The following is a 46241-nucleotide window of genomic DNA, read 5'->3' as shown; positions in this document are numbered from 1 at the left end:
CATACGTCCCTCAGACAAACCTGAGATCTTCAACGTATGTTTCGCCGCAAACACAGTCGCAAAAATCGACTTAACATAATAACATAACCGTCACCCATGTCCCCGAACAAACGTCAACCATCTCTCCGGGACAAACACTCGGGGCTGGGATGACACCGGTGGGTGGGGCAAAGACTGTCTCAAAAAACTTATTCCCCTTCTGAAATCCTCCCATACTCTGAACCTATGCCTACGTAACGGGCTACTGGCGGAGCGACCGTCAGTTTGTCGTAGGCTGGGTTGGGCTGTTGAAAGACGTAACGCACCTTTCAGTGGTCCGGTGAACCGAACTTCAAACGTGACCGCATGGTTTGAAGGGAAGGGCCCAGGACTATAGGGTATCACGCGGCGACGGATACAAGAGCACCGGCAGGGAGACTTGCTTTTGCGAAGGTGTCAGTCAAAGACGGAGGAACTGTTTGGGCATGGAAACGTGTCTGGGTAAGCCACTTTCTTTCCGGGAAACCGGCTATCGTGCCTTATAGGCAAAAGAGGCGACGTTGTTCATTATAAAAAGCCCGGGCAAGGCGTGTAGCTGATGCCGAAGAAACATTTTTAAATAAGTAGCGCAGGTATTGCCTGCCGCCTTGCTCATCCCGACCTTCGGGAACTCTGGTTCAACACTGCATGGGATGCCATGTGGTGCTGTTGGTGTTTGTGGTGTCCGTCCATATTGCCTTGTCTGTTAAAAAATTGAGGCAACCAGTTTTACGGATCTTATATTGAAGTACTGGAGGCTGTGATCCAAAATCCAGAGCGAAAACGCACTCCATGCGAGTAAGCTTGCTGTCATTAACCGTCGACGAACTAGTGGGTTTGGGTAGCTATAGATGATTGCGCCAGCTGATGCGGGCAAGAACGTTACTAGGGCAAAAGCTGCAAATACGGCGCCGAGTGTTGAGACGAAGGCAGATGTGACATCGTGATATAAGAAACCGTCGACACCTGTGGTGAATGCCAATAGAGGGCCCAAGGGGTTAGCACAGGTTAGTAACAAGCTGAAAATGTAATAAAAAATGGCCTGTGGTCGGGTCAATTTCGGCACATCCTTCAGGAACATCATAATCAAACCCCAAAGGATGGTGATGAGGCAAAGTATTGGAAATATAGCCCAAGCGATGTGGAAATATGTATCTGGGACTGCAAAGATACCGCTTTGTCCGCCTGACAAGTATGTCATCAAGGCGAAGAGCAATAATTGGCTTACTGCTACGATCATCAGGAGTCTGGGTGACATTGCTCGATTTACAACGAGGATCGTCGAGAGTAACGGCCAGCTAAGGACGTTAAAGCCCAAGTGCGCGCAATTTACCGCGAGGAAGTTATATCCGTTAAAGGAGAATATGTAGAAGTATTCGAGCAAAGCCTGATCCGCAGATTGTACAACAGGCTCTCCCTAGCGAAGTCTAAGAGTTTTTGAAACAGCTTTTGTTCTATTTCTTCAAGCGTTGTATTCGATGATGCGGCCTTCGCCGATGAGGCGGGGGGCTTTTTCGGTGGTGGTGTAGCTGATGGCGCCTTCCTCGGGTTCTACGCGGCGGCGGTCGCGCAGGTGGGCGGCGTTTTCTTTGATGCCGATGAGGTGGGCGAGGAAAGCGGAGTTGCAGCGGAAGACGTTGATGCGCTTTGGCAGTTCATAGAACTGGGCGTCTTTTTCGTGCTGGGTCTGCGTGGTGGCGACATCCTCAGAGACTTGCAGTTCCTTGCCTGGTTTCCCGTAGGTGTTCCGTCTTGAAACAGTCTCTGCATTTTGCTCTGTGATTTTGGCGTGGCGGCGAGAGCCGATATCGCGATAGCGACGATCAGCGTCTGTTCCAGTGTTAATCGCTTTTCCAGTGCGGGTGACACGCATGACTTCACTCCCCCGACCGTCTCAAAATGAGACACCTGCCGTTTCCTGGGATTCACATCGCAAGGCGCGTGCCAAAACTTAAGTTTTTATTAGGATTTTAATTATCTGGGTGCGGTAGGAATGCTGAGAGGCATGAAAAAGCTAGTAAGTACTGAAGGTTAAAGCTTGTCTACCTGATCTTCAGGACCGCTGACGAGCAGGGTTACGCCGTCCTCTGTGAAGGTGCGTTCGATGATTTCCAGCTGTAGCAGAATGACCTGGCGTTCCAGTTCGGCACTGCTGGAGAAGCTGGCAGAGACACTGCGGGTTTTGATGCGCAGCCATGGCACAAGCTCAGCTTCCCGAATGGCGAGATTTGCGGCGCCGGAGTAGGCCCGTGCCAGACCGCCGGTGCCCAGTTTTGTGCCGCCGAAGTAACGGACGATGATGACGCCCACATCCACAAGGTCTGCCCCAATGAGTGTTTTAAGTGTGGGCATGCCGGAGGTGCCAGACGGTTCACCATCGTCTTTGCCGCCTTCATCGATGCGTCCCTCGGGGAGCATTCTGCGGAAAGCGGTGACGTGGTGGTTGGCTTTTTTGTGCTCGTCGCGAAGGTCCGCCAGCCGCTGAGCAAAGTCTACATGGGGTACTAGAAAGGCAAGAAAGCGTGACTTCTTTTCTTCCAGTATCGCGTTGTATTCCTGCTCAACGGTGAAGAGGGGCATGGGCTTATGCTCCTACCGGTTCTTTGCTTTTGAAGTGCTTGGAAAGCTTCAGAGCCTGACCCTGATAGTTGGAGCCAATGCCTTCGCCGTAAAGGGTTTCTGGCACTTCCTCCATGTGCTCGTAAACGAGGCGGCCAACCGTCTGGCCGTGTTCTACGATGAAGGGAACGTCGTGAGAGCGGACTTCGAGAACGGCTCTGGAGCCTGTGCCACCAACGGTGGAGTGGCCGAAGCCGGGGTCGAAGAAGCCTGCGTAGTGGACGCGGAACTCGCCGACGAGCGGGTCGAATGGCACCATCTCAGCGGCGTATTGTGGTGGGACGTGGACGGCTTCCTGCGAGACCAGAATGTAGAACTCGTTCGGGTCGAGGATGAGCGTTGCATCGCCGCGATTGTACAGCGGCTCCCAGAAGTCTTCCGGGTCCTGTGCGTTTTTGCGATCGACGTCGATCACACCTGTATGGCGCTTGGCGCGGTAGCCGATGAGGCTGTCTTTGCCAGAGCCTTTCAGGTCGATGGACACCTGTACGCCGTTGTTGATGGCATCTTCGTCCTTGCCGCCAGAAACCAGCGTGTGCTGGTTGTGCACTTTGGTCAGGTCTTCATCATTGATGAGGGTTTCACCATCGCGGAAGCGGATCTGGGACAGGCGAGAACCTTCGCGGACCAGCACTGGGAAGGTCTTTGGAGAGATCTCAGCGTAGAGCGGGCCTTTGTAGCCAGCTTCAACACGGTCAAATGCGCGGCCCTGATCTGTGATGACGCGGGTGAACACATCGATGCGGCCCGTGGAGCTTTTCGTGTTGGCTGTGGCAGACTGTTCAGCCGGGAGGTCCAGTGCTTCCTGAAGGCGGACGATGTAAACGCAGTTGGTTTCCAGCACGGCGCCCTTGGAGAGGTCGATCTCGTGCAGGATGAGCTTTTCCAGCTTGTCTTCCACTTTTGCGTCAGGGCCGGGTAGAAAAGAGGCACGAACACGCCATGCTTTTACGCCGAGGCGCAGGTCAAGACTGGCAGGTTGAATCTGGTCCTCGTCGGGCACTCTGTCTGCTTGAATTGCACCGCTGGCAAACATAGCTTCAATCGCTTTTGCCGGAAGAATGCCTGTCATTGTTGGTTCCGCCCCACTGGTACTCAAATCGTTCTGACACTGATTAACGTAAGTTTGATCTCTCGCCAAGTCTGCAACCTAAGCTGATTGATTGACCCTAGTGTATTTTCGAGGTAAAAACGCTGCCTATTCCGTGGTGATTTGGTCGACCGGCTTGCAACCACGTAAAACAAGTAGCTAAAGGGTCGGGTTCTTGTATAGACCTCGGCCCGCGCCGGGGTTTTTTAATGAAGGGGTAGAGCAATATCTCTTCGGGCAGGAATGAGCGATGACAGACGCAAAGAACTGGAAGCCAGCAACTCGGCTTGTTCATGGAGGCACAACGCGCTCCAGCTTTGGTGAAACATCCGAAGCTATCTTCCTTACACAAGGGTATGTTTACGACAGCTCAGAGGCGGCAGAAGCACGCTTTTTGGGCGAGAATCCGGGCTATATTTATTCCCGGTACGCAAACCCGACCGTAGGAATGTTCGAGCGACGAATGTGTGAACTGGAAGGCGCTGAGGCCGCACGCGGCACGGCTTCTGGTATGGCGGCTGTTAACTCTGCGATTATGGCCTGCGTTAAAGCTGGCGATCACGTGATTGCACCAAAGGCACTGTTCGGTTCCTGCCGATACATCATCGAAAAGCTGCTGCCACGTTATGGTGTGGAGTCCACGCTGATTGATGGCACTGACATTGAGCAATGGAAAGCAGCTGTTCGTCCGAACACCACAGCGGCATTCCTTGAAAGCCCAACCAACCCGACGCTTGAAGTGATCGATATTCCAGCTGTTGCGGATATTATTCACGAAGCTGGTGGACGGCTTATTGTCGACAACGTGTTTGCGACTGCTATCTGGCAGAGCCCGCTGGCCTTGGGCGCTGATGTGGTGATCTACTCTGCGACCAAGCATATTGACGGGCAGGGCCGATGTCTGGGCGGTATCGTGCTTTCTGATGAAAAGTGGATTGTGGAAGAATTCCATGACCCGTTCAAGCATACTGGGCCTGCGATGAGCCCGTTCAACGCCTGGGTTCTGCTGAAAGGTCTGGAGACATTGTCTCTGCGTGTTGAGCGTCAGACTGCGAATGCAGGCAAGCTGGCAGAGTTCCTTGCGGATCATTCTGCAGTGTCTCGGCTGATTTACCCGGGCCGTGCTGATCACCCACAGGCGGATATCGTGGCCAAGCAGATGCAGGGTGGGTCTACCATGCTGGCGTTTGATTTGGCGGGTGGTAAGGAAGCGGCCTTCAAGTTCTCCAATGCACTGGAGATTGTCAGCCTTTCCAACAACCTTGGTGATGCGAAGAGCCTGATTACCCATCCGGCGACGACTACGCACCAGAGTGTTGCGGAAGATGCGCGTTTGGAGCTGGGCATTACAGACAAGACGCTTCGTCTTTCTGTTGGTCTGGAAGATGCAGATGACCTGCTGGAAGACGTCGCTAAGGCACTGACCGCGCTTTAAGCGTGTTGCACATTATGACTGGCATGAGGGCATCCAATCGGGTGCCCTCATGCATTAAAGCCCAATGCTGCAGACTTGTTGTTAGCTGTTGCTGGTTGCCACAACTACATCTCGTCGTGCTCCAGACAAGGTGATGATGAATCCGGCGATGACATCCAGAAACGTGATGGTCATGAGCAGGAGGAAGAGCGGAGTGGCAGCTTCTTGTACCGAGAGGAACTCAATTAGGTAGGCCACGAGGATCAACAGAGACAAGCTGTGATCTACCAGTGAGAGTGTGCTGGTTCTGGTGGCTTTGATGATCTCAACGAAGAGCAGGACCAAAGTGCCTGCAAGCAGAAGGGTGGCGACATCCAGAGGAACAAGCAGTCCGGATGGCAGTGGGATCTGGAATACAATGGCAGCCCAAGGGGTGACGTTGTAGCCTTGATCAAGCACCGGCTCTAGATCTTCAAACCACCGAAATGCCACAGCGTTGTAGAGCAAAAACGGAATGAGCGTGAGTGGAATAGTCCTCATGTGGTTGTCCCCGGAAGAGCTGGAAGCGGTATCCTATCGGAAAAGATTAACATTAATGCTGGGGGTCTGTGATGCCCTGAAACCGGGAGGGGTAACGCTTCGAGTGGTTTAATGCCTAGGGCTTTCATTTTAAGTGGAGTTCTAGGGAATACGACGCGTGCGATTGTGAATAGTGAGGGGGCGTCGCACGCGTTCTGTCATGCGACGTTCTATGTGAGAGAGCTCGTTGTAGTTATCGACGGTGATGCCCTTCCAATATCTGACGATGGGAAGGCCTATGCGGAGTTGAAAAGCACCAATGGGATAGTTGATGTCGCTGTGATAGCGGATCTGTCCAACAAATGTGGTCTTCAATCCAGGTACGCCAAGCCAGCCTGCACGGGATATTTCAAACCGTCCCTGTGCTCCGCTTATCTCTTCAATGTTGTTGGCGGTTCTATAAAAGCCTCCTGCATAGATGCGGAGGCCGAACCCCAGATCGTCAGTTCCGGGGAGGTCGTAGCCAATCTCTCCTGAAAGATTGAGGAGAGGAATGCTTTCGCGTTGGTCTGTGCTGCCCGGCTCCGGTTCCAGAATGCGGACTTTGCTTGTCGGGAATTGTGCGTTGAAGCGAGCCTCATAGTTATTTGCCAGAAACTCGATGCCCGTGGTGACTGCAGTTGCAGGGCCGCGTTCGTAATCTTCCTTGTAGTTCATGAAGATGTAGGTGCTGCCAATCAGGTTTGGCCGCACAAAGTGACGGAGGCCACCGCCAGCACTTATGAGATAAACAGCATCAGAGGAGTTGCCGGAGCGGACATCAGCGAAGAACATGCCATGACTGTCCTGAAAGACTGGCGTGATGACTTCGGCGGCTCCAGATGTGTTATTGCGATCTGTCTCAAACAGGCCAATGAGGCGGGGTTGGTACTTGCCTTGCGGATTGAAGGTGAAGTGGTCGTCTAAATCAAAGAGAGGTTGGGCCTGGCTGGCAGAGGTATTCAGCGCCACAAGGCAGAGCAGAATACGCAACAAAGTTTGCAAAAGCTGGCCCATTTGCTCTCTTGGTGCTGACGAGAATGCGACGTTTACCAGCAGTATTGGAGGTTACTTACGTTTCTGATAGTCCCGCCATCCAATGGGCTATCCTTGCCAAGCTGAGAGGAACTGAAGATCTTCACAGCCAGCAAACTGGGTGCATCGCTCCAGTTCAGCTTCCAATCGTTGTTGGCGGCCTTTGCCCATGCGAATGCCAGCCTCGGGCCAGAAGCGTTTTACGGCCAAAGCATTGGAGGCTTTGTCACGCTTCATATCAATGCGACCAATCAACTTGTCCCCCTCCATTACGGGGAAGACATAATAGCCGTATTGCCGTTTTGGTTCAGGGACGAAGATTTCGATGCGGTAATTGAAGTCAAAAAGGAACTCAGCGCGCTTGCGGTCTCTTAATGCCGGGTCGAATGGACTGAGGATGCGGATCCGTTGGGAAGGGGCTTCGAGGGATCTCAGTTCATCTTCAATTGTTGGGCGTGCGAGACATAATTTGGGCTTCGTGTCGCTGGCAGGTTGAATCTCAACAGGGATTAGTTCCTGACGCTTCTGGGCTTGCTCACACCATGCTTTGACATCGGCAAGGTCTAGTTTGTCCCAATAGGCTGCAATTTCGCTGGGCGTAGCGAAGCCGAGGCGGTCGATTGCGGAGTTGCAAGCCCACTCTATGGTTTCTGCATGGCTGGGTTTAGCGGAGCGGTGATCCTCAGGGATGACGCGTTCTGTCAGGTCATAGAGTTTTTGAAAGTTTTCACGCCGGGAGACGGAGATTTGTCCGGTCCGCCAGAGATATTCAAGCGCTGTTTTGGATGGGTTCCACTCCCACCATCCGCCTTTGCTGCGCTTCTCATCCTTGCCGACATCTGAGGTGCCAGCAGGGCCGTTTTCTTCGATGTGCCGTAGAATGAGGTTGAGTTTTTCCTGATACTCCGCACCGCGCCAGACCTTCCAGCGGGATTGCAAGCTTTCTGCGCTTTTTTGGAAGCGGTAGTGCCAATAAGGGAAGAACTCGGTTGGAATGATTGAGGCATCATGCGTCCAGTGCTCAAAGAGGCTTCTGTCATTCTCCAGCAGTTTTTTGAGATGTTTGGGGCGGTAACTTTGGCGGCGTGACCATAAGATCATGTGGTGCGCACGCTCTACTGTGTTGATGCTATCAACCTGCACAAAGCCAATGCGGTGAATGAGATTGAGGAGATCTTCTCCTTTCGAGAAGCCTGTTGGTGCTTCAAGAAGGGCGTGTTTCTGCAGAAACAAGCGGCGCGCAGCGGCGTTATCAACTTTTAAAACTAACTGCGCTTCCATAGTCATCAAAGTCTCCTGCTTGGTCAGACGTGCCTAGGCTAGGAGAGGTAGCGCCTTGCCGCAAGCAGTCCGCAGCAGATAGTTGTGGGTTTGTTCCTATTATGTTCTCTAAGTGGAGGTTGCATTGGACTTTGCAGAAAAACAGCGGGGTGTGTTTCAGCGGATGATTGTTGGAGCGTTGGTGACCGCGATTGTGCTTTTGTTTGGTGCGCTTCTCAATCCGTTTGGATTTGCCGCGGACTGGAATGCCTCTGAGCGGCTTTGGGTGGCAGCGGTTTCATTGCTATCACCTGCCTTACTCCTAATGATCTCTATTGGTCGTCTGGCAATGCGCAGGTTCTACCATGCCGATGATATTGATGGTGGCGGACTAACTCACGGAAGCGTTGAGGCTAAGACGTTGCAGAGCATTTTGCAAAATACACTTGAGCAGGGGGTGCTGGCAGGGTTTATCTACATTGCTTGGGCAGCGGTTATGCCGGGTAGCACGATGTCTGTGCCATTGTTAGCAGCACTGCTGTTTGCGCTTGGGCGCATCCTGTTTTTTGTCAGCTATGAGAAGGGTGCGCCATGGCGTGGAACCGGCTTTGCGCTGACTTTCTACCCGAGCATTTTAATGCTGGTGGTCGTGCTGATTACGTTGATGGCCGGGTTGTAGTGCTCACCTTGGTATGTGGCGAGCGACTACGAGGTGTCCACGCACCGGATTTTCGCACTCCTGCCGGAGTGTGGTCTGCATGAAGTCAATGACTGCAAAGTCGAACTGTTTCAAGAGATTGCGGAGGTAATATTCTGTATGTATGAAGCGGTCGCTGTCGTTCATAGTGTAGGGTGGGGCATTGGGTGCGGGCTCCATCACAGCTTCAGCGGAGAACAGGAACACGCCATTCTTTTCGATGTTGCGGGCGACACCTGCGAAGAGATCTTCCAATGAACCAAAGTACGGAAAGAGCTCTGATGCGAGTATCAAATCCCATTTCTGAGGATGATCCTGATCGAGAAAATCGTTGATTTCACATTGCTGGAGATCGTCGTAGATCTTCTTGTCTCTCGCCAGATTGAGCATTTGCTCGGAAATGTCGACGCCAGTTTTATAAGGGATCCGATCTTCAAAAAGTTCGGCAGCTAAGCCAGTGCCACAACCTAAATCTAAGAGACGTTTAAAGGGGCCAAGATTGAGAGTGTTGATCTTTTCGTGGATCTTGGTTGGTAGGCTATATTGGAGGATCTCTAGAAGTTTGATATCGAAAATCTTCGCTTTCTGGTCAAACAGAGCGGAAACATACTCAGCTGGCATACTGTCCAGCTTTTCTGAGTTCGCTTTTGCTCTTGGCAGATCGATGGTTTCCTCTGAGCTTTCAGAGCACCCTTGCCCAAGAAGGTTTAGCAAGTGATCGGCAGCTCCGTTGAACTCTCCGGTCTCTTTGAGCTCGAGTACATGATCATAGATCATGAAATGTCGGAGGAAATCTGCAACGGGATTGGTTTCTTGTTCTTTTTTGTCATTCTTCATCGCTATGTAGTATCCTCGTCTTTGAATACTGACACGATTGAGCCATGAAAAAATTAATGAACAGTAAGCCTCTTTTGGTTGATCGTTTTTAGGTAAGCAACGGAAAGTAGCTGTATTTTTGTTGCTATGTATTTCTCAAAATAAAACCCGCAGTGTTTCCACTGCGGGCTTAATAACTAATTTAAAGCTTAGGAGCTTTTACCCTTTCAGGCGTCTGTCAACTCTTTTGCTTTGGTCATCTGGTTGCGCTTTGCCAGTGTACGCAAACGCAGAGCGTTAAGGCGGATGAAGCCTGCAGCGTCTTTCTGGTCGTAAGCGCCGTGGTCATCTTCGAAGGTCACCAGCTCTTCTGAGTAGAGAGAGTAAGGGGACGCACGACCAACAACGATAACGTTGCCTTTGTAGAGCTTCAGTTTAACCGTACCGGTCACGAACTCCTGAGACTTGTCGATCATCGCCTGCAGCATCTCACGGTCTGGGGAGAACCAGAAGCCGTTGTAGATGAGCTTTGCGTAGCGTGGCATCAACTCGTCTTTGAGGTGAGCAGCGTCACGGTCCAGCGTGATGGATTCCATCGCACGGTGTGCTGACAGGAGGATTGTTCCGCCTGGTGTCTCATAGATGCCGCGGGACTTCATGCCAACGAAACGGTTTTCTACCAGATCGAGGCGGCCAATGCCATTGTCGCGACCGTAATCGTTCAGCTTGGCAAACAGAGTTGCCGGAGACATGTGTACGCCATTGATGGAGCACGCATCGCCTTTTTCGAAGCCGATTTCGATTTCGGTGACTTCGTCCGGCGCGCTGAGCGGGTCAACGGTGCGCTGGAAGACATACTCTGGTGCTTCTTCATTCGGATCTTCCAGAACTTTACCTTCGGAAGAGGAGTGAAGCATGTTTGCGTCAACGGAGAACGGTGCTTCGCCGCGCTTGTCCTTTGGTACCGGGATCTGATGCTGTTCTGCGAACTCGATCAGGTCAGTACGGGACTTCAGCGTCCAGTCACGCCAAGGTGCGATCACCTTGATGTCTGGGTTCAGTGCGTAGCATGCCAGCTCGAAGCGTACCTGGTCGTTGCCTTTACCGGTTGCGCCGTGCGCAACTGCGTCAGCGCCGGTTTCTTCAGCGATCTCGATAAGACGCTTGGAAATGAGCGGACGGGCGATAGAGGTGCCGAGGAGGTAAACGCCTTCGTAAACTGCGTTGGCCCGGAACATTGGGAACACGAAGTCCCGAATGAATTCCTCACGGAGATCATCAATGTAGATTTCTCGAATACCAAGCAGTTCAGCTTTTCGTCGTGCTGGCTCTAACTCTTCGCCCTGACCTAAGTCAGCAGTAAAAGTTACAACTTCGCAGCCGTATTCCGCCTGCAACCACTTGAGAATAATCGAGGTGTCGAGCCCGCCAGAATAGGCAAGCACAACCTTTTTGATGTCGCCTTGGGCCATAGATTAGCTTCCAAATGTGTGTTCGGGCGCATAAAGCGCCTATGCTGGGCAATCTACCGAGGGGAGCCAGCAACGCAAGTGGTGATTGAGGATTGAGTGCTGAGTTATTAATCGGGATAGTTGAGCTACTTACAGGTGTTCATGATAATTGGGTGAGTAGAAGCTGATGTGGGGTTCAGCTATCGGGTATGTAAGTTTTTGATAACGCAAAGATAATGACTGCTACGTTGTGCTTTGATGCCATAAAATTTGCACGTCTTGGGTGTGAGCCGTGAGTTGCTAAACTGCATGATCTCTCAACTGTATCTGCGGAAAAACCATAGAGTTTATGCGCAGAAAAATTTTCCAGAGTCCTGCAATTAACCAACAAGTCTCTGTATCTACGAGGATTTCCGGGCAGGTCTTATGCGTCTTTTGTCTAAAATTGCGGGCAGATTTCTTTGAGATTTGGTCAAGATTAGCGAGGCTTTTATTGCGCGATTCGATGACTTTGGCTCAAGGATTCCAGTCTGGTGGTGCCAGCTCGAAGCCATTGAAGAGGAATCCTGGAGCAACTGTGCAACCGACCAATGTCCACTCGCCAAGGCTTCGTGCGGACTGCCATGCATGGCGAGGTACGATACCTTGAGGGCGTTGGCCGTTTAATACAGCCATGCCGAGGATGATGTCGTTTTGGCTGCCTTCTTCGGAGCTGATGGAAAGGCAGAGCGGGGCGCCGCCGTAGTAGTGCCATGTCTCAATTGCATCGATCCGGTGCCAGTGAGATTTTTGACCCTTCTTGAGGAGATAATAGATTGCCGTTGAATAGCCGCGCCCTTCTGGGCCTTCTGTATCCCGGAAGGTTTCGGTGTAGTAGCCGCCTTCCGGATGCTCTTTCATTTGCAGTTCAGCGATGATTTCTTCAGCGGTTGCTGAGGAGGTGATCTGGTCGAGCTGCATCAGAAGTTGTCCTTGCGGCGGCGTATTTCTGTAAATATATCAACTGGTTCAGCGTTGACCATGTTGAGGTTTTTCTGGACGAGAGGATCTCGGACTCTCAAAAACGGATTGGTTGAAAGCTCGGCTGCCATAGAGGTTGGCAGGGTTGGGCGACCGACTTCACGGAGCGCTTCGATGCGTTTTGTCCGTTCCTGCAATGCTTGATTGTTTGGGTCGATCGTGAGAGCGAATTTGGCGTTGGCCAACGTGTACTCGTGACCGCAATAGATCCTTGTTTCGGGTGGTAATGTGTTTGCCAGGTGGCTTAGAGAGGCCCACATCATTTCGGGATCTCCTTCGAAAACGCGGCCGCAACCGAGAGCGAAGAGTGTGTCGCCTGTGTGAGCAATGCCTGCCTCCTGAAACCACCAGGAGATATGGTCAAGTGTATGGCCCGGAGTACCTATGGCTTTGACTGCAATTGGGCCGACGAGAATGTCATCTCCGTCCTCCACAAAACGGTTCATGCCTGTGATGTGTTGGCGGGAGCGCTCTGGCCCGGTTACTTTTGCGCCTGTCTTCTCAACGAGTTCAGCCATTCCGCCGATATGGTCCCAATGATGGTGTGTGATGAGAATGTCGGTCAGGTTCCATCCGGTTTCTTCCAGAACCTGTAAGTAGGGGGCTGCTTCTGGAACATCAATTGCAACTGTACAGCCACTGTCGGGGTGGTGAACGAGAACGCCGAAATTATCTTTCAGACAAACAAACTGCCGGACTTCAACTTCAATCATCAACCAGCTCCCAAGCATACAGTATATCTTTATGAGATCATGAGAGGACAAGCTGTCAAATTCAACTGCAAACTCACAAAACTCTGGGTGTGGTTGATTTAAGCTTGCAAATCGTCAGGAAGAAGCGTTGCGCCCAGGGCTCTGGCACCCCATGATAAGGGAAGGCAACGCGCGGAGAACCAGTTGTATCTTGATGTTACTCACTTAAAAGAGTTCTACGACCTGCCACTTGGACGGATGCTTCGGGTGTTGGTTGGGAGCCGCGTGAAAATGCTTTGGCCAGAAATGCATGGTCAGAGTTTGCTGGGTATTGGCTATGCTGCTCCTTATCTGAGGCCTTACCTGAAGAAGACCAATCGTGTGTTTGCCGGAATGCCTGCTGCGCAAGGCGTGGTGAAGTGGCCGCGTGAAATTGAAGTGCCAAACAAAGCCTTCCTGATGGAAGATAGTCAGTTGCCGTTTCCAGATTCTTGCATTGACCGCATCTTACTTGTGCATTCTTTGGAGATGGCAGGGCAACCGGGGGCGTTGTTGGATGAAGTCTACCGGGTCTTGTCTCCGGGTGGACGGGTGATTGTGATTGTTCCCAATCGACGTGGTGCGTGGGCACGATCAGAGGTTTCACCGTTCGGGTATGGTCGTCCTTATTCAAGACCGCAGCTCGATAACTTTCTGAGCAATCATCACCTTTCAGTTGTGTCGCGGGAAGAGGCGCTGTTTGTGCCACCGACAAACTCGAGAATGGTTTTGAAGAATGCGCGTAGTTTTGAGCGTTTAGGGGCGGTGGCCTGGTCTGCGTTTGCGGGGTTGCTGGTCACTGAAGCTGAGAAGCAGGTGTACCGTGGTATTCCGATGAAAGCGAGCCACGTGACGCGGGTCTTGCGGCCCGTCTTTCTGCCTAATGGGAAGACTGCCGGTGCGCAGGCGATGAACGGGCACAGTCGCCAGCAAGAAGGAACCTTCGCCAACGAGGGCGAAAGCTGAGTTCTGATTACTTCCGCTCCAGAAGGAAGACGGCCTGATCGCCGATCAGGTTCCAGACCCACCATGGTGCATTGAACCCGATGCGCTGACCTCTGGCATCAAGTGCTTCCGCCTTGATGACTTTAGCATGGACCTCTTCAGAGAGAGCAACAAAGTCACGGATCGTGCAGAAGTGGATGTTTGGTGTGTCGTACCACTCGTAAGGCAGATAGTCGGTGACGGGCATTCTGCCTTTGAAGAGCAGCTGCATACGGTTGCGCCAGTGGCCGAAATTCGGGAAGGACACGACGACTTTCTTACCGATGCGCAGTAACTGCTCAAGAACCTGTTTTGGGTCCATTGTCGCCTGAAGCGTATGGCTTAGAATTGCGTAATCAAAAGCGTCGTCCGGGTAGGCTGCAAGATCGTTGTCTGCATCGCCTTGCACAACTGAGAGCCCGCGGGCAACGGCTTCATTCACGCCTTTTTGTGAGGTGTCGAAGCCACGGCCATCAACGCCGCGTGTATCGATCAGCAGTTCCAGAAGTTCACCAGTGCCGCAACCGATGTCCAGAACGCGTGAGCCGGATGCTACAAAATCGCAGAGAATTCGGTGATCGCCGCGTACATTACTCAAATCATGTTTTGTCATAATGAATCTGCTTTCTGATGAAGCTTACTGCTCAGTGTTACGGTCAATCACCATTTCCCGGTGCGGAAATACCTCTGGCTTTTGCTGCTCCTGTCAGGAAGCCACGCATTGTTTTGAACAGTTCAGGTTCATCAAGAAGGAATGCATCGTGTCCGCGTGAGCTCTCGATTTCAACAAAGGAGACGTTTGCTCCAGCTGCGTTGAGAGCTCGCACAATGTCTTTGCTTTCCGAGGTTGGGAAAAGCCAGTCCGTTGTAAAAGACATGACGCAGAAACGGGTTGTACTATGCAAGAATGCGTTTGCAAGCTTGCCGCCATGGGCTGCCGCGAGATCAAAGTAATCCATCGCGCGGGTTACATAGAGATACGAGTTTGCGTCGAAGCGATCGACAAAAGTCATGCCCTGATGGCGCAGATAACTTTCGATCTGGAAATCTGCATCGAAGCCAAAAGTGATGGCTGAGCGGTCTTGCAGGTTGCGGCCAAACTTGCTGTGCAGGCTTTCATCAGACATGTAGGTGATGTGCGCTGCCATGCGGGCAACTGACAGTCCCTTCATAGGGCGCTTGCCTTCTTTGGCATATTGTCCATGGCACCAGTCTGGATCCGCCATGACAGCCTGACGGCCTACCTCATGGAAGGCAATGTTCTGGCTGGAGTGGCGTGGGCCTGCAGCGATTGGGACAGCTGCAAATACTTTTTCTGGATAGGCAGATGCCCATTGCAGAACTTGCATGCCGCCCATGGAGCCGCCGACAACTGCGAAAAGAGTTTCGATACCGAGCGCTTCAACCAGCTTTGCCTGGGAGCGCACCATATCGCCGATTGTGACGACAGGCAGATCGAGCCCGTAAACCTCATTGGTTTCCGGATTGGTACATGCAGGACCAGTGGTGCCGAGGCAGCCGCCGAGCACGTTTGCACAGATGACGAAGTATTTGTCGGTGTCTACTGGCTGACCAGGACCAACCATCATGGACCACCAGCCGGGCTTGCCGGTTACGGGGTTCTCAGAGGCAACGTATTGATCACCGGTGAGGGCGTGGCACACAAGAATGGCGTTGGTCTTGTCTTCATTCAGCTCGCCATAGGTCTCATAAGCAATCTGCCAAGGGGCGAGTTCTGTACCTTCATCAAGCCGGAGAGGATTGTCTGAACCAAATCGCATGAGCTTGCTGGCAGGCATATCCATCTGTGCCGCTGCAACACTGGCTTGTGTTGAGGGTGAGATATTCGGAGTCTTCTCCGGTTTTGCGCTGGCAGTCTCAGTCATGTTTTCTTCCGCGGTGTTGTGAAGGCGAATTGGGTGTTCCTCTAAAGGATTGCAAGAGAGTTTTTGCTAGGTGCCAATTGGCAGTGTGTCAACGTTTTCTTTTGCTTTCACCGTCGTTGTTTCCTATGAATTTACATAGGTTCTGTTCAATAATTCGAGTGGGTTAGTGCAATGTCTGGGTCTTCATCAGTTTCGGATTCAAAAATGAGCTTGTCTCAAGTCCGCGATAAACTAGATGAAGTTGATGATAAATTGCATGCCTTGCTTATGGAGCGTGCTGACCTGATTGAGCATATTGTTGCGGCAAAAGCTGAACAAGGTTCTATGCATGCTGTTTTTAGGCCCTCTCGTGAAGCAGATATTATGCGGCGGTTGGTTGAGAACCATCGCGGCGTTCTGCCTATTATGTCATTGGAACATATTTGGCGTGAGATAATCTCTTCGCTCACAAATGCCCAGACAACTTATCGTGTACATCTTGATGGAAGTGCAGATCGACTCGCAATGAGTGAGCTGACACGCTTCTATTTTGGTTACGCCATTGAACAGCAACGCGAGATAGACCCCTCTGCTGTGCTTGCGGCGGTTGATTATTCACAGGTCGATCTTGGTGTGATCGGGTTAGAAGAGCGTGCAGAAACGCCTTGGTGGCGTGGCATGGGTGCCCGGGATGATGGCACCGATGGTCCCTCGATTATTGCACGGCTTCCGTTTTTGGTTGTTCAGGACAGGCCTGCTGACCTGCCTGCTGTTGTGGTTGCGGCTCAAACTGCTGAAACTGAGAAGCCGGATATTTGTGTTTACGATGTGCGCTGGACGGGAGCTATACCGAGCTCATTGATGCACAAAGGTATAGAAGTGTTGAGTTTTTATCGCAGTTTTGAAGGCGTAGATGCGCTATTAGCTGTTCCGGGGAATATATCCGAGCAGGAGCTGGCGACTTTCTTTGAAGCTGCTGAGGCGACGCCGGATAAACTTAGATATGTCGGTGGATACCCCGCGCCGCTTGACCTAGATGATGAATTTGATAGTGAAGCAGACGCAGTTGGTTAAATTGCGTGTTTTTTGAATAAAGGAATGAGTTGATGGAAGAGCAGGTAGTACGCCCTGTCCCTCGTGCTGGTGTGTTGGCAATTGATCCGTATGTACCCGGTAAGGCGAAGGCAAATGGTGGCCATAAACTACATAAGCTCTCTTCCAATGAATCTCCTTTAGGTGCGAGCCCGAAAGCGCTTGAAGCTTACCGCACCATTTCCGAGCTTCAGTTTTACCCTGATGGAAGCGCTGGTGAACTTCGCACAGCAATTGGTGAAGTATACGGCCTGAACCCAGATCACGTCATTTGTGGCTGTGGCTCCGACGAAGTGCTGAGCCTGCTGGCCTATGCCTATCTGGGTGAAGGCGATGAGGCTATTTATACCACGCACGGCTTCCTTGTTTATAAGATTGCGATCCACGCAGCTGGTGCGACACCTGTTGTTGCCCCAGAAAAAGACCTGAAAACGGATGTGGATGCCATTTTGGAACGCGTGACCGAGAAAACCAAAATGGTTTTTGTGGCCAATCCGAACAATCCGACCGGCACTTATATTCCGTTTGACGAAGTTAAGCGTTTGCACGCCGGATTGCCGAAGACCTGCATTCTGGTTCTCGATGCGGCCTATGCTGAGTATGTGCGCCGGAATGATTATCAGTGCGGTATTGAGCTTGTTGCGAACTCCGAAAACGTTGTTATGACACGGACGTTCTCCAAGGCTTATGGTCTGCCGGCGCTGCGTGTTGGCTGGGCGTATGGTCCTGAGCATATCATTGATGCGCTGGGCCGTATTCGCGGGCCGTTTAACATGAATGCTGCTGCGATTGCAGCTGGCGCTGCTGCTGTGCGTGATCAGGCGTTTATTGAGCAGGCAGTTAGCCACAATAACGAATGGTTGCCGTGGGTAGTTAACGAACTGACCAAACTAGGTCTTGACGTAACGCCAAGTGTCGGCAATTTCATTCTGATCCATTTCCCTGAGGAACAGGGGAAGCGGGCTGTCGATGCGGATGCCTTCCTGCTGGAACGCGGGTGTGTGCTGAGGCAGGTGAAAGCCTATGGATTTGACAATGCCTTGCGCATGTCAATCGGTAGTGAGGAAGCCAACAGAGATGTTGTTGCTGCTCTCTCTGAATTTCTGAAGTAGTTCTAATAGAAGGTCTCCATGTCTGAACCCTTGTTTAGCCGGGTCGCACTGATTGGTATCGGTCTGATCGGCTCATCTCTTTCGCATGTCATGCGCCGCGAAAAGCTGGCGGGTGAAATTGTTATATCCACACGCTCAGAAGTTACTCTGAAGCGTGCGGAAGAGTTGAAACTTGGGGACCGATATTATCTGGACGCAGCAGAAGCCGTAAAAGGGGCAGACCTTGTTATCGTTTGTGTACCGGTTGGTGCATGTGGAGCCGTGGCGAAAACTATTGGCCCTCATTTAGCTGAGGGTGCGATTGTGACTGACGTGGGCTCTGTGAAGGCCTCCGTTATTTCTGCGATGAGGCCGCATATGCCGGACGGCGTGCATTTTATTGCAGGCCATCCGGTTGCTGGTACTGAGTATTCCGGCCCTGATGCTGGTTTTGCCTCTCTTTTTGAGAACCGCTGGTGCATTCTTACTCCAGACAACGACAGTGATGCGGGTGCTACCGCGCGTCTGACAGCCTTCTGGGAGGCCTGTGGCTCTCATGTGGACACCATGGATGCTGAGCACCACGATCTTGTGCTGGCTGTTGTGTCTCACCTACCGCATATCATTGCCTACAACATTGTTGGTACGGCTGATGATCTGGAAACGGTGACCAAGTCAGAAGTGATCAAATACTCGGCTTCCGGTTTCCGTGACTTCACGCGTCTGGCGTCTTCTGATCCGACCATGTGGCGCGATGTGTGCCTGAACAACAAAGAAGCCATTCTTGAAATGCTGTCTCGCTTTTCTGAGGATCTGTCTGCCTTGCAGCGTGCGATCCGGTGGAGTGATGGCGATGCCTTGTTCAAGCTGTTTGCACGGACCAAAGATATTCGCCATCAGCTTGTTGAAGCCGGTCAGGAATCTGCGGCGCCGAACTTTGGTCGTGAGAATGAAAAAGGCGAGCCAGCTGAATAAGATCTCGCTGGTTTTGAAAGAGTTTAGCCCGGGTCAGATTGGTTCTGATCCGGGTTTTCTTTTGAAGGTGTAACCAAGACTGGTCAACTTATCAGTTGGGTAAGCGGTGTTGGTTTACCGAGGTTTCAAGAGTGATTTTGATGTGGCTTCAACGCTGAATACTCTGCGAAAGATTAGAGCGCTTTCAGGAGTTTTTGGATGATGAAGCTGAGTGGATTGGCAGCAGTTGTTGCAGCCGGGTTTGCTGTTGCGAGTTTTGCTGCGATGGCTTCTAAAGAAGATCAGGTGCCCGCTGGGCCGACTGCCGTTGCCATTATGAAAGACGTTGATGGCAAGCAGGTTGGCCGTGTGGTGTTGACTGAGACTTTGAGCCAGACGCTCCATATTACTGCGGCTTTTGATGGCTTGCCTGCTGGTGTGCATGGATTCCATGTTCATGAAACCGGTCTTTGTGAGCCAACTTTCTCGGCTGCAGGTGGTCATTTTGCACCTGAAGGGCATGAGCACGGGATTGAAGTTCCTGATGGTCCGCATGCAGGGGATCTTCCAAATCTTCATGTTCCCGAGAATGGAAAGATTGTCGTCGAGTATTTCTCTGAAATCTTAGACCTGGCTCCTGATGACAAGGACAGCCTCATTGGTGGTCCGGGCAGGGCGTTGATTGTTCATGCTGATCCGGACGACTATCACAGTCAGCCGACTGGTGATGCCGGAGGGCGGATTGCTTGTGGGGTGATTGTACCGATCAAGCAAAATGCAGATAGTTTCCAGAGCTACCCTGAAGAAACGCCTAGTGACGGCAAATAGTTCTAGCATCGCATGGCTTTACCAGCAGTGTTGAAGCATGAGTTCCCGAAAGTTCGGGGGTGAGCAAGGCGAGCAGGCAGTGCCTGCGCATTGTAAGTAAATTAGTTTCTTCGGCATTGGCTGCTCGCCTTGCCCGGGCGTTTTTGTATGAAACAAGATCTCCTCCGAAAGGCATTGGGAGCAGGCACCATCAACGATGCACACACTTGCCAGAAGCAAATGCGATTGTCGGTGATAGCTAAACGCCTGCCAGTGTAGACGCCCATCGGGTGACCAGCTTCCGCTTGGTCCCTGCACTAAAGACTTTCAAGGGGTGTTTCAACGAACCCGCCGGGTGATGCGTTACTTCGCCCGGTAGCCCCGCCCAGCCCACGCCGCACTGATGGTCGGTCCATCAGCTGCCCGAATACGTGAGCACAACACTGAGAATAAGCGGGGTTGAGGGCAGGGGGATAAGTTTTTGAAGTTCTCTGCTCCCTCTAGCCTTGTTTCTTGGGGGCGCCCTCCCGGTTTGATGACATATACAGGAGTGTGTTACCGTAAGGGTAACTTGCCCGTGGGTGTGGGGTACACTTCGGGTTTTGAGTTCGGTTTGGGAGGGCCATCTCAATGGAGTTTTTTGACCCTATAACGTATGCGGTGCCGTTTTTTATCATTCTCATGATTGTAGAAGGTGTGGCTTTAAAGCTGCGTGGGATTGATGGGTATGAAGTCAAGGATACGTTTTTCAGTCTGGCAATGGGGATTGGGAGTCTCATCGCTGGGATCGCACTAGGCACATCCATGTCTTATGCGGCGCACAGTTGGATTTATGGATATCGTCTTATCGAGACTATTCCTATCAACTGGTGGACCATCCTGATCTGCTTTGTGCTCTATGACTTGGCCTATTACTGGAAACACCGCTTTGGCCACGAGTATCGGTGGTTCTGGGCGAGCCATGTCAATCACCATTCTTCTCAGCGGTATAATCTTTCAACGGCACTGCGTCAGACGTGGACGGGGACAATCACGCTGACGTTCATCTTTGGGTTGCCCATAGCGCTTCTCGGATTTCAACCGGAGATGATCTTCTTCGTTGCTGCCTGGAACTTGCTCTACCAGTTTTGGATTCATACTGAGCTGGTTGATCGTATGGGGCCGTTTGAGTGGATCTTTAACACGCCGAGCCATCATCGCGTCCATCATGCGACCAACCCGCGATATCTGGATTCCAACTATGCGGGGACGCTGATTATCTGGGATCGGATGTTCGGGACCTTCAGCCCGGAAGTTGCAGAGGACCCACCGCGCTACGGGATTGGCAAGAACCTTGAGACCAACAACCTGCTGATTGTGGCGTTTCATGAATGGATTGCCATGGTTAAGGATTTGAAGACCGCAAGATCCCTGAGAGATGTCCTCGGCTATATGTTTCGTACACCGGGATGGACGCCTGATAACTCACGAATGACCACCAAGAAGGCCAAAGCGAATTGGAAACGGAAGCAGGCGGTGAAGACAGCTGAACTTGAGGGGCTGGATGAGCAGAAGGTGCAAGAACCTGCTGAGTAACCGTAACTCTATGTAATCGGTACAAAACCCCGGTGCACACGTGTGTCGGGGTTTTTCTTGTTCACGCGGAGTTGAGGCGAGTGCTGTTGACCTGAGGTCGAAACCAACCATAAATAACGGTATCGTTACTTATGGTTGGAGGGAACCATGATTACGGAATCTGGAAATCTATCGGGCACTGGTTCAACAGGTCTTTTGAGCGCGGCTCTTTTGGGCAATGCGATATTCTCTGCCATATGCGGTGTTGTCATGGTGTGGATGCCTCACCGTGTCTCTGCGGCGTTAAACTGGCAGGGCCCCAATCTCTGGCTCTTTGTTGGGCTGGGTTTGCTTGTGTTTGCAGGCGCATTGTTGTGGCAAGGAAAACAGGGCAGGCCTTCGGTAGCATGGGGTACATTGTTCAGTCTTGGTGATTATGGTTGGGTCATCGGAACTGTCTTGCTGGGTATGTTTGTACCAACAGTGATGGGCGGTGATGGCTGGATGATTGCCTGGGGTGTTTCAGCCGTCGTTGCATTGTTTGGTAGCCTTCAGCTCTTAGGAATCGCTCGAATGATGCGAAAAGACCTGGATGCCATTGAGGAATGACTATGAAGCATACCAATCCAGTGCGTACGACCATGCGAGGTAATAGCCGCTCAGATATCTTGAAAGCTGCTTTGCTGGAGTTTATCGACCGTGGTGTTGATGGCGTGCGGATGGAGCATGTAGCAGATCGGGCAGGCTATAATAAAGCACTAGTTTATAAGCACTTTGGGTCCAAAGAGCTGCTGTTTGAAGCTGTTTTAACCGCGCAGTTTCAAGAACGGGAGCAGACGCGCTCCAGTATCTCAGGTGATCTTTCAGAGATGTTGGTAGGCTGGTCTCAAGCCAACAAAGGTGATGCTGATTTCTTCAAGTTACTCATGAGGGAAGCGTTGGATTTTAAAGGTGATCGCCCTGTGCATTCCGACCAGCGGAAAGCTTATTATATGCAACAGATTGCTGTGTTGGCTGACTTGCAAAAAGAGGGGCGGTTGCCGTCAACATTGGAACCACACTACCTGTTTCTGGCGTTGCTTGGGACGCTTTCACTTCCGCAGCTTTTGCCGCAAGTGGCAGAGTTGGTTGTTGGTGACGCACCGGGGGATGAAGAGTTTGAGCAGGGACTAGCTGTGTTTCTGAAGGCCTTTGGGGAGGTCTTATCGCCTAAGTAAAAAGGGAGAGCCGAAGCCCTCCCTTAAATAACTCATCAATGTAAGCGGTCTTAAGACGCTTTGTTTGATGCACGTTCAGCGCGCTTACGGTCATGCGGGCACAGCAGTGCTTTACGCAGACGGATGGATTCTGGGGTTACTTCCACCAGCTCATCTTCAGCGATGTAAGACAGTGCGCCTTCGAGGCTCAGCTTGATTGGGGTGGTCAGCTTAACTGCATCGTCCTTACCGGAAGAACGGATGTTGGTGAGCTGCTTGCCCTTCAGAACGTTCACTTCAAGGTCGTTACCGCGTGTGTGTTCACCAATGATCATGCCCTGGTATACTTTTGTGCCCGGATCAATCATCATTGGGCCACGGTCTTCCAGGTTGAACAATGCGTAAGGAACAGCATCGCCCTGACCGTTGGACAGCAGAACGCCGGTGTTACGACCCATAATTGCGCCTTTGTAAGGTGCATATTCATGGAACACACGGTTGAAGATTGCGGAACCGCGGGTGTCTGACATCAGCTCAGCCTGGTAACCGATAAGGCCACGGGTTGGAGCGTGGAATACCAAACGGGAGCGACCGCCACCGGATGGGCGCATTTCAAGAAGCTCACCTTTGCGTTCGGTGATCTTTTTAACAACAGCCCCCTGGAATTCATCATCAACGTCGATGATAACTTCTTCGATTGGCTCAAGACGCTTACCAGCTTCGTCTTCCTGATAAACAACGCGAGGACGACCTACGCAAAGTTCGAAGCCTTCACGGCGCATGTTTTCGATCAGGATTGCGAGAAGCAATTCACCACGACCGGAAACGATGAAGGAATCTGCTTCTGCAGTTTCTTCGATCTTCAGCGCAACGTTACCTTCAGCTTCCTTCATCAGACGCTCGCGGATAACGCGGGACTGAACTTTGGAGCCTTCCTGACCTGCCAGAGGACCGTCGTTGACGCGGAACATCATGGACAGGGTTGGCGGATCGATTGGCTGTGCCTGAATTGGCTCGCTTACCTGAGGAGCAACGATTGTGTCTGCCACGGTTGCTTTGGTCAGACCAGCGATGGAGACGATGTCGCCTGCTTCGCCTTCTTCAATTGCCTGACGCTCAAGACCACGGAACGCGAGAACCTTGGAGATACGGCCAGTTTCGATCACACTGCCATCACGTGACAGCGCTTTGATCGCCATGTTCGGGGTCGCAACGCCAGATGCGATGCGGCCTGTCAGAATGCGGCCAAGGAACGGATCAGATTCGATTGTTGTTGCGAGGAGACGGAATTCGCCTTCTTCGGATTCTGGCTCTTTTACATGGTCAAGAATCATGTCGAAGAGTGGTGCCATGGATTCTTGTGGGCCGGCAGGCTCAAGAGACATCCATTCTTGCTTGGCGGAACCATATACAACCGGGAAGTCGAGCTGCTCTTCGTTTGCGTCAAGAGCTGCGAACAGGTCGAACACTTCGTCCAGTACTTCGTCAGCGCGCTGCTCTGGCTTGTCGATTTTGTTGATCGCAACGATTGGCTTCAGGCCAAGCTTCAGCGCTTTACCAAGTACGAACTTGGTCTGCGGCATTGGGCCTTCAGCTGCGTCTACGAGCAGTACAACGCCGTCTACCATATGCAGAATGCGCTCTACTTCACCGCCGAAGTCAGCGTGACCTGGTGTGTCAACGATGTTGATGCGTGTGTTGTTCCAGACCAAAGAGGTGTTCTTGGCAAGGATGGTGATGCCGCGTTCACGCTCGATGTCATTGGAGTCCATCATGCGTTCTTCGGTGCGCTGGTTTTCGCGGAAGACGCCGGACTGCTTCAACAAGACGTCAATAAGGGTCGTCTTGCCGTGGTCAACGTGGGCGATGATCGCAATATTGCGAAGTTTCATGGTGGCTCCGTCTGGCCATAGGAAGTCGCGGCGTGTGGGAGGATCATGAGGTGCCCGATCCACGCCATTCCTTCAATCTGGTTTTTCTCTAATGAAAGATGCGCTCTTCTATCCTATTTTTGTGTCAATTCAAACCATCTCGCTAAAAAACTGCTAAGTATTTAGTCGAGCTCACTTTTTTACTGGTGAGCCTGGTTTTTTGAATAGACTTTGCCGGAAAAAGAACGCAATTCAGCATCTGTTTAGCTGATAAGTCATCGTTCGGATATTAGAATATGAGGCTTTCGGTGCAAAAGTGTGCCAGATCACTTACTCTTCATTTATGAAGTTGTAATCATCGACAGATAGCAAACCGGATTTTCTTACCAGTCTGGAGCGTACGTCGACTTCTGCAAGGTCGTAGGCGTGCATCCATTGGCACTCATCGGGGCAGCGACCGACGATATCGTAGTTTTTTCCGGCAGGGATGTAGAACTCTTCGAAGGGCTCCAGATTGATAAACTGGCCGTTGATGCCTATAGACATACCCGAGGTGAGAGCGACAAAGATTTCTTCTGCCTCAGCAAATAAATTTCTCCAGATACGGCCTGGCGTGTCGATTTGGTGGTGAAATGCGTAGCCACGTTCGCGAAAGCTTGCTTGCAGCTCCTGTTTCTGTTGTTCAAGGTGAGACAGTTCAGCTAAAAGCAAGCAATGCTCCTTTAATTTAGACCTTAGGCTAACTAATAAATTATGGGTAAGCACCATCCGAAGACAGTCGCTTGACTACAAAAAGGAATATGGCAATCTAATACCATTCAATATCGCAATATTGGGTATTGCAATCCCCAATATTTACACCAACTTATTCGTGGTGGGTGATTAAAAGACAATAGAATACCCCCTGTGCGCGTAATCCCAAAAGTTGTTGGAAAACCAATGCAATTTGCAACCCAACAGTGGTTAGAAGAATGGTTTGCCCCACTCGCTCAAAGCGAGGGTGTGAGTGCAACCAGACATGAATGTGTCGAAGTGATTCGCATGACAACGGCGACAAAGCCTCGCGCTGTTATGTATTCACCAAGCATTCGTATCGTTTTTCAGGGTCTGGTCAGAGGCCATTTGGGTAGTCAGAGTTTCCTCTATTCCCAGCAAAGCTATGCCGCGCTCGTCTCTCCGATCCCGCTTGAGATTGAGATTGTAGAAGCGTCTCCTGAGAAGCCTCTCTATGCGGTCAATTTGGCGATCGATATCAATGTCTTGGCAGAGTTGATGCTGCTTATCGAGCAAGAGCCTCTCGAGTTTGAGTATGGCGAAACGCTCGGTCGACCAGCGCATCTGTCTGAAGAGGCATTGTTTTCTGTTTGTCGCCTGATGCAGACGCTAAATAGCGAAGAACAAACTAAAATTCTCGCTGATGGGTACTATCGCGAGTTTTTGTACCACGTGCTCAAGTCCGAGTACGGTGCGAGCCTGAGGGTGCTGTTCCAGAATAGTGAGAAGTCTCAAGGGATTGCGCGAGTTCTTCAAGTGTTGCACGAGGATTTCTCAACAAATCTCAGCGTAGACCAAATGGCGAAGATGGCATGTATGAGCATTTCTGCTTTCCATGCTGGCTTTAAAGGTGCCACCGGTCTTTCTCCGCTGCAGTATGTTAAATCGATCCGCTTGCATAAGGCGCGGTCTATGATGCTGAGCCAGAACATGAGCGCCAGTCAGGCTGCTTATCGGGTTGGTTATGCAAGTCCGTCACAGTTCAGCCGTGAGTTCAAGCGGTTCTTTGGCAGCTCTCCAACTCAGGAAGCTGCGAAGTTTCGTGTTTTAGCGTAACGCATAATGTGCTCGCTTATAGGTTTTTGACACGCGCACTCTGAAAGGAGGGCGCGTGTTTTTCGTTGTGCGCTCTACGCAATTTTCCTAGAGTTGCCGCGCATCTGATGATTATCAATAAAACTGGTGAAGCGCATACGGGATAGCTCAGTGCCTTGCCTTGGGGTTCGGGAATGAATAAGGCAACGGGTACACACACAGAGCATAAGCTCTCGGCTGGTCGTACGGCTGTCATCGGCGCGTTGCTGGTGACGATTGGCCCGCTTTCCATGGCGCTTTATACGCCTGCTCTGCCGACTTTGGCGGAGGTGTTTGGGACGACGGCAGCTGTCGCTAAGTTGACACTGACCGTTTATTTTGCAGGCTTCACGCTGGCGCAGCTGTTGTGTGGGCCTCTTTCTGATGCGTTTGGGCGCCGTCCTGTCATTCTCGGGTTCTTCAGCTTGTATTTGCTCGGCAGCCTTTTGGCGTGGCTGGCGCCGAACATTGAAATGCTGCTGCTTGGCCGGCTGATACAAGGGATCGGTGCGTCCAGTGGAATTGCGGTGGCGCGCGCGATTGTGCGAGATCAGTTTTCTGGTGAGGCTGGTGCACGGATTATGAACTTGCTGGCCGTGATGCTGGGGATCGGGCCTGCTATCTCTCCGACAATTGGTGCTTTAACGCTCAGCGCGTTTGGCTGGCAGGCGATCTTTATTCTGATGGTGATCTATGCCGGGTTCATCCTGCTGTTAACGCTCACCGTTTTGCCGGAAACCAATTCCCACCGAGATGTGAAGCTTATTCGTCCGAGACAGATGGCGTCTTCTTATTGGACGCTGCTGAGGTCTTTTGAGTTCATGCAGCCCTCGCTGATCCTCGGATTTACTATTGGCGTAATCTATACGCTCTCGACGGTCTTGCCGTTTGTTTTGATTGAGCGGCTTGGGTTGACGCCTTTGCAATTCGGTATGGGGATGGTGCTTCAATCAGGGTCGTTCTTTGCTGGTGGAGTAGCTACCCGTTTGCTCTTACGGCGGTTCAGTACCGAGGCGCTTCTTGGGCCTGCGCTGATTTTGTGCGGCTTGGGTGGATTGGCGTTGTTTACAGTCACACAGCTCGAATACCTGAGCTTTTTGAGCATCATGATCCCGATTGGTGTGTTTGCTTTTGGCGCTTCAATGGCCCTGCCAGCTCTCTCTATGCGGGGAATGGAGCCGTTTCCCAAGATTGCAGGGGCCGCTTCTGCTTTGATGGGCTTCATGCAAATGGCGGGTGGTTTTCTGGGAAGTTTGGTTACCGCGATTGTTGTGCCTGATCCTGTGACCGCTCTGGGCGTTGTGATGCCAGGCATGGCCTTTCTCGCGTTGTTCCTGTTTGTGTTGCCGGTAAAAAAACGAGACGTGGAAGAACAGTCTGTCAGTCCTTAAAAGCACGCTGATTTGATCACCATGCAGTAAATATCGGCCATATCTTGTAGCAATTAGAAAAGGTCTTTTGATTTTTGCTGGAAACAAAGGCGATGGGAGGCTATGAGGGGCCAGAAATTGGGAGGGAACCCTTATGGCAGAGTTTGATCATGGATTGCTGGAAAGCTCTCAGCGTCCGCTCGTCATGGGCATATTGAATGTAACTCCAGACAGCTTTTCTGATGGCGGCCAGTTTGATGCGCCAGCAGTGGCGTTGGCGTACGCGACTGAAATGCTTGCTGAAGGTGCTGACATCATTGATGTTGGCGGCGAGAGCACACGGCCCGGAGCGACGGTTGTTCAGGAGCAGGATGAGCTGGAGCGTGTTTTGCCGGTTCTTGAGCTGATCAAAGAACTGCCGGTGCTGATTTCCATTGATACCTATAAGGCGAGAGTTGCTGCTGAGGCTTGTAGGGCCGGTGCGCATATCGTGAATGACGTTTGGGGTCTGCAGAAAGACCCTGAGATGGCCAGTGCTGTGGCAGATGCTGGTGTGCCGGTGATTATGATGCATAACCGCACAGAGGTGGATGAGCAGCTGGATATCATGAGTGATATCGACCGCTTTTTTGAGAGATCCCTCAAGCTGGCCTCTGATGCTGGCATACCGGAAGAACATCAGATTCTTGATCCCGGTTTTGGGTTTGGCAAAACTCTTCAGCAGAACTATCAGATCCTGAGCCGGCTCTCAGAACTTCGGAAATTCGGTCGTCCTGTCCTAGCGGGAGCTTCTCGCAAGCGGATGGTTGGATATGTGTTGAATAATGAAGCGCCAGAGCGTATGGCTGGGTCGCTTGCAGTACATACGCTGGCTCTGCAAAACGGAGCACAGATCCTGCGAGTTCATGATGTGAAACCGCACGTGGATGCAGTACGGATCTTCCAGGCGATGAAGGAACTAGGCAGCAGCCAATAATGACACAAGAAAAAATTGTTGCAGCTCTAGGTTTGGGCTCAAATCTTGGCGATACAAAAGCGAATATCGACGGTGCAGTGGCCGCATTGAATGCCGTCGACGGAATCTCAGTTTTGCAGAAATCATCTGATTACCGGACCCCGCCTTGGGGGCCTGTACCGCAGGATGACTACCGCAATTGTTGCATTACCGTGGAGACGGTTCTTTCTCCGCGTGCGCTGTTGAATGCCGGTCTTGATGTTGAGAAGCAGTTGGGCCGTGTGCGTGATGTGCGCTGGGGCCCGCGGACGATTGATATTGATCTTCTGATCTATGATCATGCAAGCGTTGAGGAAGAGGGACTTCAGGTGCCTCATCCGCGCATGGGCGAGCGTGCCTTTGTGCTTATTCCGCTTGCTGAGATCTGGCCGGAGGCGCCGCTGCTGGACGGACGAACCGCCGCAGAAGCGTTGGAAACCTGCGGAGAGAAAGAAGGCATCTACAAGCTGTAGATGCCTTGTCTTTGATCAGGCCGTTTTCATTCTGGCGACAAGATTATCTTTCAGTACCAGTTGATGATACAGCGCTGCGATGACGTGCAGCGCAAATGATGCAAGCAAGATCGGGGCTGCGTAGCCATGGATTGCGGCTGGCGGGATGGTGATGTTTTCTGGCCAGGCTTGCCAGTCTCCTGCCATCGCAAGTTCCATGAGGCCTGCAAACAGAGACATGCTCATGCCGGAGATGACCAGAGCCAGGGGCGCGAGGTAGAGGAGCAAGTGGACCAGCTTGGATAAGCTGATCATGACGATGCCCCAATTGGGATCTGGTTTTGGACGTGCATGCTTGATCAACAGGACGATGCGATAGACCAGGAACAGGCCTGTCAGAGCGCCTAGCCCTGCATGTGCCATGAAGATATTGAGCTTTTCAGGCGAGATTGCGCTTCCTTCGAGAACTTTTCCCAAAATGAACACAGCAATGATGGTGACGGCGAACAACCAATGAAGGATGATTGTCGGGCGGCTATATTTTTGTGGTGATGACATTGGGCTTACCTTTGGCGATAGGAATGTAGTTATTTTAGTTTACATGTAAATTAGATGTCAATAATATAATGAGATCAAAATATTCAGGAATTCGATGACCGAGACCCCCTCATATCTGCCCTCTATGGGGCGACTGCTGAACACCTTGTCTGAAGCAGCTTGCAACTTGGCTGAGGACTACTTACGTCCGCACGATATTTCTCTGGCGCAGTGGGTCGTGCTTTCTGCATTGTGGCGGCAAGATGGACTGAACGTCTCGGAGCTTTCGGAGTATTCAAGCAAGAAGACAGCTGCGCTTTCTCGTTTGCTGGACCGCATGGAGAGCAAGGGGCTGGTCAGTCGTAGTGCTGTTGAGGATGACAAGCGGTCGGTAAAAATCCATCTCACGGAGAAAGGGCGGGGACTGTCTCATCTGATTGATATGTACAAGCATGTGAATGGGATTTTGCTGTCAGATTTGACCGAAACTGAGAAGGAACAGTTGCTCCCAATGCTGGAGCGTATGCTCAAAAGCGTTCGGGTAAAATCCAGAAAGTCGTGAAATCTGAACCTGATGCTAGCGTTCTCTGTCAAAACAGCAGGGGCCTTCGAAAAGAAAATTCATAGAATTTGCATTTTGCTCTTGAAGCTATAGCGACTAGAGGTCTTATCTTCTCTTGCAATGAAGAAATTGCATGGAGTGGATCATGTCCAACGCGGAAGATCGAGGCCAGAAACTCTCTCCGGGAGAGATCGAAGATCAAACCACGAAAAGCTGCTGTTCTAACAAAGCGGTGCTGCCTCAGGATACTGAGGGTTCCTGCTGTTCTGGTAACAGTGCTGTTCAAGAGAACGAGACCTCTTGCTGCTCCTCCGATCATGATAGCTCTGAAGATGATTGCTGCAGTTCTGCTAGAGAGCATGAGCATACGCATATACATGCCCATACAGGTTGCGGGTGTTCCAGTCAGAGTGAAGCGGCTATTCCCGATGTAACCAACTGGAAGGGCGCACGTTCTTTCCGGGTTGAGGGGCTGTGCTGCGCGGAGGAGATGGGAATTCTTCGCCGTGTTGTTGGGCCTGTTGTTGGTGATCCTGAATACCTCGCGTTTGATGTTTTGAACGGCAAAATGATCGTCTCTCCTGTTGCTCGCGACGTCGCTGATGAGAAGATCATCAAGGCGGTTGATACAACAGGCATGAAGGCTGCTCTGTTCATTGAACAAGAAGCAGCGGATGCACGTGCAAAGCAGCATCGGCGCCTTGGTACATTTACAGTTGCCAGTGGCTTGTTCTGGGCAATTGCGCTTGTTGTTCAGGCGGTTTTGTTTTTCTCCAGCACCAACTCTACGGATGTGTTTAGTGTCTTCCAGTCCGTGCCGTCCGGGCCGGTAGAGGTTCTGTATATGCTCGCCATCGTCGCAGGATTGCGGTTGGTGGCGCCTAAGGGATGGTATGCGCTCAAGACGTTGCGGCCTGATATGAACCTGCTGATGCTGGTTGCTGTCGCTGGTGCTATCGGCATTGGAGAGTGGTTTGAAGGTGCGACGGTTGCCTTCCTGTTTTCTCTCTCGCTTTATCTGGAAAGCTGGAGTGTTGGGCGGGCGCGTAAAGCTGTTGCAGCGCTTATGGATATTGCCCCAACCGTTGTTCGCTTGCTCAAGCCTAACGGAAGTGAAGAAGACGTTCCTGCCAACAGTGTGAAGCCTGGCGCGACTTTTGTTGTTCGCGGTGGAGACCGTATTCCGCTTGATGGCGTCGTGCGCAAAGGTGTTGGCAGTGTCGATCAGGCTCCTATCACCGGTGAAAGTGTGCCGGTGATGAAAGAGGCGGGTGATGATGTTTATGCTGGTACCATCAACGGGGAAGGCAGCTTTGAAGTAGAAGCAACCAAGGGTGCTGATGACACTATGCTTGCCCGCATCATCCGTATGGTGAGCGAGGCACAGGCCCGGCGTGCTGCAGCAGAGCAGTGGGTTGAGAAGTTTGCCCGCGTTTACACGCCTGCGGTGATGGTTCTTGCGATTTTGCTCGCTACGATTCCACCTCTGCTGTTTGGTGCAGCCTGGATGGATTGGTTCTACCGTGCACTTGTGCTGCTGGTTATTGCCTGCCCATGTGCGCTGGTTATCTCTACGCCCGTCTCCATCGTGGCTGGCTTGACCTCAGCAGCTCGCAATGGCGTGCTGATTAAGGGCGGTGTTTTCCTTGAATTGCCTGCGCGGTTAAAAGCTTTGGCCTTTGACAAGACTGGCACTATTACAAATGGTCTGCCGACTGTGACTGATGTTTATCCGTTGTCTGGTCATAGCGTTGAAGAGCTTCTTACACGTGCTGCTTCTTTGGAAGCTCGAAGTTCTCACCCACTTGCAGAAGCGATCCTGACACGCGCTAAGGAAGATGGTGTTGAGTATCAGGCTGCTGAGAATGTTGAGTTGTTGCCGGGGCGTGGTCTTTCTGGCCAGCGAAACGGCAAGAGCTACTGGCTGGGGTCTCGCCGTTTCCTGAATGAAAAGGACTTCGAGATTGGTGAAGCCGATGCGAAGGCGCGTGAATTAGAAGCTGAAGGGAAGACTGTTGTTGCAGTTGGAACTGACGCGCATGTCTGCGGATTGATTGCCCTGGCTGATACCGTTCGCGATACGGCAGAAGAGCTTGTGTCTCAGCTGCATAAAGCAGGCGTTGTGAAGCTGGTTATGCTGACTGGTGATAATAAGGCGACCGCTGAACGTGTTGCATCCTCTGTCGGTATTGATGAGGTGCGTGCCGAGTTGCTGCCGGAAGATAAGGTCGCAGCCGTTGAGCAGCTCTCTCATGAATATGAGACAGTTGCGATGATCGGCGATGGTGTGAATGATGCGCCTGCCATGGCACGAGCCAGCTTTGGCATTGCGATGGGCGCGATTGGTTCTGATGCTGCTATTGAGACCGCTGATATCGCGTTGATGAAAGATGATCTTTCCCGCTTGCCGTGGCTCATTCACCATTCCAAGCGGACGCTCCAGATCATTCATCAGAACATCGCATTTGCGTTTATCGTGAAGGGTATTCTGGTGGTGCTCACCGCGATGGGCTTCGCCAGCCTCTGGGCAGCGATCCTGGGTGATGTGGGAGCCACGTTGATTGTGGTGACCAACGCTTTGCGGTTGCTGAAGGACAAAGCGTAATTGCTAAAGCAGTTCGCATTTAAGTCGAAACACATGAACTGCTTTAGCCTTTGTTTTTGCGTATCTTTATCCGAAAACCGGTTTCCACTTTTTGGAGATACGCTGTAAAAGAAAAGCCGAGGTGGTTTGCCTCGGCTTTTGATCTCTTACTTTATGTAGAGCGCAGTTTCATTTGCGATCTGAATGTTTTTGTTGCGCGCAGCACCCATAATCAGGAACCAATCGATCAACGTCCAGATGCCGAGTGCACCGAGTGTGATGAGTTTAAGGATTCCAAGGCCGATCTGACCGGTGTAGAAACGGTCGATGCCAAAGCTGCCGAGGAACAGGCCAAGCACGAGTGCTACAACAGGGTTCTTTTCTCTGCCTGCAAACATCACATCAAAGTCAGACTGTTTTTCAGCTGGGATGTTATCTCTCAGTGCTTTCAACTGCATAAAGTAATTTGCTTTGTTCATAATTCACCTTTCAATTGCACAGTTGTGCGGGTGCAAATTCTTGATCGAAGAAGTAGCTCTTATATCTTTTGAATTGCAATCTGCAAGGTTTATATCGGTATCTTTTCGTCTGTTAAATTACTTAGTTGTTAGAGGGGGTTGGAAATTGGAGGTCTCGTCATTTGAGAGGTGAAATGACTGCCTTAACGAGAGGCTTGCGGAGAAGAGGGTTTATTGATCCGCCATCCGCCTGACTCTCGACCAGCAATAATCCAGTAGATAAAACCTGCGATAAATCCGGCTGATGCGGCGATGGATGAGCCGGGGCGGAAGCCTTCGGAGGCGGGTGTTGGGACTGTGGTTCCTGATGTTGAATAGGCGATGATACTGCCCGTCTCGCTGGATGCATAAAACAGGTCGGTTGGAAGAGCACCGCCAATGCCCCAAAGTACCAGCGCGATAATACCACCTGCGGATACGTGGTAGATAACGCCGCGCCATTTCATGAGTTCTGCAAAGCCAATTGCGAAGCCGCTTGGGATGAGAGAGAGCGCGCCAATCGCGCTTGCAGAGATGATGGTACTCCATGTGATCACCAGTAACTGAATAATGTCAGCCTCTGGTCCACCATGAACGCTCAAAGTTCTGAAAAAGCCCCAGGATAAAAACAGGCCCGCCGCAATGATTGCGAGTGAGAAACCAAGAGCAATCCGGAGCAGCTGGATGAAGAGCTTGGTTCCGTCGATCATTGTGCAGTCCTTTGCATCTGTCTCTGGTGTCTAGGAAAACGGCTCGCCCAGAATACACCAAGAGCTACTGAGCAAATGAGGATTTCAAATGCAAATGTCCAGTGCAATATGAAGCTCCAAATATAGTTGTCATAGATAGCTGGAATTTTGACCAGTTCAACTTGAAGTTTGGAAAATGGTGCAAGCCAGAACACGGCAGCAGCCACACTATCAAGGAGCATATGTAATAGGCCGCCCATACCAAGGCCAAGCGGAATGACACCAACACGGAAGTTCCGATGCAAAAGCACGGCAGACAGGGCAATAAGCATCATCCATGTCATTGGCCAGTGAGTAAGATAGTGCCGGTGATGGGTGCTCTGATTGTCTATGAGATAGAAATAAAGCATGTCAGCGTCAGGCAAGACGCTGCCAATTGAAGTCCAAATGATGAGCTGTTTGGATTTTTGACCAAGGTATTTAGTTGCCGCTTTTCCGAGTAGATAGCCGGCGGGCAAATGGGCAATAAACATGATTGAAACCAATAGACTATGAAGTTCTGAGAAGCTTCAATCATGACTGTGGCGAGAGTTTGTGATGATCGCGCAAAACACGCTGACTCGCATAAACGATTGGGTTTCAGCTGTTCTCTGTTCTGGTCAGCAGCATGGCTACGCTGATGAAGTGGAAGTCGTAGAGGTGTGGAGCCTCGCGGACGCGCACTTCGCCTCGGGCATAGATGCTGTCGAGGAGCTCGCTGAGGTTTGGTGTGCCTGAGAGAGCGGCCTGTAGTGGAGCTTCAGTGAAGGCGCGGTAGAAGTTCACCATCTGGTTTGCGTAGGCTGATGCGTCGTTGTCTTGTTTGTACTGCTCAACAAAGGGGACAGGTGTTTCGTAGCATTCTGCTTTGTCTATGGTGAACAGGTGAGATAGCGAGCCGCTTTCGGGTTTTACGGGTGCTGTGAGCTGCTCCAAGCTGCGTATATAGACAGGATGATAGTAGCGCTCGTAGGTGTCCTGAGAGATTGAACCGTTGGCGACATGATCGAGCAAAGACAGATTGAATAAGTTCACGATCCCGTCTGCGGTTGAGACATGTTCATTTCTGCCGACAGTTTGCAGCAGGAGTTTGCCGCCGGGCTCAAGCTCATTTGCCCGTGCCTTCAAAAATGTTTCCAGATCATAAGCAGCCTGTTTCTCGAAGACTTCTTTATCCTGTGCTGAAATTGAGCCTCTCTCGTTAGCGAGGCTCGGGCCGTTGGGCATAACGTAATTGGGGAGACGCTCCAACGGGCGCTCAGAGAGGAACACCGTGGCGTTGAAGGATGTGGCCAGATGCGTGTAGCCGGGAGGCAGAAGCTGGTTGAACATGGAACCACCTACAATGCTGCCGAAAACAGTTGGATCGGTGTAGGGTGACTGGGCACGGTTGCCGATGGCGTCAAGCAGAGTGGAGTAATCGTTGCTAGGCAGATCGCTATGGATTGTCTGGATCGAGTTGGAACCGCGCTGTCTGGCAGCTTCAGTGAGCTGCGCCATGATCTGCATTGAGTTTGCGCCTTCAGAGCATCCATAATCTACAAAACGCAGGAGAGAGCCGTCGTTTGGTATTGGCAGGCTAGCAATGGCTTCATGCAGCCATGGATACACATATGCAATCGTGGCTTGTTGTGGTGTTGAGTTCTTGTTGTAAAAACCCTCGCCCTTCATGCCGGTGGTTGTGGCGTTCTTTTGTGAGGAATGTGCTTTCTCGGTCATTGCATCTATGTCCAATCTATCGCTCCGTCCTGAGGGGCACGATATTCAAACTCTATGCATATGAAGTGAACGAGACAAAGAAGGCCGGCGTTTCAGACAAACGCCGGCCTTCTTTTTGTAATCTTGCTTTATTTTGCTTAGGCGTCGCCTTGAGCCTGTGCTTTTTCCAGCGCTTCACGTTCAGATTTACGAAGACGCTCGGATGCTGACTTCAGCTGGCCGCAGGCTGCGAAGATATCGCGGCCGCGTGGTGTGCGGATTGGAGAAGCATAGCCTGCGCGGTTCACAACATCTGCAAACTCTTCGATCTGTTCCCAATCGGAGCACTCATAGGGAGAGCCTGGCCATGGGTTGAATGGCAGCAGGTTGATCTTTGCCGGGATGCCTTTGAGCAACTGAACCAGTTTCTTTGCATCTTCCAGACTGTCGTTTACGCCCTTCAGCATCACGTATTCGAAGGTGATGCGTTTTGCGTTGGACAGGCCGGGATAATCACGACATGCCTGCAGCAGTGTTTCCAGATTGTACTTCTTGTTGATCGGAACCAGCGTGTTGCGCAGCTCGTCATTCACAGCGTGCAGTGAGATTGCCAGCATGCAGCCGATTTCATCACCTGTGCGTGCTATCTCTGGCGTTACACCAGATGTCGACAGGGTGATGCGGCGCTTGGAGAGGGACAGGCCGTCTCCATCAGAGGCGATCAGAAGTGCTTTCTTGACGTTCTCGAAATTATAAAGCGGCTCGCCCATGCCCATCATCACGATGTTGGTGATGCGGCGACGGTTGGATGTGGATGCATCCAAGCCACCTTCCGGAGAATCTGCATCCGGGAAGTCGTTGAGGCGATCTTTCGCGAGCATGAGCTGCGCAAGGACCTCTTCAGCTGTCAGGTTGCGAACCATCTTCTGTGTGCCGGTGTGGCAGAACGTGCAGGTGAGGGTACAGCCGACCTGGGAGGAGATGCAGAGCGTGCCGCGATCTTCTTCCGGAATGTAGACGGTTTCGACTTCAACCGGCTTGCCAGCACCGCGTGATGGAAAGCGGAACAGCCATTTACGGGTGCCATCAACGGAGACCTGTTCAGTGACGATCTCCGGACGGGCAATGGTAAAGGCAAACTCCAGCTTAGTGCGCAGGTCTTTTGAGACATTGCTCATTTTGCCGAAATCGGAAATGCCCCGGACATAGAGCCAGTGCCACAGCTGGTTGACGCGCATGCGGATCTGGCGCTCAGGGACTCCAACTGCAGCAAGGGCATTGCCTAGCTCTTCACGGTTTAAGCCGATCAGAGATGGCTTTTCTTCCTGCACAGGAATGGTTGCAGGAGAAGGGTTTGCTGCGCTGGTTGCCGCCGGATCAGCGGATTTGTGCGCGATGTCTAACGATACCGCCATGGTCATTCACCAGTTTTTCTTAGATGCTTGGCTTTAAGCTTATGTTCTTTGCGTATTCAAACCCGAAAAATGTGCCTCACTTTTCGGCAATACGATTCAGCAGGAAAAATAACAGGTTATGTATACCCGTTGCTCGCTGCTAAAAATGCGAGAGGCGGTCGCTAGCAGCAACCGCCTACGTATTCGGCACGCTTATAGCCGAAATCGCTTAGTTTGAACATCCCAGATCTCAAATTGCGTGGCGGCAAGCTGGCGCAGGCAAGAGATCTCTGTAAATTCAAACAATTTCGGGCATCAGAACCTTATTGGCAGGCGCTGGATGCGTCTCTGACAGCAGCAGTGATGCCGCTCAAAGAGAATTTGTAGGAAGTTTGGGTGCCACGTGCGGACTGACCAGAAATAGACATGGAACTGCCTGCTTTCATTGCGTCAACCAAACGCTTTTCTTCCGCAGCGTTCTGAACCCATGCGCCGTCACCTTTGGTGAACATGGTGAACTGCTGACCATCAACATTGGTCGTGACCAAGGAGCCTTCTTTAAATGGATAACCCACTATAAAGCTTGGTTCATTGGCAACGCCTTCACTTGGACGGGTAGAAACGAAGAAGAAGACCTCTCCATGGTTTCTATCAGTCGGCAGTGACTGTGTTGGTGCGGAAATGGCATAACACACCTTACCACCGCTCTGGGTGTTAAAGGTGTAAGTTGCCCAATCCTTGTTTTCTTTCAAGAGGGCAGGAGACTGCGCATTTGCAGTCGCGCCCGAGATACCAAGAGCCATAAAGGCAGTTATCAGGATACGTGCTTGCATCTTCTCCAAACCGCGTTGCGTACGACAAAATCTGAGATTCTGTGCGAAAACCCATAAAACTTAATGTTAGGGTTACTTTAAAGATGGTTACAAAAGGGTTGATACCCTGTTTTTACAGAGGCAAAAAATTATTTGCCTTTGAACCGCTCTATGAATGCTGCCATCAGAAATCTGGCGGGAGTGTGGCACGCACAGCCATAATATCAAGCGTAAAGCCACTAATGAATTTCTGTTTTAAGTGATCGAAGACAGTAGATATGCAAGTTGATTTTCGGTTGTATTTAACGCGCTAGTAAATAAGGGCTAATCGCCTTTAAAAGCTCAGATTTTCCGGCATGTTTTCAAACTAATTAGCGGCATTTTACCCAGTAAAAAATATGGGCACCTTTCCACATAGTGTGCACAGATTGAGAGAAAATGCGAAGTGTGGAGCCTCAAAGAATTACGAATTTGTAATGTGAAAGAGACTGGGTGTGGAAAGGGAAATACCTTAAAAATTTATACAAGGCATTTGCTATGGTGAGAAATAAAGGTTGCCGTTTCAGAGTATGTATCAGAAATGGCAACCGTATTTCGAATCACTCATGAGTTGCTGTCGAAGCCGGGAACCTTTCGACCGGTTCGGAAAATTGGAGCGCCGTGAATATGTTCCAGTAATGGATCTTTCGGGGCGCCTGCAGTGAGAGAGCGCTCAGCGTACTTTCCGTGTGCCATATAGCGGTCATACAAGACCAGAGCGGCGGCTACACCAACATTCAAGCAAAACTTGGTTGGGATTTTGACGATGTAATCGCAGCGATCCTGCATCTCTTGTGACAGAGACCCACGTTCTGGCCCGAGTATATAAGCTGCTTGCAACGGATGTCCGAAGCTTGGAAGCTCGATCGCATCGTCGGTGAGCTCAACCCCCACCATTTTACAGCCACGCGGGAATTGCATCTCATCAACCGAGTTCCAGGCGAAGTAGGGCAAGTGGTCCGGGCTCTTGGAGGTATCAGCCTTCATTGCTTTGCCAAGGCTTTTGATGTGCGCGTCGACTGTAAAAAAGTAACTTGCTCCGAATGCATGACCAGTACGCATCAGCGTGCCAACATTCATGGATTTTGAAAGCCCTTCAGAGCCAATAGCAAAATAACCGCGCATGCCCAGTTTTTCTCGTTGTTGATGTTGTGCGCTTCATACCTCCAACTGTGGTGTTCCCGCAAGTGTAGCGGCATGTATGGGTGTTTTAATCGCAAAATGGCACCAAAGACGGCTTTGAGATTTTGTGAATGCCCGTGTAATTTTGGAGGTCAGAGAGAGGGCCACATTTTATGAAAGCTGTTATCTGCGAAAAACTTGGGGGGCCGGATGATCTGGTCATTCGAGAACTGGACGACCCGAATGTTGGAGCTGGAGAGGTGTTGGTTCGTGTGAAAGCGGCGGCACTCAATTACTTCGATACATTGATCATTCAAGGGAAGTATCAGTTTAAGCCGGAGCTTCCGTTTTCGCCCTCAGGTGAGATGGCGGGCATTGTTGAAGCCGTCGGTGATGGTGTTTCACGGTTCAAGGTTGGGGATCGGGTGGCCTCCTACGCGAAATGGGGAGCTGCAAGAGAGCTATATGTTGCTCCTGAGCATGAACTTGTGCAGGTGCCGGATGAGGTTTCGCTCAAGCATGCAGCTGGACTTTTGATCACTTACGGAACGGCTATTCACGGCCTTCGTAGTCGGGCGCGGTTACAGGCGGGGGAGACGGTTGCAGTGTTAGGTGCTTCTGGCGGAGCAGGACAGGCGGCTGTGGAGGTTGCAAAGCTGATGGGGGCCCGGGTGATTGCTTGCGCGTCTTCGGAAGATAAGCTTGCTCACGCAAAAGCTTGCGGCGCTGATGTTCTGGTCAACTATTCTGAGGGTGGTCTGAAACAGAAGCTGAAGGATCTAACGGATGGTAAAGGGCTTGAGGTGGTCTATGACGTCATAGGCGGGGATCATGCTGATGATGCCTTGCGCGCTACGGGATGGCGTGGACGTTATCTGGTTGTTGGATTTGCCTCTGGAACGATCCAAAAGATACCTGCAAACCTTACCCTGCTGAAAGGCTGTGACGTTCTGGGCGTGTTCTGGGGGGAGGCAGTGGTTCGTGAGCCTGAGGAGCATCACAAGGATTGCGAGCAACTGTTCCAATGGGTGGCTGATGGAAAACTGAAGCCGCATATCCATGCGGAATATCCGCTGGAAGACATTGCTCTGGGATTGGAGGAAATCTCCAGCCGCAGAGCCAAAGGCAAAGTGCTGCTCATTCCTTGATGGATAGATACGGAAAAAGCGGGAGATGCTCCCGCTTTTCATCGTCAAGTTGTAAGCCAGACTTCGTGAGATCAGACTTCCAGCATAGCCATGACTGGTGCGTGGTCGGATGGTTTTTCCCAGCCGCGTGCGTCACGGATAATCTGGACGTCTTTGGTGTGCTGTGCTGTCTCCGGGGTCATCCAGACATGGTCGAGACGGCGGCCTTTGTTGGAGGCTGACCAGTCTTTGGCACGGTAGCTCCACCAGGTGTAAATCTTCTCGTCCATCGGCATGTGCTTGCGCATGGTATCTACGTAGTTGCCAGCTTCGCGAACATCTTCAAGGCGCTGGCATTCCAGCGGTGTGTGAGAGACGACTTTGATGAGTTGCTTGTGAGACCAGACATCGTTTTCGTAAGGTGCGATATTCAGGTCGCCGACGACGACTGACTGGCCGTCGAAGCCTTTGAACCAGCTTTCCATTTCATCGAGGAACTTGAGCTTGTGAGCGAACTTGTCGTTGACCTCAGGGTCCGGTACATCGCCGCCTGCTGGGACGTAGAAGTTATGGATGCGGATTTTACCGCCATTAAAGGCAACATCTGCGGCGATATGGCGGGTGTCGCCCATCTCGCAAAATTCTTTGCGCTCAATATTTTCCAGTGGCACGCGTGAGAGAAAGGCTACGCCGTGGTAACCCTTTTGGCCGTGTACCTCTACATGACGATAGCCAAGCTTATTGATTGCAGCTGTTGGGAAGCTTCCATCCGGACACTTTGTTTCCTGCAGGCACAAAACGTCTGGGGCGTGGTCCAGTAACATTTTCTCGACAATAGGAAGGCGGAGGCGGACTGAGTTAATGTTCCACGTTACAATCTTGAGGCGGTTCGTCATGGGGGCGTGTTTACCTGCTTTGGAGAATCATACCTCAAACCTAAGGCTTAGGCGGGGTTCTGGCTAGAAAAACTGATGTGAACTGCGAATTTGTTCACGTTATATTCTTCAAAGCAAGACATAAATTGCTTCTAAAACCCGATGTTTTGTCAGTGCACGTTGTTAGCCCCTTGGTGGCAGTCTTCTCTTAATTATGCTGGCTGTTGGTTTTGGCCAGCCTGCAATTAGGACTAGGGTCAAATGAAATACGCAATGCTTGTAGGCTGTTGTCTCGCAGCAGGTGTCGTGGCTCAATCTGTGAGTGCAAACAGCTTGTCTACGCGTTCAGGGTCCGTTGACTATCCCGGATTTCAGCAGGTTCAGTTCAATGAGCGCAGTAATATTATCCCGCCCATCAAACCTCTAGATCGTCCGGTTGAACCGGGAGATAGTTTGAGACCGGGGCAAGCGCAGCCTTATTTGCCGACGGATCGGGATGCGGATCACTCGCAGTTTAACCCGCCTCCGGGAGCTTATCCTGCAGGGTCTGCGCGTCCGGGGTCTTTGCCGCCACCTCTGCCGGGGCCTTCCGGTCCTCTGCCTGCGGCTCCTCCGATTACAGGATTGCCTCCTTCACCGGGATCGCCTGGTTCACCTGGATTTAGTGGACCGTCCTATGGAGGCCCTTCTTATGGGCGATAGCACCTTAGAGAGGCTGGAGGGCAGTTTTATGAAAATTTTGGCCTGGGTGATTGCCGGTCTCGTGCTTCTGGCTGTTCTTATCTATTCCAATGCCGCCTTTGCGCAGCGTGGGCATGCCGGATACACCACGAATGGTGTAAACATGAGGACAGGGCCTGGAACCAGATATCCTGTCATTACGACAATTCCGGCAGGTGGCGTGGTTTTCATCAATTACTGCACCAAGAACGGTTCGTGGTGTGATTTGACATTCCGAGGTGCTCCGGGGTGGGTTTCTGCCAGATATATTCGATATGGAGTTGAGGGGCCGCACTATTCCCGTACGCTCCCTTATGTAGCGCCGTATGTGGGGCTGCCGTTTGTCTATCGACGCTATCCAATCTACCCGCGTTATCCGCGTTGGCGTCCATATCCGCGCCCGCGGCATGAAATTCCCGCTTACCCGTTGCAGCCTTCTCGTCCGATTGAGGTGCCTGCTGTCCCAATCAGGCCTGCTCAGCCGATTGCTCCGCCAATACGGCCATCTATCCCGTTAACACCAGCTCAGCCAATTGCGCCACCGTCCATTCCAGCGACGCCGTTGTCGCCTGCCCAATAGAAGAGAGCTCACGAGGTGTCTCGTGAGCTCCTGTTTCTCTATAGCTTATGCTGCCAGCTGACTTCGTGGTATTCAAAGGCATTTCCGGCTTTGCGAACATGCCCGAGACCAGGGAAGTCATGGTGGATGCCGACGACTGGTGTTCTATCTGCTGAAACCCGATCCAGTATTTTCCGCCGTGTCTGGCGAGCTGCATCCTGATCTACGTCGAAGGCGATTGTCCAATCCGGATTGGCGAACTGGAGCCCGATGGAGTGGATCGTGTCGCCCCAGATTAGCACTTCCTCATTATTGGAGTGAATGCGGATGCCCATATGTCCGGGTGTGTGGCCGGGAAGGAAGACAGCATCCAGCCCCTTGATGAATTCACCATCTTTGCTGATGAGTGTTTTGCGGTTTTGGTAGGGCTTTGACACATTTTGAGCGAGATCGATGAAATGCTGGAGATCTTTGGGGAACTTTGAGCGTGTTCCTTCATCATGCCAGAAGTTGTATTCGACCTCATGGACGATGAACTCAGCGTTCGGGAAGAGCTTTTCTCCTGATTTGGAAACCAGCCCACCGACGTGGTCGATGTGCAGATGGGTGAGAACTACGGCATCTACATCAGAGGCGTTATAGCCTGCTGCTTTCAGGTTTTGATGGAAGCGGCCAAGTGTTGGACCCATTAAGTCTGCGGTGCCGGTGTCAACTACCACCAGTTTGTCGCCCGTATTAATGAGATATCCGTTTACAGAGATAGACATGTCCTGCGTATTGGGGCTGAGGAAATTTTGCTTTAGAGTTTCCTGCGCTACCTTCTGGTCAAACCCAACGACCAATGACGGATCTAATCCCAAGTGTCCGTCCAGAATTGCTGTAACTTCAATGTCTCCTACCGAGAAGCGATAGATGCCGGGAACCTGTGTTCCAATTTTAGGCGCCGCTGCGAGCGCAATAGATGACATTGCTGGGGCAACTGCACCTGCGCCAGCAAGAGACGCGGCTGCGGATAAAAAAGATCGGCGGGAAAGTGTCATGAAAGGCTCCTCATTTACAAGCATGGGAGCAATATTGTGGGGTTGATACTGGAAGTGCAGAGGGCCAAGTCTTATCTTGGATATAAGCAGTGCTTATGGGGCAGTTATGGATCTTCTGAATTTGCTGGAGAGTTTTGTTCGCGTCATCGACAATGGGTCGTTGAGCGGTGGTGCACGTCAACGCCATATCAGCCAGCCAGCAATGAGCCAGCAGCTGAACCTGCTTGAAGCGCAGGTTGGGCAGGAACTTGTTTTTCGTACCAACAAGGGCGTTAAAACGACGGCTGCCGGAAAAATAGTTTATGAGCATGCGCAAAAGATGTTGCGTCAGAGTGCTTTGATGTTTGAAGAGGTGCAGGACCAAGCAGCAGCAGAAAGCGGTTCTCTAGTTGTTTCGGTTTCTCAGCCCATGGGCGCTGATATCATAACACCGCTTATCTTTGATCTTCGCAAACAATACCCTGATCTTTCTGTCTCAATAAAAATGGACGACGACCTGATTGATGTTGTCCAAGCCGGTATCGATCTGGCGATCCGTACGGGCGTTACTGGCGATACTTCTGGGATTTCCAGAAAAATTGCGATTGTTGAAACGTGTTTGGCAGCAAGTCCGGACTTTCTTGCAAAGCATGGTGTGCCGCAGACGCCTGAAGCCTTGTCGGAACTCAACTACATTCAGTACAGAAACGAGAAGCTGGTCAGTTCGCTGGATCTGTTCAGGCATGGGCAAAGGCATGTGGTTGCTTTGCAATCTGAGTTTGTCGCTGGGCACCCTCAAGTGATGGTGCAGGCCTTGTTGAATTCGGTTGGATTTACGCGTATGCCGCTGTTCATGATGCGAGATTTTGAAGCAACGGGGCAACTGCAACGGCTGCTTCCGGACTATCAGTGCGAAGAGAAGCCGGTCTATCTTGTCTACCCTTCACGCGAAGCTGTAACGCGAAAAACCGAGATCTTTATTGATGCGATGATTGAGCGGTTTCGGGATGTTGCTGGAATACGACTGGTTGGGCAAAAGCCAGTGCAGCTTGCCCAACCAGCCTAAGTATTCTGGTCTTAGACCGTTTCGTTGACTTGCTCATCCACGATGCGGACGATGTCTGACATGATTTCTGTCAGGTGGAAGTCCTTTGGTGTGTAAACGGCTGCAACACCTGCTTTTTTCAGTTCTTCGGCATCCTCTGACGGAATAATGCCACCAATGATGATTGGGATGTCGTCCAAGCCGTTTTCTTTCATTTTGTCGAGCACATCATGGACCAACGCCAGATGTGAGCCGGACAAGATCGACAGGCCGATGACGTGGACGCCTTCTTCAAGGGCAGCGTTGACGATTTGGGCGGGTGTAAGGCGGATGCCTTCGTAAACGACTTCCATACCGCAATCACGGGCACGCACTGCAATTTGTTCTGCGCCATTGGAGTGGCCATCTAACCCCGGTTTGCCGACGAGGAACTTAAGGCGTCGACCCAGCTTCTCTGAAAGCTCGGAGACTTTTTGCTGCACACCTGTGAGGCTCTCGTTGTCATCCGGTGCTGCTTTACCGACGCCAGTTGGGGCACGATATTCGCCGAAGACTTCACGCAGGGCTGCGCCCCATTCTCCTGTGGTTGCGCCTGCCTGAGCTGCTTTGATGGATGCTTCCATAATGTTGTTGTCAGAAGACGCGGCAGCGCGGAGCTCTTGCAGAGCGGATTTAACTGCATTCTCGTCACGTTCAGCTCGCCAGGCCTGAATGCGTTGGATTGCTTCTTCTTCTACATGCTCAGGCACTGTGAGGATGCCGCCGTCTTCATCTGATGCCAGTGGAGATGGTTCGGTTTCGGTCCATTTGTTGACGCCGACGACGATCTGGTCGCCAGATTCAATGCCTGCCAGACGTTTGGAGTTGGACTCCACGAGCTTCTGCTTCATGTAGCTGGATTCAACTGCTGCGACTGCTCCGCCCATTTCTGCGATGCGGGCAAGTTCTTCTCGTGCTTGTTCTTTGAGCGTTTCGACCTTGGTTTCAATCTCTTTGGAGCCATCGAAGATATCTGCATATTCCAACAGGTCCGTCTCATAGGCCATGATTTGCTGCATGCGCAGAGACCATTGCTGGTCAAACGGACGTGGTAGGCCAAGAGCTTCGTTCCAGGCTGGCAACTGAACTGCGCGAGCGCGCGCGTTTTTAGAGAGAACAACAGCCAGCATCTCAACGAGAATTCGGTAAACGTTGTTTTCGGGTTGCTGCTCTGTGAGGCCCAGTGAGTTGACCTGTACGCCATAGCGGAAGCGGCGGTAACGCTCTTCTTCAACGCCATAGCGTTCGCGGCAAATCTCATCCCAGAGTTCTGTAAATGCTCGCATTTTGCACATTTCGGTGATGAAGCGCATGCCTGCATTTACGAAGAAGGAAATCCGGCCCACGAGCTTAGGGAAATCGCTTTCAGAGATGACACCAGAAGCGCGAACATTGTCCAGAATTGCGATCGCGGTGGCGAGCGCGAAGGAGAGTTCCTGTACTGGTGTCGCGCCTGCTTCCTGCAGATGGTAGGAACACACGTTCATCGGGTTCCATTTGGGCATGTTCGTGTAAGTCCATGAAATCACATCTGTTGTGAGGCGCATGGATGGGGTCGGCGGGAAGACATAAGTGCCACGGGACAAGTATTCCTTGATCAGATCATTCTGCGTGGTGCCAGCCAGCAGAGAGCGGTCCGCGCCTTGCTCATCAGCAGCTGCCACATAGAGCGCAAGCAGCCAAGGAGCTGTTGCGTTGATCGTCATGGAGGTGTTCATGCGCTCTAGCGGGATCTCGTTAAAGAGGGTGCGCATGTCTCCCAGGTGAGAGATGGGTACACCAACCTTACCAACCTCACCGCGAGAGAGCGGATGGTCCGGGTCGTATCCTGTCTGAGTTGGGAGATCGAACGCGACAGAAAGGCCCGTCTGACCCTTTGCGAGGTTCGTACGGTAGAGCCGGTTGCTGTCTGCAGCGTTGGAGTGTCCTGCATATGTGCGGAACATCCACGGACGGTCTTTTGTTGCGCCTTTAGGTGAACCGGTACTCATAGTCTATTGCCTCCCTGATCCTCCCTGCATTTTATAAGGGACAAGATCTCAATTCTGCCTACACCTTTGCATAGGTTTTAGTGGTTGGTGCAATGCAACATTAGAA

45 protein-coding genes and 1 riboswitch are annotated in these 46241 nt (G+C 51.6%); of the genes, 20 read left to right on the top strand and 25 right to left on the bottom strand.

The window, feature by feature from the left end; genetic code table 11:
• Nucleotides 1-1480 precede the first annotated feature (1480 nt).
• The 3 genes from PsAD13_RS00785 to PsAD13_RS00775 form a co-directional block, all read right to left on the bottom strand.
• Entirely contained in the window at nt 1481-1891 is a 411-nt protein-coding gene (locus PsAD13_RS00785) for a hypothetical protein (RefSeq protein WP_063286133.1), read from the bottom strand.
• Between the two features lie 158 nt (nt 1892-2049).
• Nucleotides 2050-2598, bottom strand: a complete 549-nt coding sequence (locus PsAD13_RS00780) for a YigZ family protein (protein WP_063317017.1) — start codon at nt 2596-2598, stop codon at nt 2050-2052.
• Nucleotides 2599-2602: 4 nt separating this feature from the next.
• Entirely contained in the window at nt 2603-3709 is a 1107-nt protein-coding gene (locus PsAD13_RS00775; protein ID WP_063317016.1) for a 2'-deoxycytidine 5'-triphosphate deaminase, read from the bottom strand.
• Nucleotides 3710-3832: 123 nt separating this feature from the next.
• Nucleotides 3833-3910: riboswitch (SAM riboswitch) on the top strand.
• 67 nt (nt 3911-3977) lie between these two features.
• Between PsAD13_RS00775 and PsAD13_RS00770 the strand changes: the two genes are divergently transcribed.
• The gene (locus PsAD13_RS00770; RefSeq protein WP_063317015.1) at nt 3978-5162 is read left to right on the top strand and encodes an O-succinylhomoserine sulfhydrylase; all 1185 of its coding nucleotides are present in this window, start codon (nt 3978-3980) and stop codon (nt 5160-5162) included.
• An 81-nt stretch (nt 5163-5243) separates the two neighbouring features.
• On the opposite strand, the gene PsAD13_RS00765 is transcribed toward PsAD13_RS00770, so the two are convergent.
• From PsAD13_RS00765 to PsAD13_RS00755, 3 genes are all read right to left on the bottom strand, one after another.
• Complete coding sequence (locus PsAD13_RS00765) at nt 5244-5681, bottom strand: hypothetical protein (protein WP_057460765.1); 438 nt, start codon at nt 5679-5681, stop codon at nt 5244-5246.
• 141 nt (nt 5682-5822) lie between these two features.
• Nucleotides 5823-6716: a hypothetical protein gene (locus PsAD13_RS00760; protein ID WP_208986354.1), complete on the bottom strand. Its 894-nt coding sequence runs from the start codon at nt 6714-6716 to the stop codon at nt 5823-5825.
• Nucleotides 6717-6803: 87 nt separating this feature from the next.
• Nucleotides 6804-8015, bottom strand: coding sequence for a crosslink repair DNA glycosylase YcaQ family protein (locus tag PsAD13_RS00755; RefSeq protein ID WP_063317031.1), 1212 nt, complete (start codon nt 8013-8015; stop codon nt 6804-6806).
• Between the two features lie 124 nt (nt 8016-8139).
• On the opposite strand from PsAD13_RS00755, the gene PsAD13_RS00750 reads away from it, so the two are divergent.
• The gene (locus PsAD13_RS00750; RefSeq protein WP_063317030.1) at nt 8140-8673 is read left to right on the top strand and encodes an MAPEG family protein; all 534 of its coding nucleotides are present in this window, start codon (nt 8140-8142) and stop codon (nt 8671-8673) included.
• 3 nt (nt 8674-8676) lie between these two features.
• Here PsAD13_RS00750 and PsAD13_RS00745 read toward each other — a convergent pair whose 3' ends face one another.
• The 4 genes from PsAD13_RS00745 to gloB all read right to left on the bottom strand — a co-directional run bounded on the left by PsAD13_RS00745 (nt 8677) and on the right by gloB (nt 12688).
• Nucleotides 8677-9528, bottom strand: a complete 852-nt coding sequence (locus tag PsAD13_RS00745; RefSeq protein WP_063317014.1) for a methyltransferase domain-containing protein — start codon at nt 9526-9528, stop codon at nt 8677-8679.
• A gap of 206 nt (nt 9529-9734) precedes the next feature.
• Nucleotides 9735-10979 carry an argininosuccinate synthase gene (locus PsAD13_RS00740; RefSeq protein ID WP_057460762.1) on the bottom strand — a complete coding sequence of 415 codons (1245 nt, stop codon included), beginning with the start codon at nt 10977-10979 and terminating at the stop codon, nt 9735-9737.
• A 495-nt stretch (nt 10980-11474) separates the two neighbouring features.
• Nucleotides 11475-11918 (bottom strand): cupin domain-containing protein, encoded by a 444-nt coding sequence (locus tag PsAD13_RS00735; RefSeq protein ID WP_063317013.1) that lies wholly within the window; start codon nt 11916-11918, stop codon nt 11475-11477.
• Nucleotides 11918-12688, bottom strand: coding sequence for a hydroxyacylglutathione hydrolase (gloB, locus tag PsAD13_RS00730; RefSeq protein WP_208980725.1), 771 nt, complete (start codon nt 12686-12688; stop codon nt 11918-11920). Before gloB ends, PsAD13_RS00735 begins: the two co-directional genes overlap by 1 nt.
• Nucleotides 12689-12874: 186 nt before the next feature.
• Between gloB and PsAD13_RS00725 the strand changes: the two genes are divergently transcribed.
• A complete protein-coding gene (locus PsAD13_RS00725) occupies nt 12875-13675 on the top strand; it encodes a class I SAM-dependent methyltransferase (RefSeq protein WP_063317012.1) in 801 nt (266 codons plus the stop codon).
• A gap of 7 nt (nt 13676-13682) precedes the next feature.
• Here the strand turns inward: PsAD13_RS00725 and metW are convergent, their stop codons facing one another.
• A complete protein-coding gene (gene metW / locus PsAD13_RS00720; protein ID WP_063286126.1) occupies nt 13683-14306 on the bottom strand; it encodes a methionine biosynthesis protein MetW in 624 nt (207 codons plus the stop codon).
• Nucleotides 14307-14349: 43 nt separating this feature from the next.
• Nucleotides 14350-15498, bottom strand: a complete 1149-nt coding sequence (locus PsAD13_RS00715; RefSeq protein ID WP_063317029.1) for a homoserine O-acetyltransferase — start codon at nt 15496-15498, stop codon at nt 14350-14352.
• 285 nt (nt 15499-15783) lie between these two features.
• Here PsAD13_RS00715 and PsAD13_RS00710 point away from each other — a divergent pair, with 285 nt between their 5' ends.
• The 7 genes from PsAD13_RS00710 to PsAD13_RS00680 all read left to right on the top strand — a co-directional run bounded on the left by PsAD13_RS00710 (nt 15784) and on the right by PsAD13_RS00680 (nt 22273).
• Nucleotides 15784-16632 (top strand): chorismate mutase, encoded by an 849-nt coding sequence (locus tag PsAD13_RS00710; protein ID WP_063291119.1) that lies wholly within the window; start codon nt 15784-15786, stop codon nt 16630-16632.
• A 32-nt stretch (nt 16633-16664) separates the two neighbouring features.
• Nucleotides 16665-17762, top strand: a complete 1098-nt coding sequence (gene hisC, locus PsAD13_RS00705) for a histidinol-phosphate transaminase (protein WP_057460757.1) — start codon at nt 16665-16667, stop codon at nt 17760-17762.
• Between the two features lie 18 nt (nt 17763-17780).
• A complete protein-coding gene (locus tag PsAD13_RS00700; RefSeq protein WP_063303560.1) occupies nt 17781-18716 on the top strand; it encodes a prephenate/arogenate dehydrogenase family protein in 936 nt (311 codons plus the stop codon).
• A 198-nt stretch (nt 18717-18914) separates the two neighbouring features.
• On the top strand, nt 18915-19523 hold the full coding sequence (locus PsAD13_RS00695) for a superoxide dismutase family protein (RefSeq protein WP_208980712.1): 609 nt from the start codon (nt 18915-18917) through the stop codon (nt 19521-19523).
• A 609-nt stretch (nt 19524-20132) separates the two neighbouring features.
• Nucleotides 20133-21077, top strand: a complete 945-nt coding sequence (locus PsAD13_RS00690; protein WP_063317011.1) for a sterol desaturase family protein — start codon at nt 20133-20135, stop codon at nt 21075-21077.
• A gap of 147 nt (nt 21078-21224) precedes the next feature.
• Nucleotides 21225-21665 carry a hypothetical protein gene (locus tag PsAD13_RS00685; RefSeq protein WP_063317010.1) on the top strand — a complete coding sequence of 147 codons (441 nt, stop codon included), beginning with the start codon at nt 21225-21227 and terminating at the stop codon, nt 21663-21665.
• A gap of 2 nt (nt 21666-21667) precedes the next feature.
• A complete protein-coding gene (locus tag PsAD13_RS00680) occupies nt 21668-22273 on the top strand; it encodes a TetR/AcrR family transcriptional regulator (protein WP_063317009.1) in 606 nt (201 codons plus the stop codon).
• Between the two features lie 50 nt (nt 22274-22323).
• Here the strand turns inward: PsAD13_RS00680 and typA are convergent, their stop codons facing one another.
• Nucleotides 22324-24144 carry a translational GTPase TypA gene (typA, locus tag PsAD13_RS00675; RefSeq protein WP_057460772.1) on the bottom strand — a complete coding sequence of 607 codons (1821 nt, stop codon included), beginning with the start codon at nt 24142-24144 and terminating at the stop codon, nt 22324-22326.
• Between the two features lie 309 nt (nt 24145-24453).
• Nucleotides 24454-24834 (bottom strand): hypothetical protein, encoded by a 381-nt coding sequence (locus tag PsAD13_RS00670; protein ID WP_152986549.1) that lies wholly within the window; start codon nt 24832-24834, stop codon nt 24454-24456.
• A gap of 291 nt (nt 24835-25125) precedes the next feature.
• Here PsAD13_RS00670 and PsAD13_RS00665 point away from each other — a divergent pair, with 291 nt between their 5' ends.
• From PsAD13_RS00665 to folK, 4 genes are all read left to right on the top strand, one after another.
• Nucleotides 25126-25953, top strand: coding sequence for an AraC family transcriptional regulator (locus PsAD13_RS00665; protein ID WP_275078110.1), 828 nt, complete (start codon nt 25126-25128; stop codon nt 25951-25953).
• A gap of 173 nt (nt 25954-26126) precedes the next feature.
• On the top strand, nt 26127-27362 hold the full coding sequence (locus PsAD13_RS00660) for a multidrug effflux MFS transporter (protein ID WP_063317008.1): 1236 nt from the start codon (nt 26127-26129) through the stop codon (nt 27360-27362).
• 133 nt (nt 27363-27495) lie between these two features.
• A complete protein-coding gene (gene folP, locus PsAD13_RS00655; RefSeq protein ID WP_063317007.1) occupies nt 27496-28317 on the top strand; it encodes a dihydropteroate synthase in 822 nt (273 codons plus the stop codon).
• Nucleotides 28317-28808, top strand: coding sequence for a 2-amino-4-hydroxy-6-hydroxymethyldihydropteridine diphosphokinase (gene folK, locus PsAD13_RS00650; RefSeq protein WP_057460749.1), 492 nt, complete (start codon nt 28317-28319; stop codon nt 28806-28808). Before folP ends, folK begins: the two co-directional genes overlap by 1 nt.
• A gap of 15 nt (nt 28809-28823) precedes the next feature.
• Here the strand turns inward: folK and PsAD13_RS00645 are convergent, their stop codons facing one another.
• Nucleotides 28824-29345 (bottom strand): cytochrome b/b6 domain-containing protein, encoded by a 522-nt coding sequence (locus PsAD13_RS00645; protein ID WP_063286115.1) that lies wholly within the window; start codon nt 29343-29345, stop codon nt 28824-28826.
• A 94-nt stretch (nt 29346-29439) separates the two neighbouring features.
• Here PsAD13_RS00645 and PsAD13_RS00640 point away from each other — a divergent pair, with 94 nt between their 5' ends.
• Together PsAD13_RS00640 and PsAD13_RS00635 are read left to right on the top strand one after the other, a co-directional pair.
• A complete protein-coding gene (locus tag PsAD13_RS00640) occupies nt 29440-29886 on the top strand; it encodes a MarR family transcriptional regulator (protein WP_063317006.1) in 447 nt (148 codons plus the stop codon).
• A gap of 145 nt (nt 29887-30031) precedes the next feature.
• Nucleotides 30032-32491 carry a cation-translocating P-type ATPase gene (locus PsAD13_RS00635; RefSeq protein WP_208986353.1) on the top strand — a complete coding sequence of 820 codons (2460 nt, stop codon included), beginning with the start codon at nt 30032-30034 and terminating at the stop codon, nt 32489-32491.
• 146 nt (nt 32492-32637) lie between these two features.
• On the opposite strand, the gene PsAD13_RS00630 is transcribed toward PsAD13_RS00635, so the two are convergent.
• From PsAD13_RS00630 to PsAD13_RS00600, 7 genes are all read right to left on the bottom strand, one after another.
• Nucleotides 32638-32949, bottom strand: a complete 312-nt coding sequence (locus PsAD13_RS00630) for a TM2 domain-containing protein (RefSeq protein ID WP_057460745.1) — start codon at nt 32947-32949, stop codon at nt 32638-32640.
• Between the two features lie 182 nt (nt 32950-33131).
• Nucleotides 33132-33677: a hypothetical protein gene (locus tag PsAD13_RS00625; RefSeq protein WP_063317004.1), complete on the bottom strand. Its 546-nt coding sequence runs from the start codon at nt 33675-33677 to the stop codon at nt 33132-33134.
• Nucleotides 33674-34189: a metal-dependent hydrolase gene (locus PsAD13_RS00620; RefSeq protein WP_063317003.1), complete on the bottom strand. Its 516-nt coding sequence runs from the start codon at nt 34187-34189 to the stop codon at nt 33674-33676. The genes PsAD13_RS00625 and PsAD13_RS00620 overlap by 4 nt, the downstream gene beginning before the upstream one ends.
• Before the next feature lie 106 nt (nt 34190-34295).
• Complete coding sequence (locus PsAD13_RS00615) at nt 34296-35414, bottom strand: hypothetical protein (protein WP_063317002.1); 1119 nt, start codon at nt 35412-35414, stop codon at nt 34296-34298.
• Between the two features lie 137 nt (nt 35415-35551).
• Nucleotides 35552-36814 carry a 23S rRNA (adenine(2503)-C(2))-methyltransferase RlmN gene (gene rlmN, locus PsAD13_RS00610; protein WP_153040827.1) on the bottom strand — a complete coding sequence of 421 codons (1263 nt, stop codon included), beginning with the start codon at nt 36812-36814 and terminating at the stop codon, nt 35552-35554.
• Nucleotides 36815-37110: 296 nt separating this feature from the next.
• Nucleotides 37111-37590, bottom strand: a complete 480-nt coding sequence (locus PsAD13_RS00605) for an invasion associated locus B family protein (RefSeq protein WP_063286442.1) — start codon at nt 37588-37590, stop codon at nt 37111-37113.
• Between the two features lie 612 nt (nt 37591-38202).
• On the bottom strand, nt 38203-38763 hold the full coding sequence (locus PsAD13_RS00600) for an RNA methyltransferase (RefSeq protein WP_057463558.1): 561 nt from the start codon (nt 38761-38763) through the stop codon (nt 38203-38205).
• A 170-nt stretch (nt 38764-38933) separates the two neighbouring features.
• Here PsAD13_RS00600 and PsAD13_RS00595 point away from each other — a divergent pair, with 170 nt between their 5' ends.
• Nucleotides 38934-39908 (top strand): NADPH:quinone oxidoreductase family protein, encoded by a 975-nt coding sequence (locus PsAD13_RS00595; RefSeq protein ID WP_063317001.1) that lies wholly within the window; start codon nt 38934-38936, stop codon nt 39906-39908.
• Between the two features lie 71 nt (nt 39909-39979).
• Here the strand turns inward: PsAD13_RS00595 and xth are convergent, their stop codons facing one another.
• Complete coding sequence (gene xth / locus PsAD13_RS00590; protein WP_193777014.1) at nt 39980-40783, bottom strand: exodeoxyribonuclease III; 804 nt, start codon at nt 40781-40783, stop codon at nt 39980-39982.
• Between the two features lie 240 nt (nt 40784-41023).
• On the opposite strand from xth, the gene PsAD13_RS27515 reads away from it, so the two are divergent.
• Both PsAD13_RS27515 and PsAD13_RS00585 read left to right on the top strand, forming a co-directional pair.
• A complete protein-coding gene (locus PsAD13_RS27515; RefSeq protein WP_153040659.1) occupies nt 41024-41464 on the top strand; it encodes a hypothetical protein in 441 nt (146 codons plus the stop codon).
• 28 nt (nt 41465-41492) lie between these two features.
• Nucleotides 41493-42062, top strand: a complete 570-nt coding sequence (locus PsAD13_RS00585; protein ID WP_208980972.1) for an SH3 domain-containing protein — start codon at nt 41493-41495, stop codon at nt 42060-42062.
• Nucleotides 42063-42100: 38 nt separating this feature from the next.
• On the opposite strand, the gene PsAD13_RS00580 is transcribed toward PsAD13_RS00585, so the two are convergent.
• A complete protein-coding gene (locus tag PsAD13_RS00580) occupies nt 42101-43081 on the bottom strand; it encodes an MBL fold metallo-hydrolase (RefSeq protein WP_063317000.1) in 981 nt (326 codons plus the stop codon).
• 106 nt (nt 43082-43187) lie between these two features.
• On the opposite strand from PsAD13_RS00580, the gene PsAD13_RS00575 reads away from it, so the two are divergent.
• Nucleotides 43188-44126 (top strand): LysR family transcriptional regulator, encoded by a 939-nt coding sequence (locus tag PsAD13_RS00575; RefSeq protein WP_063316999.1) that lies wholly within the window; start codon nt 43188-43190, stop codon nt 44124-44126.
• An 11-nt stretch (nt 44127-44137) separates the two neighbouring features.
• On the opposite strand, the gene PsAD13_RS00570 is transcribed toward PsAD13_RS00575, so the two are convergent.
• Nucleotides 44138-46135: a methylmalonyl-CoA mutase family protein gene (locus tag PsAD13_RS00570; RefSeq protein WP_063316998.1), complete on the bottom strand. Its 1998-nt coding sequence runs from the start codon at nt 46133-46135 to the stop codon at nt 44138-44140.
• Between the last annotated feature and the right edge of the window lie 106 nt (nt 46136-46241).

It is taken from the genome of Pseudovibrio sp. Ad13 (assembly GCF_001623225.1).
Taxonomy (GTDB): Bacteria; Pseudomonadota; Alphaproteobacteria; order Rhizobiales; family Stappiaceae; genus Pseudovibrio.
The sequence above is the reverse complement of the archived record's forward strand: the minus strand, read 5'-3'. Positions and strand labels throughout refer to the sequence as shown.

What these genes read in the sequence shown, in the direction of transcription:
- PsAD13_RS00700 (WP_063303560.1), top strand. Translation starts at nt 17,781, where the DNA reads ATGTCTGAACCCTTGTTTAGCCGGGTCGCACTGATTGGTATCGGTCTG.
- PsAD13_RS00710 (WP_063291119.1), top strand. Translation starts at nt 15,784, where the DNA reads ATGAGCTTGTCTCAAGTCCGCGATAAACTAGATGAAGTTGATGATAAA.
- folP (WP_063317007.1), top strand. Translation starts at nt 27,496, where the DNA reads ATGGCAGAGTTTGATCATGGATTGCTGGAAAGCTCTCAGCGTCCGCTC.
- PsAD13_RS00620 (WP_063317003.1), bottom strand. Translation starts at nt 34,189, where the DNA reads ATGTTTATTGCCCATTTGCCCGCCGGCTATCTACTCGGAAAAGCGGCA.
- PsAD13_RS00755 (WP_063317031.1), bottom strand. Translation starts at nt 8,015, where the DNA reads ATGGAAGCGCAGTTAGTTTTAAAAGTTGATAACGCCGCTGCGCGCCGC.
- PsAD13_RS00625 (WP_063317004.1), bottom strand. Translation starts at nt 33,677, where the DNA reads ATGATCGACGGAACCAAGCTCTTCATCCAGCTGCTCCGGATTGCTCTT.
- hisC (WP_057460757.1), top strand. Translation starts at nt 16,665, where the DNA reads ATGGAAGAGCAGGTAGTACGCCCTGTCCCTCGTGCTGGTGTGTTGGCA.
- PsAD13_RS00745 (WP_063317014.1), bottom strand. Translation starts at nt 9,528, where the DNA reads ATGAAGAATGACAAAAAAGAACAAGAAACCAATCCCGTTGCAGATTTC.
- PsAD13_RS00785 (WP_063286133.1), bottom strand. Translation starts at nt 1,891, where the DNA reads ATGCGTGTCACCCGCACTGGAAAAGCGATTAACACTGGAACAGACGCT.
- PsAD13_RS00585 (WP_208980972.1), top strand. Translation starts at nt 41,493, where the DNA reads ATGAAAATTTTGGCCTGGGTGATTGCCGGTCTCGTGCTTCTGGCTGTT.
- PsAD13_RS00765 (WP_057460765.1), bottom strand. Translation starts at nt 5,681, where the DNA reads ATGAGGACTATTCCACTCACGCTCATTCCGTTTTTGCTCTACAACGCT.
- PsAD13_RS00595 (WP_063317001.1), top strand. Translation starts at nt 38,934, where the DNA reads ATGAAAGCTGTTATCTGCGAAAAACTTGGGGGGCCGGATGATCTGGTC.
- rlmN (WP_153040827.1), bottom strand. Translation starts at nt 36,814, where the DNA reads ATGACCATGGCGGTATCGTTAGACATCGCGCACAAATCCGCTGATCCG.
- PsAD13_RS00715 (WP_063317029.1), bottom strand. Translation starts at nt 15,498, where the DNA reads ATGGATATGCCTGCCAGCAAGCTCATGCGATTTGGTTCAGACAATCCT.
- PsAD13_RS00685 (WP_063317010.1), top strand. Translation starts at nt 21,225, where the DNA reads ATGATTACGGAATCTGGAAATCTATCGGGCACTGGTTCAACAGGTCTT.
- typA (WP_057460772.1), bottom strand. Translation starts at nt 24,144, where the DNA reads ATGAAACTTCGCAATATTGCGATCATCGCCCACGTTGACCACGGCAAG.
- PsAD13_RS00600 (WP_057463558.1), bottom strand. Translation starts at nt 38,763, where the DNA reads ATGCGCGGTTATTTTGCTATTGGCTCTGAAGGGCTTTCAAAATCCATG.
- PsAD13_RS00615 (WP_063317002.1), bottom strand. Translation starts at nt 35,414, where the DNA reads ATGACCGAGAAAGCACATTCCTCACAAAAGAACGCCACAACCACCGGC.
- xth (WP_193777014.1), bottom strand. Translation starts at nt 40,783, where the DNA reads ATGACGAACCGCCTCAAGATTGTAACGTGGAACATTAACTCAGTCCGC.
- folK (WP_057460749.1), top strand. Translation starts at nt 28,317, where the DNA reads ATGACACAAGAAAAAATTGTTGCAGCTCTAGGTTTGGGCTCAAATCTT.
- PsAD13_RS00630 (WP_057460745.1), bottom strand. Translation starts at nt 32,949, where the DNA reads ATGAACAAAGCAAATTACTTTATGCAGTTGAAAGCACTGAGAGATAAC.
- PsAD13_RS00575 (WP_063316999.1), top strand. Translation starts at nt 43,188, where the DNA reads ATGGATCTTCTGAATTTGCTGGAGAGTTTTGTTCGCGTCATCGACAAT.
- PsAD13_RS00775 (WP_063317016.1), bottom strand. Translation starts at nt 3,709, where the DNA reads ATGACAGGCATTCTTCCGGCAAAAGCGATTGAAGCTATGTTTGCCAGC.
- PsAD13_RS00570 (WP_063316998.1), bottom strand. Translation starts at nt 46,135, where the DNA reads ATGAGTACCGGTTCACCTAAAGGCGCAACAAAAGACCGTCCGTGGATG.
- PsAD13_RS00635 (WP_208986353.1), top strand. Translation starts at nt 30,032, where the DNA reads ATGTCCAACGCGGAAGATCGAGGCCAGAAACTCTCTCCGGGAGAGATC.
- PsAD13_RS00660 (WP_063317008.1), top strand. Translation starts at nt 26,127, where the DNA reads ATGAATAAGGCAACGGGTACACACACAGAGCATAAGCTCTCGGCTGGT.
- PsAD13_RS00680 (WP_063317009.1), top strand. Translation starts at nt 21,668, where the DNA reads ATGAAGCATACCAATCCAGTGCGTACGACCATGCGAGGTAATAGCCGC.
- PsAD13_RS00690 (WP_063317011.1), top strand. Translation starts at nt 20,133, where the DNA reads ATGGAGTTTTTTGACCCTATAACGTATGCGGTGCCGTTTTTTATCATT.
- PsAD13_RS00740 (WP_057460762.1), bottom strand. Translation starts at nt 10,979, where the DNA reads ATGGCCCAAGGCGACATCAAAAAGGTTGTGCTTGCCTATTCTGGCGGG.
- PsAD13_RS00695 (WP_208980712.1), top strand. Translation starts at nt 18,915, where the DNA reads ATGATGAAGCTGAGTGGATTGGCAGCAGTTGTTGCAGCCGGGTTTGCT.
- PsAD13_RS00735 (WP_063317013.1), bottom strand. Translation starts at nt 11,918, where the DNA reads ATGCAGCTCGACCAGATCACCTCCTCAGCAACCGCTGAAGAAATCATC.
- PsAD13_RS00580 (WP_063317000.1), bottom strand. Translation starts at nt 43,081, where the DNA reads ATGACACTTTCCCGCCGATCTTTTTTATCCGCAGCCGCGTCTCTTGCT.
- PsAD13_RS27515 (WP_153040659.1), top strand. Translation starts at nt 41,024, where the DNA reads ATGAAATACGCAATGCTTGTAGGCTGTTGTCTCGCAGCAGGTGTCGTG.
- PsAD13_RS00605 (WP_063286442.1), bottom strand. Translation starts at nt 37,590, where the DNA reads ATGGCTCTTGGTATCTCGGGCGCGACTGCAAATGCGCAGTCTCCTGCC.
- PsAD13_RS00645 (WP_063286115.1), bottom strand. Translation starts at nt 29,345, where the DNA reads ATGTCATCACCACAAAAATATAGCCGCCCGACAATCATCCTTCATTGG.
- PsAD13_RS00640 (WP_063317006.1), top strand. Translation starts at nt 29,440, where the DNA reads ATGACCGAGACCCCCTCATATCTGCCCTCTATGGGGCGACTGCTGAAC.
- PsAD13_RS00780 (WP_063317017.1), bottom strand. Translation starts at nt 2,598, where the DNA reads ATGCCCCTCTTCACCGTTGAGCAGGAATACAACGCGATACTGGAAGAA.
- metW (WP_063286126.1), bottom strand. Translation starts at nt 14,306, where the DNA reads ATGACAAAACATGATTTGAGTAATGTACGCGGCGATCACCGAATTCTC.
- PsAD13_RS00760 (WP_208986354.1), bottom strand. Translation starts at nt 6,716, where the DNA reads ATGGGCCAGCTTTTGCAAACTTTGTTGCGTATTCTGCTCTGCCTTGTG.
- PsAD13_RS00770 (WP_063317015.1), top strand. Translation starts at nt 3,978, where the DNA reads ATGACAGACGCAAAGAACTGGAAGCCAGCAACTCGGCTTGTTCATGGA.